The 56,275-nt window shown below is 67.5% G+C and carries 53 protein-coding genes, 1 tRNA gene and 1 riboswitch (1 of these 55 cut by a window edge); of the genes, 24 read left to right on the top strand and 30 right to left on the bottom strand.

The features are described from left to right. On the top strand, window positions 1-816 hold the 3' portion of the coding sequence (locus tag DQ353_RS15275) for a rhomboid family intramembrane serine protease (RefSeq protein WP_113763727.1). Its footprint begins 48 nt before the window's first position; the window shows 816 of its 864 coding nt (coding positions 49-864); its start codon lies off the left edge, out of view; its stop codon occupies window positions 814-816. 580 nt (window positions 817-1,396) lie between these two features. Next, complete coding sequence (locus tag DQ353_RS15270) at window positions 1,397-2,362, top strand: GNAT family N-acetyltransferase (protein WP_181578424.1); 966 nt, start codon at window positions 1,397-1,399, stop codon at window positions 2,360-2,362. Window positions 2,363-2,402: 40 nt separating this feature from the next. Here DQ353_RS15270 and DQ353_RS15265 read toward each other — a convergent pair whose 3' ends face one another. Beyond that, entirely contained in the window at window positions 2,403-3,017 is a 615-nt protein-coding gene (locus DQ353_RS15265; RefSeq protein ID WP_113763723.1) for a LysE/ArgO family amino acid transporter, read from the bottom strand. A gap of 75 nt (window positions 3,018-3,092) precedes the next feature. Between DQ353_RS15265 and DQ353_RS15260 the strand changes: the two genes are divergently transcribed. Continuing rightward, complete coding sequence (locus DQ353_RS15260; protein ID WP_113763721.1) at window positions 3,093-4,001, top strand: ArgP/LysG family DNA-binding transcriptional regulator; 909 nt, start codon at window positions 3,093-3,095, stop codon at window positions 3,999-4,001. Window positions 4,002-4,054: 53 nt separating this feature from the next. Further along, the gene (locus DQ353_RS15255) at window positions 4,055-4,588 is read left to right on the top strand and encodes a DUF4442 domain-containing protein (protein WP_113763719.1); all 534 of its coding nucleotides are present in this window, start codon (window positions 4,055-4,057) and stop codon (window positions 4,586-4,588) included. Between the two features lie 30 nt (window positions 4,589-4,618). On the opposite strand, the gene DQ353_RS15250 is transcribed toward DQ353_RS15255, so the two are convergent. Next, window positions 4,619-5,125, bottom strand: a complete 507-nt coding sequence (locus tag DQ353_RS15250; protein WP_113763717.1) for a DUF3817 domain-containing protein — start codon at window positions 5,123-5,125, stop codon at window positions 4,619-4,621. 149 nt (window positions 5,126-5,274) lie between these two features. Beyond that, window positions 5,275-5,526: a cell division protein CrgA gene (locus DQ353_RS15245; RefSeq protein ID WP_113763715.1), complete on the bottom strand. Its 252-nt coding sequence runs from the start codon at window positions 5,524-5,526 to the stop codon at window positions 5,275-5,277. 183 nt (window positions 5,527-5,709) lie between these two features. Here DQ353_RS15245 and DQ353_RS15240 point away from each other — a divergent pair, with 183 nt between their 5' ends. The 3 genes from DQ353_RS15240 to DQ353_RS15235 are packed head-to-tail and all read left to right on the top strand — an operon-like array spanning window position 5,710 to window position 7,288. After that, complete coding sequence (locus tag DQ353_RS15240) at window positions 5,710-6,462, top strand: class E sortase (RefSeq protein ID WP_113763713.1); 753 nt, start codon at window positions 5,710-5,712, stop codon at window positions 6,460-6,462. 11 nt (window positions 6,463-6,473) lie between these two features. Beyond that, window positions 6,474-6,641: a hypothetical protein gene (locus DQ353_RS21750; protein ID WP_181578423.1), complete on the top strand. Its 168-nt coding sequence runs from the start codon at window positions 6,474-6,476 to the stop codon at window positions 6,639-6,641. Then, on the top strand, window positions 6,638-7,288 hold the full coding sequence (locus DQ353_RS15235; protein WP_113763711.1) for an anthranilate synthase component II: 651 nt from the start codon (window positions 6,638-6,640) through the stop codon (window positions 7,286-7,288). The genes DQ353_RS21750 and DQ353_RS15235 overlap by 4 nt, the downstream gene beginning before the upstream one ends. Window positions 7,289-7,388: 100 nt before the next feature. On the opposite strand, the gene pknB is transcribed toward DQ353_RS15235, so the two are convergent. Genes pknB through DQ353_RS15200 form a run of 7 tightly spaced genes read right to left on the bottom strand, consistent with a single transcriptional unit; the run spans window position 7,389 to window position 16,712 of the window. Continuing rightward, the gene (pknB, locus tag DQ353_RS15230) at window positions 7,389-9,317 is read right to left on the bottom strand and encodes a Stk1 family PASTA domain-containing Ser/Thr kinase (RefSeq protein ID WP_113763709.1); all 1,929 of its coding nucleotides are present in this window, start codon (window positions 9,315-9,317) and stop codon (window positions 7,389-7,391) included. A 29-nt stretch (window positions 9,318-9,346) separates the two neighbouring features. Further along, a complete protein-coding gene (locus tag DQ353_RS15225; protein WP_113763707.1) occupies window positions 9,347-11,218 on the bottom strand; it encodes a protein kinase domain-containing protein in 1,872 nt (623 codons plus the stop codon). After that, window positions 11,215-12,663 carry a peptidoglycan D,D-transpeptidase FtsI family protein gene (locus DQ353_RS15220; protein WP_113763705.1) on the bottom strand — a complete coding sequence of 483 codons (1,449 nt, stop codon included), beginning with the start codon at window positions 12,661-12,663 and terminating at the stop codon, window positions 11,215-11,217. The genes DQ353_RS15225 and DQ353_RS15220 overlap by 4 nt, the downstream gene beginning before the upstream one ends. Continuing rightward, window positions 12,660-14,066: an FtsW/RodA/SpoVE family cell cycle protein gene (locus tag DQ353_RS15215; RefSeq protein WP_113763703.1), complete on the bottom strand. Its 1,407-nt coding sequence runs from the start codon at window positions 14,064-14,066 to the stop codon at window positions 12,660-12,662. The genes DQ353_RS15220 and DQ353_RS15215 overlap by 4 nt, the downstream gene beginning before the upstream one ends. Next, a complete protein-coding gene (locus DQ353_RS15210; RefSeq protein WP_113763701.1) occupies window positions 14,063-15,484 on the bottom strand; it encodes a PP2C family protein-serine/threonine phosphatase in 1,422 nt (473 codons plus the stop codon). The genes DQ353_RS15215 and DQ353_RS15210 overlap by 4 nt, the downstream gene beginning before the upstream one ends. Before the next feature lie 2 nt (window positions 15,485-15,486). Beyond that, a complete protein-coding gene (locus tag DQ353_RS15205; protein ID WP_113763699.1) occupies window positions 15,487-15,969 on the bottom strand; it encodes an FHA domain-containing protein FhaB/FipA in 483 nt (160 codons plus the stop codon). After that, window positions 15,966-16,712 carry an FHA domain-containing protein gene (locus DQ353_RS15200; protein ID WP_113763697.1) on the bottom strand — a complete coding sequence of 249 codons (747 nt, stop codon included), beginning with the start codon at window positions 16,710-16,712 and terminating at the stop codon, window positions 15,966-15,968. The genes DQ353_RS15205 and DQ353_RS15200 overlap by 4 nt, the downstream gene beginning before the upstream one ends. A 283-nt stretch (window positions 16,713-16,995) precedes the next feature. Here DQ353_RS15200 and DQ353_RS15195 point away from each other — a divergent pair. Next, a tRNA-Leu gene (locus tag DQ353_RS15195) sits at window positions 16,996-17,079 on the top strand. A 149-nt stretch (window positions 17,080-17,228) separates the two neighbouring features. Here DQ353_RS15195 and aqpZ read toward each other — a convergent pair. After that, window positions 17,229-18,008 carry an aquaporin Z gene (gene aqpZ / locus DQ353_RS15190; protein ID WP_113763695.1) on the bottom strand — a complete coding sequence of 260 codons (780 nt, stop codon included), beginning with the start codon at window positions 18,006-18,008 and terminating at the stop codon, window positions 17,229-17,231. A gap of 260 nt (window positions 18,009-18,268) precedes the next feature. On the opposite strand from aqpZ, the gene DQ353_RS15185 reads away from it, so the two are divergent. After that, complete coding sequence (locus tag DQ353_RS15185; protein ID WP_113763693.1) at window positions 18,269-18,967, top strand: dienelactone hydrolase family protein; 699 nt, start codon at window positions 18,269-18,271, stop codon at window positions 18,965-18,967. Window positions 18,968-19,031: 64 nt separating this feature from the next. Then, a complete protein-coding gene (locus DQ353_RS15180; protein ID WP_071216235.1) occupies window positions 19,032-19,463 on the top strand; it encodes a universal stress protein in 432 nt (143 codons plus the stop codon). A gap of 25 nt (window positions 19,464-19,488) precedes the next feature. Here the strand turns inward: DQ353_RS15180 and DQ353_RS15175 are convergent, their stop codons facing one another. Next, the gene (locus DQ353_RS15175; protein ID WP_113763776.1) at window positions 19,489-19,875 is read right to left on the bottom strand and encodes a DUF5997 family protein; all 387 of its coding nucleotides are present in this window, start codon (window positions 19,873-19,875) and stop codon (window positions 19,489-19,491) included. 29 nt (window positions 19,876-19,904) lie between these two features. On the opposite strand from DQ353_RS15175, the gene DQ353_RS15170 reads away from it, so the two are divergent. From DQ353_RS15170 to DQ353_RS15145, 6 genes are all read left to right on the top strand, one after another. Then, entirely contained in the window at window positions 19,905-20,666 is a 762-nt protein-coding gene (locus DQ353_RS15170) for a substrate-binding domain-containing protein (RefSeq protein WP_146755267.1), read from the top strand. A 173-nt stretch (window positions 20,667-20,839) separates the two neighbouring features. Continuing rightward, window positions 20,840-21,649 (top strand): enoyl-CoA hydratase/isomerase family protein, encoded by an 810-nt coding sequence (locus DQ353_RS15165; protein ID WP_113763689.1) that lies wholly within the window; start codon window positions 20,840-20,842, stop codon window positions 21,647-21,649. Window positions 21,650-21,669: 20 nt separating this feature from the next. Beyond that, window positions 21,670-22,452, top strand: coding sequence for an alpha/beta hydrolase family protein (locus tag DQ353_RS15160; protein WP_286166844.1), 783 nt, complete (start codon window positions 21,670-21,672; stop codon window positions 22,450-22,452). Window positions 22,453-22,556: 104 nt separating this feature from the next. Beyond that, window positions 22,557-23,468: a carbohydrate kinase family protein gene (locus DQ353_RS15155; protein ID WP_113763687.1), complete on the top strand. Its 912-nt coding sequence runs from the start codon at window positions 22,557-22,559 to the stop codon at window positions 23,466-23,468. A 10-nt stretch (window positions 23,469-23,478) separates the two neighbouring features. After that, window positions 23,479-24,321: an HAD hydrolase family protein gene (locus tag DQ353_RS15150; protein WP_113763685.1), complete on the top strand. Its 843-nt coding sequence runs from the start codon at window positions 23,479-23,481 to the stop codon at window positions 24,319-24,321. Between the two features lie 55 nt (window positions 24,322-24,376). After that, complete coding sequence (locus DQ353_RS15145; RefSeq protein ID WP_113763683.1) at window positions 24,377-25,204, top strand: glycerophosphodiester phosphodiesterase family protein; 828 nt, start codon at window positions 24,377-24,379, stop codon at window positions 25,202-25,204. 25 nt (window positions 25,205-25,229) lie between these two features. Here DQ353_RS15145 and DQ353_RS15140 read toward each other — a convergent pair whose 3' ends face one another. From DQ353_RS15140 to DQ353_RS15125, 4 genes are all read right to left on the bottom strand, one after another. After that, window positions 25,230-26,222: a hypothetical protein gene (locus DQ353_RS15140; RefSeq protein ID WP_146755266.1), complete on the bottom strand. Its 993-nt coding sequence runs from the start codon at window positions 26,220-26,222 to the stop codon at window positions 25,230-25,232. Window positions 26,223-26,295: 73 nt separating this feature from the next. Further along, window positions 26,296-27,249 carry a carbohydrate ABC transporter permease gene (locus DQ353_RS15135; protein ID WP_113763679.1) on the bottom strand — a complete coding sequence of 318 codons (954 nt, stop codon included), beginning with the start codon at window positions 27,247-27,249 and terminating at the stop codon, window positions 26,296-26,298. Continuing rightward, window positions 27,249-28,382, bottom strand: coding sequence for a carbohydrate ABC transporter permease (locus DQ353_RS15130; protein WP_113763677.1), 1,134 nt, complete (start codon window positions 28,380-28,382; stop codon window positions 27,249-27,251). Before DQ353_RS15130 ends, DQ353_RS15135 begins: the two co-directional genes overlap by 1 nt. A 210-nt stretch (window positions 28,383-28,592) precedes the next feature. Further along, window positions 28,593-29,930 (bottom strand): ABC transporter substrate-binding protein, encoded by a 1,338-nt coding sequence (locus tag DQ353_RS15125; protein WP_113763772.1) that lies wholly within the window; start codon window positions 29,928-29,930, stop codon window positions 28,593-28,595. Between the two features lie 509 nt (window positions 29,931-30,439). Between DQ353_RS15125 and DQ353_RS15120 the strand changes: the two genes are divergently transcribed. Continuing rightward, window positions 30,440-33,697: an HAD-IA family hydrolase gene (locus DQ353_RS15120; protein WP_113763770.1), complete on the top strand. Its 3,258-nt coding sequence runs from the start codon at window positions 30,440-30,442 to the stop codon at window positions 33,695-33,697. A 125-nt stretch (window positions 33,698-33,822) separates the two neighbouring features. Here the strand turns inward: DQ353_RS15120 and DQ353_RS15115 are convergent, their stop codons facing one another. The 4 genes from DQ353_RS15115 to thiM form a co-directional block, all read right to left on the bottom strand. Further along, window positions 33,823-35,148, bottom strand: coding sequence for a uracil-xanthine permease family protein (locus DQ353_RS15115; protein ID WP_113763675.1), 1,326 nt, complete (start codon window positions 35,146-35,148; stop codon window positions 33,823-33,825). A 120-nt stretch (window positions 35,149-35,268) separates the two neighbouring features. Next, window positions 35,269-36,825: a bifunctional hydroxymethylpyrimidine kinase/phosphomethylpyrimidine kinase gene (locus DQ353_RS15110; protein WP_113763673.1), complete on the bottom strand. Its 1,557-nt coding sequence runs from the start codon at window positions 36,823-36,825 to the stop codon at window positions 35,269-35,271. Further along, window positions 36,822-37,478, bottom strand: a complete 657-nt coding sequence (gene thiE, locus DQ353_RS15105; protein WP_113763671.1) for a thiamine phosphate synthase — start codon at window positions 37,476-37,478, stop codon at window positions 36,822-36,824. The genes DQ353_RS15110 and thiE overlap by 4 nt, the downstream gene beginning before the upstream one ends. Beyond that, window positions 37,478-38,296, bottom strand: a complete 819-nt coding sequence (gene thiM, locus DQ353_RS15100) for a hydroxyethylthiazole kinase (protein WP_113763669.1) — start codon at window positions 38,294-38,296, stop codon at window positions 37,478-37,480. The genes thiE and thiM overlap by 1 nt, the downstream gene beginning before the upstream one ends. After that, a riboswitch (TPP riboswitch) is annotated at window positions 38,288-38,389 on the bottom strand. (Overlaps the previous gene by 9 nt.) Before the next feature lie 85 nt (window positions 38,390-38,474). Here thiM and DQ353_RS15095 point away from each other — a divergent pair. Further along, a complete protein-coding gene (locus DQ353_RS15095) occupies window positions 38,475-39,938 on the top strand; it encodes an aldehyde dehydrogenase family protein (RefSeq protein WP_113763667.1) in 1,464 nt (487 codons plus the stop codon). Window positions 39,939-40,025: 87 nt separating this feature from the next. Here the strand turns inward: DQ353_RS15095 and pgm are convergent, their stop codons facing one another. The 3 genes from pgm to DQ353_RS15080 all read right to left on the bottom strand — a co-directional run bounded on the left by pgm (window position 40,026) and on the right by DQ353_RS15080 (window position 43,243). Beyond that, window positions 40,026-41,663 (bottom strand): phosphoglucomutase (alpha-D-glucose-1,6-bisphosphate-dependent), encoded by a 1,638-nt coding sequence (gene pgm, locus DQ353_RS15090; protein ID WP_113763665.1) that lies wholly within the window; start codon window positions 41,661-41,663, stop codon window positions 40,026-40,028. Window positions 41,664-41,724: 61 nt separating this feature from the next. Beyond that, the gene (locus DQ353_RS15085; RefSeq protein ID WP_113763663.1) at window positions 41,725-42,045 is read right to left on the bottom strand and encodes a protealysin inhibitor emfourin; all 321 of its coding nucleotides are present in this window, start codon (window positions 42,043-42,045) and stop codon (window positions 41,725-41,727) included. Further along, window positions 42,038-43,243, bottom strand: a complete 1,206-nt coding sequence (locus tag DQ353_RS15080; protein WP_113763661.1) for a M4 family metallopeptidase — start codon at window positions 43,241-43,243, stop codon at window positions 42,038-42,040. Before DQ353_RS15080 ends, DQ353_RS15085 begins: the two co-directional genes overlap by 8 nt. Before the next feature lie 706 nt (window positions 43,244-43,949). On the opposite strand from DQ353_RS15080, the gene DQ353_RS22005 reads away from it, so the two are divergent. After that, window positions 43,950-44,474 (top strand): DUF4190 domain-containing protein, encoded by a 525-nt coding sequence (locus DQ353_RS22005; RefSeq protein WP_220094024.1) that lies wholly within the window; start codon window positions 43,950-43,952, stop codon window positions 44,472-44,474. A gap of 98 nt (window positions 44,475-44,572) precedes the next feature. Here DQ353_RS22005 and DQ353_RS15065 read toward each other — a convergent pair whose 3' ends face one another. Next, window positions 44,573-46,030 (bottom strand): peptide MFS transporter, encoded by a 1,458-nt coding sequence (locus DQ353_RS15065; RefSeq protein ID WP_113763657.1) that lies wholly within the window; start codon window positions 46,028-46,030, stop codon window positions 44,573-44,575. A 52-nt stretch (window positions 46,031-46,082) separates the two neighbouring features. Continuing rightward, window positions 46,083-47,465: an amidase gene (locus DQ353_RS15060; protein ID WP_113763767.1), complete on the bottom strand. Its 1,383-nt coding sequence runs from the start codon at window positions 47,463-47,465 to the stop codon at window positions 46,083-46,085. A gap of 258 nt (window positions 47,466-47,723) precedes the next feature. Between DQ353_RS15060 and DQ353_RS15055 the strand changes: the two genes are divergently transcribed. Then, complete coding sequence (locus DQ353_RS15055; RefSeq protein ID WP_113763655.1) at window positions 47,724-48,050, top strand: rhodanese-like domain-containing protein; 327 nt, start codon at window positions 47,724-47,726, stop codon at window positions 48,048-48,050. Continuing rightward, window positions 48,047-48,976 (top strand): prephenate dehydratase, encoded by a 930-nt coding sequence (gene pheA, locus DQ353_RS15050; RefSeq protein WP_113763653.1) that lies wholly within the window; start codon window positions 48,047-48,049, stop codon window positions 48,974-48,976. The genes DQ353_RS15055 and pheA overlap by 4 nt, the downstream gene beginning before the upstream one ends. A gap of 53 nt (window positions 48,977-49,029) precedes the next feature. On the opposite strand, the gene DQ353_RS15045 is transcribed toward pheA, so the two are convergent. Beyond that, window positions 49,030-50,073, bottom strand: a complete 1,044-nt coding sequence (locus tag DQ353_RS15045) for a diacylglycerol/lipid kinase family protein (RefSeq protein WP_113763651.1) — start codon at window positions 50,071-50,073, stop codon at window positions 49,030-49,032. Window positions 50,074-50,111: 38 nt separating this feature from the next. Between DQ353_RS15045 and serS the strand changes: the two genes are divergently transcribed. Continuing rightward, window positions 50,112-51,398, top strand: a complete 1,287-nt coding sequence (serS, locus tag DQ353_RS15040; RefSeq protein WP_113763649.1) for a serine--tRNA ligase — start codon at window positions 50,112-50,114, stop codon at window positions 51,396-51,398. A 186-nt stretch (window positions 51,399-51,584) separates the two neighbouring features. Next, window positions 51,585-52,439 carry an HAD family hydrolase gene (locus DQ353_RS15035; protein ID WP_113763647.1) on the top strand — a complete coding sequence of 285 codons (855 nt, stop codon included), beginning with the start codon at window positions 51,585-51,587 and terminating at the stop codon, window positions 52,437-52,439. Between the two features lie 123 nt (window positions 52,440-52,562). Here the strand turns inward: DQ353_RS15035 and DQ353_RS15030 are convergent, their stop codons facing one another. Beyond that, window positions 52,563-53,378 (bottom strand): RDD family protein, encoded by an 816-nt coding sequence (locus DQ353_RS15030; RefSeq protein WP_113763645.1) that lies wholly within the window; start codon window positions 53,376-53,378, stop codon window positions 52,563-52,565. A 282-nt stretch (window positions 53,379-53,660) separates the two neighbouring features. Between DQ353_RS15030 and DQ353_RS15025 the strand changes: the two genes are divergently transcribed. Further along, window positions 53,661-54,092: a hypothetical protein gene (locus DQ353_RS15025; RefSeq protein ID WP_113763643.1), complete on the top strand. Its 432-nt coding sequence runs from the start codon at window positions 53,661-53,663 to the stop codon at window positions 54,090-54,092. A gap of 24 nt (window positions 54,093-54,116) precedes the next feature. On the opposite strand, the gene DQ353_RS15020 is transcribed toward DQ353_RS15025, so the two are convergent. The 3 genes from DQ353_RS15020 to yczE all read right to left on the bottom strand — a co-directional run bounded on the left by DQ353_RS15020 (window position 54,117) and on the right by yczE (window position 56,042). Beyond that, window positions 54,117-54,533, bottom strand: coding sequence for a DUF1761 domain-containing protein (locus DQ353_RS15020; RefSeq protein ID WP_071216261.1), 417 nt, complete (start codon window positions 54,531-54,533; stop codon window positions 54,117-54,119). Between the two features lie 122 nt (window positions 54,534-54,655). Continuing rightward, on the bottom strand, window positions 54,656-55,270 hold the full coding sequence (locus DQ353_RS15015) for a hypothetical protein (protein WP_113763641.1): 615 nt from the start codon (window positions 55,268-55,270) through the stop codon (window positions 54,656-54,658). Window positions 55,271-55,358: 88 nt separating this feature from the next. Further along, window positions 55,359-56,042, bottom strand: coding sequence for a membrane protein YczE (gene yczE / locus DQ353_RS15010; RefSeq protein WP_113763639.1), 684 nt, complete (start codon window positions 56,040-56,042; stop codon window positions 55,359-55,361). Window positions 56,043-56,275: the final 233 nt, after the last annotated feature.

The following is a 56,275-nucleotide window of genomic DNA, read 5'->3' as shown; positions in this document are numbered from 1 at the left end:
TGCCCCAGGCACCCCGACCGGATCTCCTATGTCACCTGCCAGCGGTGCTCCCGCCCGGCATGCCCGGAATGCCAGGTGACTGCCGCGGTCGGAACCCAATGCGTGGATTGCGTGCGCGAAGCCAACAAGCAGATCCCCGGCACCCGGACGGTCTTCGGCGGCAAGGCCACCGACGGCCGGCCCATCGTCACCTACGTGCTGATCGCCATCAATGCCGTGGTCTTCGCGCTGCAGATGACGATCCCGGGCTTCACCAACCACCTGGTTTATGCGGGCTTGTACACCAGCGGATACTTCGAGCCCGAGCCATGGCGCATGTTCACCTCGATCTTTGCCCACTCCACTTCCTTCATTGGGCACATCGCCTTCAATATGTACGCGCTGTACATCTGTGGACGCGTGCTCGAACCGATGCTGGGGCGGCTGCGCTTCCTGGCCCTGTACCTGGTGGCGGGCCTGGGCGGATCGGTTGCGGTGCTTCTGATCACGGACCCGAGGGTACCGGTCCTGGGCGCTTCGGGGGCGGTCTTTGGGCTGTTCGCGGCAATGTTCGTGCTGTTGCGTTCGCGCGGTGTCCAGTCGATGCAGATCGTCATCCTGGTCGCCATCAATCTGGCCATCGGCTTCATTTTCCCGGGAATCGCCTGGGAAGCCCACGTGGGCGGGCTGGTGTTGGGCGCGGCGGTGGCGGCCGTCATGGCCTATGCGCCCAAGGGACCCAGGCAGGCAGCGATGCAATGGGCAGGCACAGCATTGCTGGTGTTGTTGCTGGTCGCCTTGACTTTGTACGGGGCCGTCAACGTTCGAGTTGGATAGCCGTATCGGCACGAGTGGGACAAAAGTTGTCCACATGGGTTATCCACACTGTTAATAACTCACAACCATGTAATTCACCTGCAATGGACCGGCTCCAGCGCCCGCGCTGACGCCGGTCCGCTCTGTTTTCGGACAGTTTTCAACGAATATGCACAATTTCATCCACACCTGTGGATAACTTAGTGCACAACCTGTGCAGCGCGGTTTGCCATCGTTCGAACATCGATCGGGACCACTCTTCGAAAGTATGACCTAATCCGCGAGGATCCGCGGAAACGGAAGGGTCCGCGGCCTTGCGGAGGCCCGTTGTCCACATTGCTTATCCACAGTGTTAATAACTTACGCACATGTAATTCACAATGGCCGAAGCTGCGCAAGTGCGGCGATCTAGGTGCAAACGAGGCGAAACCCACAGCCTTATCCCCACCTGTGGATAACCTTCGTGCACAGCATGTTCCTAAGTTTCACCCGATTCCTTGGCCGCGCCCACCTGTGCAGGATGGGGGAAGGCTGGAAAGCTGTATTTCAGCGGCCGTGCCGGAACGGCCGCGCGAATCCACAACACCACGGGAGAACTGCGATGCACCAGGACTGGATCCACCTCGAGCACGTCGGCGCGTGGACCGATCTGACCAACAGGCTGGCGGCAGTCGACGACACCGATGAATTCTACGAAGCCGAAGACCTCCTGGAGGAGCTCAATGAACCGGGCGTCGATCCGGCACGCGACACCCTCGGCCTGTGGGACAACGACACCATGGTGGGTTTCGGACAGCTCCGGCTCGGGGAGCAACTGCGCGACGGACGCGGACGAGTTTCCATTGGCGGCGGAATCTCCCCCGAATACCGGCGCCGAGGCCATGGAACCTTGGTCATGGACGTGCTTGAAGCCAGGGCCAGGGAAAAAATGGCCGAACGACACCCCGGCGTCGACTACACCATCGACGTGTGGGGAAACGCACCGGGGCACAGTGCCGGAGAGATGGCGATGGCACGCGGCTATGAGCCGGCGCGTTTCTTCCAGGACATGACCCTGGCGCCGGGTGATTTCCTGCCCCATCGCCACCCGGCCAGCGTCCCGGAGGACACCGTGCTGGTTCCCTACTCCCCCGGCATTGCCGAAGCCGTCAGGGTCCTGGACAACGAGGCATTCGCCGACCACTGGGGCTCGGCCCCCAAGAGCGCGGACGAGTGGGCGGCCATGACAGGTGCGCGCTCGTTCAGGAGCAACTATTCCCGGGTCTTGCTCGAAGACCACGGAGAGAACCGACCGGCACGGGCCCTCAGCCACGTGCTGGGCGCCGAATGGGTCGCCAAGGAGCTGTACATTTCCCGCGTGGGCACCGCCCGGGCCGCCAGGGGCCTCGGGTATGCGGCGTGGGTGCTCTCCACGGTGGTCGCTGCGGCCTTCGAGGATGGATTCACCAAGGTGGACCTGTCGGTGGACGCCCAGAGCCCCCCGGGGGCCCGGGGGCTCTACGAGCGGCTCGGATTCCAGCTGGTCCGCAGCGGGGCTGTCTACCGAAAGACCGTCACGGCGCGCTGAGACACCGGGGGCGGAAGTTGAAGGGAAGCCCGTTGGGCCGTCAGCCCAGAAGCGGCAGCAGCAGCGACACGGCCAGCACTGCCATCAGGGTGGCGATGACGGCGTCGAGAACCCGCCACGACCTCGGGTTGGCAAAGAACCCCCGAAGGTAGCGCGCACCGAAACCCAGCCCGGTGAACCACAGCACGCTGGCCAACGCCGCACCGGCGCCGAAGACCCAGCGCCCGGTCTCGCCCTGGGCCGAGGCGATGGAACCGAGCAGGATCACGGTATCCAGGTACACGTGGGGATTGAGCCACGTCAGGGCAAGGGCCGTGAGGACGACGGTGCGGCGCGGGGTCGGTGTCAGGACGTCGCTGGTCTCCATCCCCAACGGGCTGAAGGCGCGGCGGGCCGCAAAGAAGGCATAGGCAAGCAGGAACGCCGCCCCGCCGATCCGGGCGACGGAAATGAACCACGGGGCCACCGCCAACAGGGCGCTAAGCCCGGCAATTCCGGCGAAAATCAGCACGGCATCGGACACCATGCAAATCAACACCGTCGTGCGAACATGTTCGCGTCGGATGCCCTGGCGCAAGACGAACGCGTTCTGGGCACCAATGGCAACAATCAGGGACAAGCCCGTGGCCAGGCCGGATATAAAGGGGAAGAACATCACCAACCGAGACTAGGCGCTGCGCCAAAGACGTGTCGAGCTAAAGATTCTTAGTATCCATTAGAATCTCTAACCATGGACTTCCCCGCGGAGCAACTGCAGACCTTCAAGACAGTCATCGAGGCCGGAACGCTGGAACGGGCGGCACGGGAGCTGAACATCACGGCCTCTGCGGTGAGCCAGCGTCTCAAGGCCTTGGAAAAGCAGGCCGGCAGCGTGCTGTTCATTCGCTCGCGACCGATCCGCACCACGGGCAGCGGGGACGTCCTGCTCCGGTTGGCGCGCGAGATCCATATGCTTTCCACCGAGGCACACCGGGCGCTCGGGCTGGAAACCGCCGCAGGTCACGCTCCCCGCCGCACCGAACTCAGCATTGCCGTGAACGCCGATTCCCTGGCCAGCTGGTTCGTCCCGGTGCTCCGGGGCTTGGCGCACCAGGAACTGATGACCTGCGAGATCCTGCGCCACGACGAGGCACACTCCACGGAGCTGCTTCGTTCGGGCCAGGTCATGGGCGTGGTGACCACCAAAAGCACCCCGGTCCAGGGATGCTCCTCGGTGCACCTGGGAGCCATGCGCTACCGGGCGATGGCCACCCCCGGGTTCCGGGACCGCTGGCTTCCGGGGACCGACCCCCGCACCGAACTTGCGGCCGCGCCCATGGTGAGCTTCGACCGCACCGATGGCCTGCAACGGGGGCTTCGCCGAAAAATCGTTGGTGGCACCCGCCCGGTGGCGCCGGTGGAGCACTTTGTCCCGGACTCCCGCGTCTATGTTGCCTCCGTGGCGGCTGGGCTGGGCTGGGGCATGATTCCCGAGATCCAGGAACCCGCCGACGGGTCGCTGGTAAGCCTCAACGAGTCGTGGACCAGCGAGGTGCGGCTGTATTGGCAACGTTGGAAGGTACCCTCCCAGACCCTGGACCTGCTCACGGCGCTGGTGCTGGAAGCGGCAGGGAACGCTGGACTGGACCGGGAGCGTTGACGCCCCGGGGGCAGAAGCTACTGCCAGGTAAACGCCGCGGCTACGCTGGGCCCATGGACAATCGGAACACCGCCAGACCCAGGTCCGCGGCCTCGATCCTCAACCGGGCGCGAACGGCCATGCCAAGGATCGCGGGAAACCCCACGGTGGTGCGGCACGGGATGTCCCTCTGGCCGCCGTTCTGGGGTGCTGGCATCAAGGTCAAGAACATTTCTGCCGACTGGCGCAGCACCATGGTGCTCTTGCGCCAACGCCCCTGGAACATGAACTACGTCGGGACCCACTTCGGAGGTTCGCTGTTCGCGATGACCGATCCGTTTTGGATGATGATGGTCCTGCACAACATCGGACCCGGACACATCGTGTGGGACAAGAGCGGCGAGATCAATTTCCGCAAGCCCGGAAGCGGGACGTTGAGCTGCCGCTTTCAGGTCGACCTGGCGCAGCTCAAGAAGGAAGTGGCCCGTGACGGAAAGGCCACGACGTGGTTCTCCGTCGACATCCTCGACGAGGCGGGCGCGATCGTGGCGACGGTGCGCAAGGAAGTGTACGTCCGGTCCAAGGGCCCGGCGCCGGAAACCGCCTGAGCGGGTACCCGGCGCACCATCGGCATCGTGCTAGTTTCCTCCGCCGGGAGGACCGATGAACAGCAACACCGCGGTGATGGCGGCAACCAGGACAACGCCCGCCACCGCTGCCAGCCAGGGGCTGCGCAGGGCCAGGGCCTGGACCTTCTCGATGGGGCCCTGCGGCGCGTCGCCGCCCGGGGCCAGGCGCCAGGCGTCGCTGAGCAACCCGCGACGCAACATCGCCCGCTCGAAGGGCAGCGTGGCGAAGGGAACCACCGCGGAAGCCAGGCCAAGAACGCCACGTCCGGCACTCCATCGCTCATTGGCCCAGACGAAGATGGTCACCAGGCCGTAGGCAATGAACACCACGCCGTGGATCATGCCGAAAATGCGGACAAAGATTTCCGGTCCCACGCCGTACTTGATGACCATGGCGATGATCAGCAACGCCCAGGTGACCATTTCAGCGGCGGCCAGGAAGCCGTACAAGCGCTTCGGGGAGAGCCTGGAGGAGGTGGTGGCCGAGGGGGTTCCGGCAATATCGGGGCGAACCATGGGTGTTTGGCGTGCCTTTCTGGAAGTTGGCGTGAACGGTGCACGCGCAGGGGGAAATGCCGGATCTTGGAACGAAGCTCCCGCGGGAGCCGCAGGCGTTCCCTTGGGCGGGAACCCGGGACAGGTATCGCGGGCCCGAGGGCCGGGTGCTAGCGCCACCCCGTGGTCATGAAGAAACCAACCATGGCAATGCCGAAGCCGATCACGATGTTCCAACCGCCGATGCCGGGGATCGGGAACGCGGTCTGGGCAACGTAGTAGACCATGATCCAGATGAGCCCCAGGATCATCAGCCCGAACATGACCGGCTTGTACCACTTGGGCATCGGCTTGTCGTAGGCCGCCGTGTTGCTGCCGCCCTGTGGCTTGCGGTTCTTCCGGCGAGTCTTGGATTCAGGCACTGCTGCTCCTTGGTTCTTCTGCCGCCGACACGATCCAACGAGCACGTGTCCAAACGGTAGGCTAGGTAAGTGTGTGTCGCAAGGGAACTGCTTCCCAACGTCACGCTTTGATCCAATACTATCCGCTCAAACTGGACGCCGCCGGGTTTCGCGGCGTCCCACGTGGCAGTGAGGGAACTTCGCATGACTCGATCCGCAGTGCGGGCGCGGACCAGGCCAACGGTGGGCCAGCGCCTGCTGGGCGGGTTCGGTGAAATCCTGATCACCCTTGGCATCATCCTGCTGCTTTTTGTCGGCTGGGAATTGTGGTGGACCAACATCGACGCGGATCGTGCGCAGACGCAAGTCACCTCGGAATTCGTCCAGGGCCTCCAGGTTGGTCCGGGGGATGGAAGCAGCGCTCCGGAAAAGGATTTCGGCCCGGCCCCCATCACCGCGATCCCCGACGGGGAAACCTTCGGTGTCTTCTACATCCCGCGCTTCGGCAGCAACTTCGCCCACCCTGTCACCAACGGCGTGGGCATGGACGTGCTCAACAACGTCGGCATCGGCCACTACCCCGAGACCCAGGAACCCGGCGAGCTCGGGAACTTTGCCGTGGCGGCGCACCGCCAGACGCACGGCCAGGTGTTCTGGAACATCGACAAGTTCCAGGCCGGGGACAAGATCTACCTGCAGACCCGCAAGGGCTTCTACACCTATGAATGGCGCGACACCGAGATCGTGCACCCCTCGCAAGGCGAAGTGCTGCTGCCGGTGCCGCACGAACCGGGTGCAAAGCCCACGACCTCGATGCTGACGATGACCAGCTGCCACCCGCCCTTCACCACCCGCATGCGCATCATCGCGTACGCGGAGCTGGAATCCTGGCGTCCGGCCGATGCCGGTCCGCCGGCGGAAATCGCCGACCTGGTGAAAAAGACGATGGAAAAGTAGGACACGGACACATGTACGCATGGATTTTCAGGACCCTGCCCGGTCCCCTGTGGTTCCGCATCATTGTGGCATTGGCGCTGGTCGCCGGCGTCGTACTATTGCTGATGAACTATGTCTTCCCGTGGCTGAGCCAGTACAGCCCCTGGACCGAATCAACGATTGGCCTGATGCTGCTGTGAACGCCCCGAAGATCCTGGTGATCGACAACTACGACAGCTTTGTCTACACCCTGGTGGGGTACCTGCAGGAGCTGGGTGCCGAGACCACGGTGATCCGCAACGACGACCTGTCCCTGGCCGAGGTCATTGAACTGGCGCAGGCACGCGACGGGGTCCTGGTCTCCCCCGGGCCCGGCACCCCGGCCGAGGCAGGGGTCTGCATCGAGGTGATCAAGTGGTGCGGGCGGCAGCGCAAGCCGATGCTCGGGGTCTGCCTGGGACACCAGGCCCTTGCCGAGGCCTACGGCGGGGTGGTCACGCACGCCGAGGAACTGATGCACGGCAAGACCTCCCCGGTCTTCCACCACGGGCACCCGGTCTTCGCGCACATCCCCAGCCCCTTCACGGCCACGCGGTACCACTCGCTGGCCGCCGTGCGATCGAGCATCCCCGGGATCCTGGAGATTACCGCCGAGACCGAGAACGGCGTCATCATGGGCCTGGCCCACCGCGACGCGCCGCTGTGGGGCGTGCAGTTCCACCCCGAGTCGGTGCTTACCGAGGGCGGCTACCAGATGCTGGGCAACTGGCTCGAATCCCTGGGCCTGGCCGGAGCGGCCGCGCATGCGGCAACACTCAGCCCGCTGATCCGGGATGCCGGGGCCTGAAACGAGACCCACAGCCACAAGAACAGGGGTCCCTGCCCGTGAAGATCATTCACGGACAGGGACCCCTGTTGCTGGAACCGGGCTTCGCGCCCCGCCCCCGCTACGGGGTCGGGGTGGGGCTTGGCGCGGTCTGGTCGCTTGGCGTGGGCGTGGTTTCCGGTGGCTGCTCCGAGGCCTCGGGAGCCTCTGACGAGGTGTCCGTCGGTTCGGGCTCGGCCGGCTTCACGGCAACCGTGACGGTGATGGTGCCGCCCTGCGGAGAGGTGGAGACATCACCCGTGGAGGACTTCTGCGCGATGATCGTCCCGGGTTTCACGAGCGCATTCTCCTCCTCGACGACTTCGATGCGCAGACCGACCTTCGGGTCCTCCAACGCCTCGGTCGCCTCGGGAACCGTCATGTCGATGAGCCGCGGAACCTCAACCAGCCCGGTGGAAAGGACCAGATCGATCGTGGTGCCGACCTTGACGGTCTTGCCCAGCTTCGGCTCGGTGTTCACCAGCCAGTCGGTGGGGATCGAGGGGTCGTTGACCCGGGAGACCGAACCGATCTCGAAGCCCAGGTCCTGCAACGCCTGGCGGGCTCCCGCCTCGGATTGGCCGGCGAGCCCGGCGGGCAGGACCCGCGACTCGGGCCCCTTGGAAACCATCAGGCGCACAGTGGAGCCCTTGCGGACATCCCTGGTCGCGGCGGGATCGGTTTCCACGACGAGCCCGCTCTTGACGTCGTCGTCGAACACCGTCTCGACCTTGGACACCAGCTGCAGCCCGGTCAGTGCCGCCTCGGCCTTGGCCTGCGTCATTTCGACGAGGTTGGGGATGGTGACGGGGGCGTTGCGTTCCGCCTCCGCGCGCATCCAGTTGAAGAAGAAGAGACCGGAAACCACCAGGGCGAGGGCCAGGACCAGCGAAATTGCGATGGTCCAGGTGCGCCGGGATTTGGACCGGTGCTCGTCGCGCTCGCGCTGCAGGTTCTGTTCCCACATCGGCGGTGCGTCCCAGTGCCCGTCCCCGGGCACCGGTTCCAGGTATCCGGTGTGGTTCAGTGGCGCCAGGGTGCCCGTGGGCGGGGACTCCGGCGGGGGAAACCCGGGGGCAGCCAGCGCGGCAACCGTCGCCTGCTCCGCGGCCTGGGCCTGGGACTGCGGCATCGGCGCGGTGAGTTCCTCCGGGGCCAGGGCAATCCCGCAGCGGGCATTGGACAACGCCGTGGCAAACGCCGCTGCATCGTCGTAGCGGTCCTCGCGGTCCTTGGCCAGGGCCTTGAGCACCACGTCGTCGAAGATCGGATCCAGCGCCGGCACCAGCGTGCTCGGTGCCGGCGCGTGCTCGCCCACGTGCTGGTAGGCGACCGACACCGGCGAATCCCCCGTGAAGGGAGGTCGACCGGTGAACAGCTCGTAGAGCAGGCAGCCGGTGGAATACAGGTCGGTGCGGGCATCCACGGCCTCGCCGCGGGCCTGCTCCGGGGAAAGATACTGGGCGGTGCCCACGACTGTCTGCGTCTGGGTCATGGTGCTGGCGGAATCGGCCAGGGCGCGGGCAATGCCGAAGTCCATGACCTTGAGGTTGCCGCGTTCGGTGACCATGATGTTGGCCGGCTTGATGTCGCGGTGCACTATCCCCATGGAATGGGAATGCTCCAACGCCTCCAGCACCCCCAGCACGTACGTGACGGCCAGGTCGCTGGTCATTTCCCCGGCCTTGATGAGGTCTCGCAGGGTGCGCCCGCGGACGTACTCCATCACGATGAAGGGCAGTTCCACGGTCGAACCGGAAACCACCTGCTCCTCTTCGCCGGTGTCGAAGACCGACACGATGTTGGGGTGGTTCAGCCCCGCCACGGCCTTGGCCTCGCGCCGGAAGCGCGCCTGCACCATGGGGTCCCGCGCCATTTCGGCACGCAGGAGCTTGATGGCGACCTTGCGCCCCAGCACCTGGTCGATGCCCAGGTGCACGTCGGCCATGCCGCCGCGCCCAATGAGCTCCTTCACGACGTAGCGGCCGTTGAGAATCCGTTCCTCGGTCACTGTGAAAACACCGTCATCGCCTAATCCGCCTACTGGCCAGGGGCCGGGGGGTTGCCCTTGCCCTTGCCGGGGCCGTCCGCGGCCGGTGACGAGCTCGAGGTCTCAGGGGCCTGTGTCGAGGGGGCGGTAGTGGACTCGGTGGGCTCCGACGGGCCCAGGGACAGGATGTAGGTGACGGTGGTGCCGGGCTCGACCTTGGTGCCGCCATTCACGCTCTGGCCGATCACGGTTCCCTTGGCCAGCGGGCTTTCCTGGGCCTCCCCCTCGTTGGGCACCAGACCCAGCGCGGTCAGGGCCGCGGCAGCCTGCTCGCCGTCCTTGCCGTATAAATCGGGCACCGAGACCTTTGCAGGAGCGGCAGGAATGGCATAGGTCAGCGTGATGGTGGACCCGACGGGCAGCTCGCCGGCGGGGGAAACCTTGATGACGGTGTCGGCAGCCTCGGGGCTTTCCTTGGACACGGACTTCACCGTGAAGCCGAGGCCTTCCAGGGTCGCGGTGGCGTCCTTGTAGTCCTTGCCCAGGAATTCGTTCTGGGACACCGTCACGGTGGACGGTGCGGTGCTCGTCGGGGCGCTCGACCGGGTCGGCGTGGTTTCGGTTTCGCTCGGCTCGGTGCTGGGCGCGGAGGATTCCGTGCTTGGGGCCGTGGACGTGATGCTCGGGCTGCTTTCCGGGGTCTTGTTTCCGGTCAGCATGGGCAGCAGCCAGGCACCGAGGATCGCCAGGACAACCAGGGCGATCAGCGCGATCAGCGGTATGGTCCAGGGGCTGCGGCCCTTCTTGGCCGGGGTGCGCCGGTCGGCGACCTCCGGCTCGTAGCCGCCAACGGGTTCTTCCTCCCACTGCTGGGAGGCCCCCATGAAGGAATCGAAGTTCTGCCCGTCGTCCTGTGCCTGAGGTGCGGGAACCTGCGGCAGCGCATTGGTGGCCGGGGCCGGCCCGGCGACCGTCGGATCGACCGGGGGAAGGGCAACAGTCGCGTTGCCCTGCGTGATCGGGGTCCGGCTGATGGCCTGGGTGGCGGCGTCGGATCCCGAGAAGAGCAGCATTCCGGGCACGGCGAGCGTCGCGGTCTCCGGGTTTCCGGCGCGGATGGCGTCGGCGGCCACCGCGAGGGACTCGGCGTCGGCCGGCCGGTCGGCCGGGTCCTTGGCCAGCATCGACATCACCAGCGAGCGGACCGGCACCGGAATGTTTTCCGGCAGCGGCGGCGGGGTGTCGTTGACCTGGGCCAGGGCGATGGCGATCTGCGATTCGCCGGTGAACGGGCGCCGTCCGGCGAGCAATTCGTAGCCGATCACGCCCAGGGCATAGATGTCGGAGCTGCCGGTGGCCTGCTGTCCGGTGGCCTGCTCCGGGGCGAGGTACTGGGCGGTGCCCATGACCTGGCCGGTGGCCGTCAGCGGGACCTGGTCGGCGATGCGGGCAATGCCGAAGTCGGTGATCTTCACCCGTCCGTCGGGAAGCATCAACAGGTTGCCCGGCTTCACGTCGCGGTGCACCAGCCCCTGGACATGGGCGGCGGCAAGCGCCTTGGCGGTCTGCGAAATGATCGACAGGGTGCGGTCGGGGGAGAGCACGCGCTCGCGTTCGATGACGGTGGACAGCGGTTGGCCGGGAACCAGCTCCATGACCAGGTAGGCGGAGCCTTCTTCTTCCCCGTAGTCGAAGACGCTGGCGATGCCGTTGTGGTTCAGCAGGGCGGTGTGGCGCGCCTCGACGCGGAACCGCTGAAGGAACCCGGGATCCCCGGTGTATTCCTCCTTGAGGATCTTGATTGCCACCAGGCGGCCAAGGACCTGGTCCCTGGCCCTCCACACCTCACCCATGCCACCTATGGCAATACGGTCGGTCAGCTTGTATCGACCGCCCAGGGTGATACCGGAAATTGGCCTCACTGGTTGAACACCGCCTCTAGAATCTTCTTCAGGTTTGGACTGGTCAACGAGGAACCAGTCTTGAAATCAATCTTTTCAAAAACAATTGTCACGGCCACCTGCGGGTCGTCCGCCGGGGCGAACCCGGTGATCCAGGAGTTCACCAAACCGGAACCGTCGCCGAGCTGCGAGGTGCCGGTCTTCGCGGCAATGTCCAGCCCGGGCACCTGCGCCCTGACCGCGGTGCCGCTCTTGACCGGACCGCGCATCAGGTCGGTGACCTTGTCGGCGATGTCCTTGCTGACGGCGGTGCTGAATTCCTTGGGCTTGCTCTCGGAGAGCACCCGCAGATCCGGGGCGATGACCTGCTTGATCAGGTTCGGCTCCATGATCACCCCGTCGTTGGCGATGCCCATGGCGGCCATGTTCATCTGCATCGGGGTTGCCTTCACGTCCTTCTGGCCGATCACCGACAGACCCAATTCATCGGGGGACGGGTCCTGCGGGAAAACACTGGGCACCACGCGCATCGGGATCTCGACCTGCTGGCCGAAGCCAAAACGCTCGGTGACGTCCTGGAAGGGTTCCTTGCCCAGTTCCTCGCTCATCTTCACGAACGGGGTGTTGCAGCTTTGCGCCACGATGTATGCGAAAGTCGCCTCGGGCCTGGCTGCGCAGTTGCCGCCTTCGAAGTTCGGCAGCGAGGTGTTGGTTCCCGGAAGCTTGATGGTCGGGGGATTCGCCAGCATGGTGTCGGCCTTGTACTTGCCTGATTCGAGGCCCGCCACCATGTCGAAGATCTTGAACGTGGAACCGGGGGCGATCAGGTTGCCGATTGCCGGGTTGCGGTACGGGCTCAGACCCGGAACGGTCAGCAGCTCCTTCATGTTCGCGGCTGCCTGCTTGGAGCTGTGCACGGCCAGGAGATTGGTGTCGTAGCTCGGCTTGGAGGCCATGGCCAGGATGTTTCCGGTCTTGGGCTCCGAGACGATGATGGTGCCCCGGGTTCCGTCCGGAATCAGGCCGTAGACGAATTTCTGCAGCTTGCCATCAATGGTGAGCTCGACCGAGGCACCCTCGTTCTCCTTGCCGGAGAACAGATTGATCATGCGGTCGAAGAACTGGTCTTGGCTCTTTCCCGTCAATTCGTCGTTCATGACCGATTCGAGCTGCGTGGAGCTGTTTGTCAGCGAGTAGAAACCAGTCAGGTGGGAGTACAAATCGGGGTCGGTGTAGACGCGCTGGTACTTGAACTGTCCATCGGTGGCGACCGATTCGGCGATGGGCTTGCCGTCCACCAGGATCGCCCCGCGCGGCAAATCGAATTCCTTGAACAGCTGGCGGTTGTTCAACGGATTTGCGTTGAGGTCCTTCGCGGCAAAGAACTGCACGTAGCTCAGCGCACCCAGGCTCAGCACAAAGAGCAACATGACGGCGATCCAGGTGTTGCGGATGGCTTGGTTCATCGCTTGTGCTCCTTAATCGATTCAAGGAGGCCGGGGGAACGTCGGGGGGCCTTCGTGGCGACCTCCGCGGTAGCCGAAACCCCGGACAGCATTGGACGGCGTGAATTATGTGAAATCAACAGCAGCAAGGCGACAATGATCCAGTTCGAGAGCAGGGAGGAACCGCCAGCGGCCATGAACGGCGTCGTCAGTCCGGTCAGCGGGATCAACCGCGTGACGCCACCGATGACGACGAAGCACTGCAGCGCCAGGGTGAAGGAGAACCCGGTGGCCAGCAGCTTGCCGAACGTATCGCGCGAACCGAGGGCGGCACGCATGCCGCGGCTTACAAGGATCAAATACAGCAGCACGATGGCGGAGATCCCAATGAGCCCGAGCTCCTCGCCCAGGGAGGCGACAATCATGTCGCTGTTCGCCAACGGAACCATGTAGGGGCTCCCGTTGCCCAGCCCGGTGCCCATCAGCCCGCCGTTGGCGAGCCCGAAAAGGCCCTCGACGATTTGCCGGCTGCCGCCGATTGCGTGATAGATGTCGGGGTCGAAGGCGTTGAGCCAGCCGTCGACCCGTCGGGTCACATGGCTCATGGTCAGGTAGGCGAAGGTGCCGCCGCCGACCAGCATCAGGGTCCCGATGACGATCCAGCTCACGCGCGCGGTGGCGACGTAGATCATCACCATGAACAGCCCGAAGAAGAGGATGGAGGAGCCGAGATCCCGCTGAACCACCAGGACCCCGATGCTGACCAGCCAGGCCACGATCATGGGGCCGAGATCCCGGGACCGGGGCAGCTGCAGCGGTCCGACCTTCCGGCCGGCCAACAGGATCAGTTCGCGGTTCGAGGATAGATACCCGGCAAAGAATGTGGCCAGGGTGATCTTGGCCAGTTCTCCGGGCTGGAAGGAAAGCCCGAAGAAGCGCACCCAGATCCGGGCGCCGTTGATCTCCACGCCCAGTCCCTTGATCAGCGGCAGCAGGAGCAGGAGCACGGAGGCCGCCAGGGCGATGTAGGTGAAGCGGCGTAGGACGCGGTGGTCACGTATGGTCCACAGCACGATCATGGCCACGACCATGGCGACGCCGGTCCACATGATTTGGCGGAAGGCGGTGTCGTCGTGCTTCGCCAGGTCGATGCGGTGGATCATGGCCAGGCCGATGCCGTTGAGGGCAACCGTCACCGGCAGTATCACCGGATCGGCATATTTGGCCCAGATGCGCAGGACGACGTGGAAGACCAGGGCAAGTCCGACCAGGATCAGGCCCTGGGAAATGAACTCCTGGCTCAATCCTTCATCGCTGTTTATGCCCACCAGGTAGTAGGCGCCCATGGCGACGGCCAGGGCCAGCACCAACAGGAGCAACTCCATGTTGCGCCGTGGGACCGGCGCGGTTTCCAGCTCGCTCACGGTTTGATCTCCTGACAGTACGGGGGCAGGACCGGCAAGGTCCCGGCGGCACCCGGATTTTCCGGGACGACTACGGGGCAGCGTTGCTTGGCTGTCACCAGCAACTCCCCGACCATGGTCTGGGCATGTGCCAGGTCCCGTGCCGGGAGAGCGGAATCAATGCGCTGCTGCGTGTATTGCGGCAGCGCGTCCATGGGAATGTCGGTCACGGTGTCCACATGGGAGAGCTTCAACGGACCGAGGTCCTGCGAGACTCCCTTGAAGATGGCCACGTGGCCGTCTTGGTTGCCCACGAAGTACTGGGTCTGCGTCCATAGGTAGCCCCAGCCGCACACGGCGGCAAGGATCAGGGTCATCAAGGCCAGGAACGTCGGGACCAGCCAGCGCCGCGGGCGCCGCGAGATGGACTCGTAGCCGTCCTGTTCCTCGGCGGCCTGGGCGGCCGGGGTCTTGTGCGTGAGGATTGCCGCGGCGCGCTTCTCGCCCGAGCGTTGGGTGACGATCGGGATCTTGCCCGACTGGGTCGCCAGCTCGGCCGCTCCCACCAGCAGGTGGGGCCGCTTGGACATCTCGTGGCGGATCAGCGCCGCACTGGCCTCGAGGTCGCCCTCGGCGGCGATCGTCAGCTGCCCGGTGTCCGGGGCAGGCTCGTCGACGGGGACCAATTCCTCGGTCGGCGTGGCAGCGGTCTCGCTGTTGTCCTCCACGACCTCGAAGACGACGATGGTCACGTTGTCCGGGGAGCCGTGGGCCAGTGTCGTTTCGACGAGGTCCTCCACGGTCTCCTCCAGGGAGGCGGTGCCGCGCATGATGCGTTCGGTGATGGAATCCGGAACGACGGCGTTCAATCCGTCGGAGCAGAGCATCCAGCGCTCCCCCGCCTCGACGGGGTACTGGTTCACGTCGAGTTCCGGGCTCGCATCGGAATCGCCGAGCACGCGCAGCAGCACGTTCTTGTGCGGGTGCAGCTCGGCTTCCTCGGGGCGCAGGCGGCCCTCGTCGACGAGCCGCTGGACGAAGGTGTGGTCGTGGCTGACCTGCTCGAACACGCCGTTTTTCAGCCGGTAGGCGCGCGAGTCGCCAATGTGGGCGAATTGCAGCACGTCGCCGGTGAGCAGCATGGCGGTGACGGTGGTTCCCATGCCCGAAAGCTTCGGGTTGGCGCTGACCAGGTCGTTCAGGACCAGGTTCGCTGCCTGGATCTCATCGGGCAGCACCGTTTCGGCGTTGGGCGTCTCGGGGACGTCCAGATGGACGAGGTCCAGCACGGTGGAGGCGCTGGCGACGTCGCCGCCGACGTGTCCGCCCATGCCGTCGGCCACGACGGCCAGGTAGCGACCCACATAGGCGGAGTCGTCATTCTTGGAGCGGACCTTGCCAACATCGCTCCGCGCCGCAAACTTCAGCATCAACGCCATGTCTAGGGCCTCAGCTCCATGACGGTCTTGCCGATCCGGATTTTCTGGCCGAGTTCAACGGGCTGGGCGCGGGTGAGCTGGGCATCGCCCAGGAAGGTTCCGTTGGTGGAACCGAGGTCTTCGATGAACCAGCGGGTGCCCTGCGGGAACAGGCGCGCGTGGCGTCCCGAGGCGTAGTCGTCCTCAAGCACGATGGTTGCCTCCTGGGCGCGGCCCAGCAGGATCGGGCTGGCAGTGAGCTGGTGCTCGAGGCCGGTGAGCGGGCCCTCGAGGATGGCCAGGGTCTTGGCTTGCTGCTTGGCGGGGACTTCGGGCGGAGGCGCCAGCGAGGGGTCCTTGCGGATCTCCCGGGCGGTAGGGGCGCCGACGCGGGCCTTGCTGCCGATGGCGAGGTCGCGGCGAAGTGCTCCGACGATGCTCAGGACCAGCAGCCACAGCAAAATGAGAAATCCGAGCCGCAGCACGGTGAACACTAGGTCGTTCACGCACGGTCTCCTTGTGATTGGGGGACGAGGCGGAAGATGATGCGCGTCTGCCCCATGGCAATGTTGGAGCCGTCGTGCAGCTCCGTCTCGCCGACGATCTTTTGTCCGTTGACGAAGCTGCCGTTCGTGGAGCCCAGGTCAACAGCCCAGGTCGAGGCGCCGCGCTGCTCGATCTTCAGGTGCCGGCGCGAGACCCCCGGATCCTCGATGGGGATGTCGGTGTCTGCCGAGCGGCCCAAGACGATGCTGGGGTGGTTCAGGGCGTAGCGCTGGCCGGAAATGTCCAGCACGGGCTGCATCCTGGCCGCGGCGCGAGGCGGTGCGGACGGGGCCGGCGGTGCGGCGGGGGTGTTATGGGCCTCGGGGGCAGAAGCATCCGAAGTGGTGGCATCGATCTCGAAGCCTCCGGGCTTGAGTTCGGGGTCCTTGCGGAAATTGACCTCGACCGCGCCCTGCAGGGTGTAACCCTGGCTCTTGGCGTGTTCCAGGGCCGTGGTGCACAGCTCCCGGGCCAGGGGGGCACCCCATTCCCGGGCCCGGGCGAAATCCTCTTCCGCGAGGCGGATGATGAAGTGGTTCGGCGCGAGGGTGCGGGCCTGGGAAATGGTCAGCGACTTCGCGTCCATTTGGTTGCGCAGGCGCGAAGCGATCTCGACGGGCTTGACTTCGGAGCTGCCGGAGCCGCGGAAGACGCTGGTGACAAGCTTTTCAAGTCCGCGTTCAACATTGTCAATGAGACCCATCGCTTCGCTCCCTTCCTGGTTCTAACGCGTGTGGTTCCACGGTTAATGGCATTGCGTCGCAGGGCATGGTTGCCCTACGCATTGTTCGATACTACTTGCCTTGCATTTTCCGTGGGGCTGAATGTGGTGAAACCGGCCCTCTGATCAGGAACGAATGGCCGTCTCCAAAGGTTGCAGAAGAGTGGCTCTGATCACAAAGAACCCCTCGATTAGTGGTTCGGGGCGATCTGTGTATATTATTGATCTCGCTGTTGAAGTCAATGACGAAAACAGCGGTGAATATGCGCGAGTGGCGGAATTGGTAGACGCGCTGGCTTCAGGTGCCAGTGCTCGCAAGGGCGTGGGGGTTCAAGTCCCCCCTCGCGCACATATGGGAAACAACCCCCGGTCTTCGGATCGGGGGTTGTTTCGTTAAGGCGATCGAGGGTTCCGGGCTCGTCCCGAGCGCGATGGCCGGTGGATGGCCCGCCCCGCTTCCTGCGAACCGCGACTCAGCAAGAACCGGTGGACACCTGCTTAGGCGGCGCTGGTTGTTCCTGGCCCCCGATCCATCTCCACGGCCATGGAGACCGCGGGGTTCGGGAAGAACAGGGGATAGGTGAGCCCCGCGATCGCGGCTCCCACCAAGGGTGCCACGATGAACAACCACACCTGTCCCAGCGCCGCCGGACCTGCAAACCATGCCACGCCCAACGAGCGGGCCGGGTTCACCGAGGTGTTGGTGATCGGGATGGCAACCAGGTGGATCAGCGTCAGGGACAACCCAATGGATATCCCTGCGAAGCCCTTGGGCGCCCGACCGTCAGTGGAGCCCAGGATGACGTACAGGAAGATCGCCGTGAGGATGATCTCCGCGAGCAGCGCCGATAGCATCGAGTAGCCGTCGGGGGAGCGGTCGGCATAGCCGTTGGAGGCAAAGCCCGAGGTGACCGGATTGAAACCGTGCTTTCCGGTGGCAATGGCAAAGAGTGCAAGGCCCGCGACCGAGGCGCCGATGATCTGGGTGATCATGTAGGCGGGAACGGCCTTCCATTCGATGCGCCCGGCCAGTGCCGCACCAAAGGTGACGGCGGGATTGAAGTGGGCGCCGGAGATGTGGCCTACCGCGTAGACCATCACCATGACGGTCAGGCCGAATGCCAGGGCAACGCCGAGGAACCCGATCCCCATGTTGATGGTGTTCGAGGAAACGACCTTGGCGGAGAAGATGGCGGCTCCGCAGCCGCCAAAAACAAGGACTCCGGTGCCGAGGAACTCGGCCGCCAGACGCGATGTCATGCTCTGTGGTTGGGACATGTTGGGTGGCTCCATGATCACTAGCGCTGCACTGTTTTGGGATGACCCACGATAATACGTTTGTGGCGCATTTGACCCCGTTGAATGGGCCGGAACCCGATAAAAGGTGTCACGGGCCTCTTTGCCGGTCGCCCGGTGCCCCGGATGTGATGCAAACACCGGCGATTTGGGGCAAGAGGCCACATGCCCATGCATAGACTGGGAGTCGTTCGATCTTTTCCGTAGGCAAAGAAGCATGTAGGACAGGAGCAGTCAGCAACATGGCGTCCCAGACACCGCACCAGAACGTTTCATTTCCCTCCGAAGGGCAATCGGCACACGGCTACTTGGCGTTGCCCGAGGGTGGGCATGGTCCTGGCGTCATTGTCATCCAGGAATGGTGGGGACTGACCGACCACATCCGGGATGTGGCCGACCGGCTGGCGGCCGAAGGCTTTGTCGCCCTGGCACCGGATCTCTTTGGCGGCGTGGTGGCCCACGACGGCGCAGAGGCGGCCACGATGATGTCCAAGCTGCCCGAGGATGTCGGTGCGAAGCTGCTGGCCGGCGCCGTCGACTACCTCCTGGGCCTGGATGCGGTTACGAGCGCGACCGTGGGAACCATCGGGTTCTGCATGGGCGGCGGGTTCGTGCTGGCCCTGGCGGCGCAGCAGGGCCAGAAGATTTCCGCGGCCGTTCCCTTCTACGGCGTCGGCCAGGGGGTGCCCCAAAGCTATGCCGGGGTGCGCGCCAAGATCCAGGGGCACTACGCCAACGAGGATTCGTCCTACCCGGTGGCAAAGGCACGCGCCCAGGAGGAACAGATCCGGGCCGAGTCAGGCACCGAGGTGACGTTCTTCTACTACGATGCCCCGCACGCCTTCCACAACGACGGCAACCCGGCGGGCAACTACCGCCCCGAGGCCGCGGCTGTGGCGTGGGGCCGGGCAGTGGACTTCCTGCGGCAGAATATTTCCTAACCAGTTTTTTACACCCAAATAATGGCCGCCAAACGGGTGGCCACAGCAAAAGGAGCGTCAGAACATGGCAGAAACCATCATCGTCGGTGTTGACGGCAGCGAGACAGCACAGCGCGCCGCAGAACGCGCGGCACGCATCGCCTCCAACATGGATGCAGAACTGGTCGTCGTGACCGCCCACACCTCGGACAACACCGAAGTCGTGAAGATCGGCACCGACACCTGGATCCTGGACGACGCCGAGCAGGCAGGAAAGGTTGCCGAGCAGTGCGCCGCAGGCCTGCGCATCACCGAGCCGACCGCAAAGATCACCGCAACGGCAGCCCACGGCAAGCCACAGGAAGTCCTGGTTGCCGAGGCCGAGCGCCTCAACGCCACCTTGATCGTGGTCGGCAACGTCGGCATGAAGGGCCTGGGCCGCGTGCTCGGCTCCGTGGCCACCTCCGTGGCACACGCAGCCCCGTGCGATGTCTACATCGTCAAGACGGTCAAGTAGTCACCGCACCATAGTTGAATCGTGGTTAGCTGCGGTCGCCCTTGGCGGCCGCAGCGTCACGCACACGCTTTTCCTCTGCACGGACGGCGGCCAGCGAGGCGCGCTCTTCCTGCAGCCACACCGGGCGGTCGGCCAGCAAGGCCTCGATCTCGGCGGTGGTCAACGCCTCGGTGATTTCGGCGCGGGCAAGGCCCGCGATCGAAACGTTCAGCTTGTGGGCCACCACGGGGCGCGGATGCGGGCCGTTGGCACGCAATTCCTCGAGCCATGCCGGCGGGTTGGCCAGCAATTCGTCGAGCCCGGCCCGGGTGACCGGCCCCTCCTGGAACTCGGCCGGAGCTGCGGGCAGGTAGATGCCCAATTTCTTTGCGGCAGTCGCCGGCTTCATGTTCTGTGGGGTTTTCTCGCTCATGTGCACTAGCGTACCGGTACGCTGGGGTAGTGACAGGACTAAGAATCGCCTATGTACCGGGCGTCACGCCCGGCAAATGGCTGACCAGGTGGAACGAACGTTATCCACAGAACCCGCTGCAGGCCCTGCGCCACGACGGGGAGGCGATCTTGGCGCGCCTGGACACCGGGGAATCGGACGTCGTTTTTGTCCGCTTTGCCACCGGAACCTCGCCCAAGACCCCCGCGATCCACGTGATTCCCCTCTATGAGGAGTCCCAGGTCGTTTGTGCGGCCAAGGACCACGACATCGAGCTCTACGAGGAGAGGATCCCGTACGCGGATCTCTCCGGCGAGAATTTCCTGGACCTGGCCGACTACCCCGAATCCGTGGGTGGGACCGCGATGGCCATGGAGGTCTGTTCCTCGGGCGCGGGCCTGCTGGTGCTGCCGATGGGCGTGGCCCGCCTGCACCACCGCAAGGACGTGGTGCACAAGGTGCTTGAAGGCGTCCCGGGCACCAGCATCGGCATCGCCTGGCTGGCGCCGGTGGGGGACGAACCCGCCGACCCGGTCATCGAGGAATTCATCGGGGTGGTGCGCGGCCGCGGGGAGAACTCCTCCCGGCAGGCCTCGGTGGCCCAACGCCAGCAGGAGCAGGCGGTCGAGGCCCGCAAGAAGCGCCAGACCAGCCAGTCCGAGGCGGCCAAGGACGCGAAGAAGGCCAAGACCAAGAGGAAGGCCGCCGCCGCCGGGTCCCGGCCCGGGGCCAAACGCGGCGCAAAGCCAGCTTCCCGCGGCCGCAAGCGCTGATCCTTGTCTTTCCGCTTCGCGAAGACCCGTCCTGCCCCCGTTCCGTGCGGGGAGCAGGGCGGGTCTTCGCGTTCGGCGGCGCCGTCCGCCCGCTTTCACAACCGCGCGCCAACATGCCTGTGATGCGGCAAACATGAGACGCTGGTCGCAAAGCCAATCACAAGGGAGTGCACATGGAATTCGGGACCTACCAGACATTGCTCGTTGAGCAGCGCGACGAGGCGCTGCTGGTGACAATCAACCAGCCGGCGTCGATGAACGCGCTGGCCGCCGCCGTGGTCGAGGACCTCCACGAGCTTACCGGCGTGCTGGCGGACCTCGGCATCGACGCCAACTGGCCGGTGCGCGGGATCATCATCACCGGTGCGGGGGAGAAGGCCTTCGTCGCCGGGGCCAACATCGTGGAGATGAACACCATGGACCCCGCAGCGGCCCTGGCCTACGGCAGGCGCATGCACGATGTCACGCTGCGCCTCGAGGCCCTGCCGGTGCCCGTGATCGCGGCCGTGAACGGCTTTGCCCTGGGTGGCGGCTGCGAGCTGGCCATGGCCTGCGACTTCCTCTACGCCTCGGCCAACGCCAGCTTCGGCCAGCCCGAGGTCAACCTCGGCCTGGTGCCCGGCTTCGGCGGTTCGGTGCGCCTGCAGCAGCGCGTGGGCATCGGCATGGCCCGCGAACTGATCTACACCGGCCGGCGAATCAAGTCCGCCGAGGCGCTGCGCATCGGTCTGGTCAACCGGGTCCTTGAAGACAACGAGGCGCTGCTGGAAGCGGCCCTGGCCACGATCGCCGAGATCGCCTCCAAGGCGCCAACCGCGGTGGCCAACGTGAAGCACGCGATCAACGAGATCGCCGGGCTGAACGTCGTCGACGGGCTGGAGGCCGAGGCCCGCTCCTTCATGAAGGCCTTTGCGACCGAGGATTCCGTGGTGGGGCGCGCGGCCTTCGTGGCCAAGTCCGCCCCCGAGTTCCCGGGCCGCTAGTGCCTGGCACTGCTCCATCGGTGCACCACGCCTACGGCCCGCACCCCAGCCAGTACGCGGAACTGTGGCTCCCCGAAACACGCATGCACAGGGTCATTGCCGTGATCATCCACGGCGGGTTCTGGCGGCAGGCCTACGGCGCGGAACTGGGCCGTCCGCTGGCAGCCGACCTGGCCGCGCGCGGCATCGTGTCCTGGAACCTGGAATACCGGCGCACCGCCGGGGGACAGGGCGGCTACCCGCAGACCTTCGACGACGTCGCGACGGGGCTCGGGGCCCTGGATGAGGCACTGGCCGCTGCCGGGATCCCGGACGGGCCGCGGATCGGGGTCGGGCACTCGGCCGGCGGACACCTTGCGTACTGGGCCGCGGGACGAAACCTGCTGCCCGCAGGCGCCCCCGGGGCGTGCCCGCCGGAGGGCAGGACCCTGGAGGGCGTCGTCTCGCAGGCCGGGGTGCTGGACCTGTACCTGGCCCACGAACTTCACCTGAGCGACGGCGCCGCCGCCGAACTGATGGGTGGCACCCCGGAATCCACGCCGGAATCCTGGAAAAACGCGGATCCCGCGGCCCGGGCCCTGCCCGCGGTTCCGCTGGTGATGCTGCACGGCAGCAATGATGCGGACGTGCCGGTGGCCCTGGCCCGTTCCTTCGCCGCCCGCGCGCGGGCCGCAGGTGCCCCGGTGTCCTACCGGGAGCTGGCAGGGGACCACTACGGGCTGATCACCCCCGGGGACCCGGCCTGGGAAGCGAGCGTGGCGGCCCTGCTGGAGCTCGGCGGCGCCGCCGCGCAAGGCGGTTGAGGTGCCGGGCGGGACGGAGAGCAGCGGCACACACTGCGCCGACCTTGGCTACCGCCCGGTATATTGAAGTCGACACCCCCAGAACCAAGGATGAGGAGCCCGATGTGCTGACGGTCATAGGCGAGGCCCTGGTCGACGTGCTTTCCGGCGGGATCAGCGCGCCACGGTCCTTCGTCGGCGGCAGCCCGCTGAACGTCGCCGTCGGCCTGGCCAAGCTCGGGCACCCCACCACGTTCATCGGGCGCTGGGGCAGGGACGAGTACGGAGTGATGATCCAGCAGTCGCTGGCCGCCAACGACGTGCGCTACATCTGCGGCCCCGACGACGCCCCGACCTCCACCGCGCGAGGCATCCTGGACCCCGTGGGTGCGGCCAGCTACACCTTCGACATGCATTGGGACCTGCCCGAGCTGCCCGCCGACACCCCGGCACTGGCCGAGGCACGGGCCGTGCACACCGGCTCGCTGGCCACGCTCGTGGAACCGGGCGCCTCCAAGGTGCGCAAGCTCATCGAGGCCGCCCGCCCACATGCCACGATCTCCTACGACCCCAACATCCGCCCCTCGCTGATCACCGACCACGCCGCCGCGGTGGCCAACGTAGAACGCTTCGTCGCGTTGGCCGACGTGGTCCGGGCCTCGGACTCCGACCTCGAATGGCTCTACCCGCACCGCAACGTCGAGGACACCGCCGCAGCCTGGCTGGCCCTGGGCCCGGCGATGGTCGTGGCGACCTACGGCTCCGGCGGCCCCTGGGGACTGGTGAAGGCCGGCACGGCGCGCACCGCCGCTCCGGTGGTGGATGTCGCTGACACCGTGGGTGCGGGGGATTCGTTCATCTCCGCAATGATCTCCGCCCTGGAATCCCGCGGGTTGCTGGGCAGCGAACGGCGCGAGCAGCTGCACGCACTGGACACCGGAACGCTCACCGAGATCCTGGACTATGCCGCCCGCGCGGCGGCGATCACCGTCTCGCGGCCCGGCGCCAACCCGCCGACCCGGCAAGAAATTTCCTGAGCAAAGAAGCATGTGGGGGAAAACGGACATGGATGTGCGGCTCGTCGCCAGCGACCTGGACGGAACCATCATCCGCGCGGACGGGACCATTTCCGCGCGCACCATCGAGGCGTTCCGCCACGCCCGTGAATCCGGGATGCACATCGTCTTCGTCACCGGCCGCCCGATGCGCTGGCTTGATCCGGTGCGCCGGGCCTTCGGCCACCTGGGCACCGTGATCTGCTCCAACGGCGCGGTGCTCTACGACCTGGAATCCGAGTCCCTGGTCTCCGCGGCGACCATCGAACCCGCGGCACTGCTCGAGGTCCGGGAGATCATCCTGCGCGCCGAACCCACGGCCACCTTCGCAGCGGAAACCACCCGCGGACTGCACCTGGGGACCGGATTCGCCGAACCCGGGGACACCGGGCGCCTCGGGGAAATCCGGGCACTTGACCTGGGCTCGGCGGACCTGCATGAGGCGGGCGTGGTGAAGTTCCTGGCCAAGTCCCGCACCCGGGACTCCGACGCCTTCATGGCAGCGGTCGCCGGCTCCCTGGCGGAGCTGGTTTCGGTGACGCACTCCGCCTTCGATGTCTCGCTGCTGGAAATGGCGCACGTCGACGTGAACAAGTCCGTCGCGCTCGGGGCCTATGCGGCAGCGCTGGGGATCGGCGCCGGCCAGGTCGTGGCGTTCGGCGACATGCCCAATGACTTGCAGATGCTCTCCTGGGCCGGGCACGGGTACGCCATGGCCTCCGGGCACCCGAGCGCGCGCCTGGCCGCCGCCCATCTGGCCCCGGGCGTCGAGGACGACGGGGTGGCCCGCATCCTGGAGGACATCCTGGCCGGCCGCACACCGGAAACACGCTAGGCACACACCAACCAGGCCCGTTCCTGCGGGCGGAACCGACGGGGGAAGCGGCATCATGATCGAGGCACCACGGGCCGGGACCGCACCGTACCTGCGCAACACCGCAGGCTCACCCCTGGCCGGCTCCCCGCTGGCGTTCTCCCACCGCGGGTTCGCGCCGAACGGCGAGGAAAACACCATCAAGGCATTCAACGCCGCCGTGGAGCTGGGCTTCGGCTACCTGGAGACCGACGTGTACGCCAGCAAGGACGGGGTGCTGATGGTGTTCCACGACGAGGACCTGCGCCGGCTGACCGGTGACAGGCGCAAGGTCTCCGACTGCACCGCGGCCGAACTGGCGCAGCTGCGCGTGGCGGGAGAACCGATCCCCACCTTCGATCAGCTGCTGGAGGGCTTCGGGCACGCGCACTTCAACGTCGATGTGAAGGATCCGGCCGCCGCTGCCCCGCTGGCCCGCGCGATCGACCGCCACGGAGCCCGGGACCGGGTGCTGGTGGGCTCGTTCAACGGGCGGCGCCGCAGGGCGGTGCAGCGGCTGCTGGCCGGTGCCGGGGCCCCGGTGGCGGCCAGCCCCGGGGTGCTGGGCGTTGGCGCGGCGGCGCTGCTCGGTTCCCTTGCCCCGCTGCCGGGTTACTGGTTCCGCAACGTCGCGGCCCTGCAGGTCCCCGAGCGGCACGGGGCCATCCGCGTGGTGGGCCCGAACCTCATCCGCCATGCCCACGCCGCCGGACTGCAGGTCCACGTGTGGGTGGTCAACGAGGAAGCGGACATGCACCGGCTGCTGGACATGGGCGTGGACGGGATCATGAGCGATAACGCCGACGTCCTGGCCCGGGTCATGGCCGTCCGCGGGACCTGGCCGCAGGACCGCCCGGCCGGCTGAAACCGGGCCGCGTTGAACCCGCGGCTCAGGCGGTGGTCGCCGCCAATTCGGCGAGCGGTTCGAGCACCTTCGGCGCCCAGCGCAGCAGGGCCGGCTCGTCGGCCTCGGCCAGCAATTGCAGCCAGGTCTCGTGGGTGTGCAGCGGGGAGATCCGCAGTGCCGGGCCCACCAGGGCGTAGAGCTCGTCGGGGCAACCGTAGTCGCCCCACGCCGCAAGGTACGCGCCGATGGCGGCGATGATCCGCGGGTCGTCGGCCGGGGCCCGGAAATCGATCCGCATCCGCTCGATGGGACGGGCCAGCGAGGCAAAGGGGTGTGCCCAGTGCGCGTCGCCGAGGTTCAGGATCCGCGGCGCGGTGCTCTCGTCGGTGGGGGCGAAGACCCGGCGGCGATCGAAGGACCCGTGCTCCAGGCTCAGCGGGATCGGGCCGGCGATGAGCTGCGCGCAGGCCTCCTCGATGTCCTTCAACGCGGCGAAGGCGTGGTCGGCGTCGCGGGCCGGAATGCCCAGCGGGTGCTCCGCGGGCAGCGACGCATGCAGCATGAGCGCGTTGTTGAACTCCTCGGGAATCCATGCGGGATCCAGGATCTGCAGGCCGGCGTCGAAGAGTGCCTCCTCGCACGGCACGAGTTCGCGCTGCAGCTGGCCCAGGGCGCCGAGCGTCCGGGCCCACAGTTCCGGGGTCGTGGCCAGCTCGTCGAGGGTTGCACCGTAGTCGGGGGAGAGCATCCAGCCGCGGTCCGGGTCGATCGCCAGCGGCATCACCAGCCTCTCCGGGACCAGGGAGGCGGCGGCGGAGGTCAACGGGGGCTCAAAGGACTGCCCGGGCGCCACCGCCTTGAAGAACAGCAGTCCGGCGTCGGTTGGCACCCGCAGGTGCGTCGCACGGATCGATGAAGATGCGCTTTGAAGTGCATCTATGCGCTTGATGGAATATGCCTCGCAGGCCATGTCCACCCATGAGAGCACCTCGGCGCGCCAGCCGTCTTCCGTCCAAGTCTTAATCCACTGAGCCACGTGTTCCATGGTAGCCAGTGAATCGTCGGCTTTGCTGTGAGCGGGCCCGAAGCGCATGTCGCGCAGGGCCCGCCTATCCCTTGGCGGAGCCGGCCATCAGCCCGCGGACGAAGTAGCGCTGCAGCGCGAAGAACACGGCCAGCGGCACGATCATGGCCACGAATGCCCCGGCGGTGAGCAGGTGCCAGTCCTGCCCGCGGCTCCCGGTGATCTCCGCCAGGAGCTTGGTGATCGGGGCGACCGCGCCGTCGGCGAAGATCAACGCGACCAGCAGGTCGTTCCACACCCAGAGGAACTGGAAGATGGAGAACGCGGCGATCGCCGGGGCAGTGAGCGGCAGCACGATCCGGAAGAAGATCTGCCCGTGGCTGGCCCCGTCCACCCGGGCGGCCTCGATGATCTCGTTGGGGATCTCGGCAATGAAGTTGTGCAGCAGGAAGATCGCCAGCGGCAGCGCAAAGATGGTGTGCGCGATCCACACCTGTGCGTACCCGGCCGAGCCGAACGCCCCGATGACCGGAACCCCGAAGAGCTCCCCGGCGGCAAAGAGCCGCAGCAGCGGCACCAGCGCCATCTGGATGGGCACGATCTGCAGTGCGAAGACCAGCACGAAGAGCAGGTCCCTGCCCGGGAAGCGCATCCAGGCGAAGGCGTAGGCGGCCAGGGTGGCCAGCACCAGCGGGATCACGGTGGCCGGCAGGGTGATCGCTATCGAGTTGATGAACGATCCGGCCATGGTCAGCTGCGAGTTTCCGGCCTGCAGTACCGCGGTGTAGTTGTCCGTGGTGAAACCCCAGTTTTGGAAAAGGGTCCACCAGCCGGTGGTGCGCACCTGCTGCGCCGGGCGGAACGAGGAGACCAGCAGCCCGATGGTCGGGACGGTCCACAGCGCGGCGATGACCAGTGCTGCAAGGGTGGCCCAGCGGTTGGTCAGCCGGGTCTTGGCCAGCGAGGCGGCCGGGCGGCCGCGCCGCACGCCGGGCTCGGGGGCCGCGGTGGGTTCTTCGGTTCTGGCGAGCGTGGACATCAGCGCATCTCCCTTTGCATCTTGATCTGCCGGGCGTTGTAGATGACGATGGGCATCACCATGAGGAAGAGGATCACGGCGAACGCCGCGGAGCGCCCGGCCTCGAAGTTGCGGAACTGGGTGTACATCTCGTTGGCGATCACCGAGGTGTCGTTGGCGCCGGCGGTCATGGTGCGCACGATGTCGAAGACCTTCAGCGAGGCGATCGAGATGGTGGTCAGCACGACGACCAGCGAGGAGCGGATGCCCGGCAGCGTCACGTTGGCGAAGCGCTGCCAGCCGTTGGCCCCGTCAAGCTCGGCCGCCTCCAGCTGCTCGAGCGGCACCGCCTTGATCGCCGCGGAGAGGATCACCATCGCGAACCCGGTCTGCACCCAGATCAGCACCGCGATCAACGCCACGGTGTTCCACGGGGATTCCTGCAGGAACTGCACCGGTTCCCCGCCGGCCCAGACGATCACCTGGTTCAGCAATCCGATCTGTTCCGAGTCCGCGGGCCGTGCGGTGTAGACGAAGCGCCAGATGATCGAGGCGCCCACGAAGGAGATCGCCATCGGCATGAACACCAGGATCTTGAAGAACTTCTCCCCGCGGGACTTGTCGATGAACACCGCATAGGCCATCCCGGCAAGGGTGGACACCGCCGGGGCGATGAGCACCCAGAGCACCGTGTTCAGCACTGTGCGGATGCCCGCGGGCTGGGTGAAGATCCAGATGAAGTTCTCCAGCCCCACGAATTCGGTGCCGCGGGAATTCATGAACGACTGCACGGTGGTCTGGATCGTGGGGATGACCAGCCCGGCCGCCAGCAGCAGCAGCGCGGGGGACAGGAAGCCCACCAGCGCGAAGATGTACCCCGCCCCGCTCCGCGAGCGGTAGTCGAGCCAGAACAGCAGCAACCCCAGGAAGCCGGCGGCGACGATGGCCCAGGTGTAGGAATCCAGGATCGCGACCATCAGCAGCGGGAACAGGACGCAGGCGACGGCGCGGATGATCGTGTACTTGCGCCCGCGCCGCGGGGCCAGCTCGATGAGGAAGAGCAGCAGGAGCACCACGGCGCAGAACACCCCGATGATGATCGGGATCTGCGCCAGGGTGGGCAGCGTGCTGAGCCATTGCAGGAAGGTTGTCATGATGCGTCGGTGCCGGCCTTTCGAGGTGGCTGCCCGCAGCGCCCCGCGGTGGCGGGGTCACCTGCGCGCTATCCGGAGGCAATGCTGGAAATGGGGGCGCGGCCCGGGCATCGATGCCCCGGCTGGAAAGCCCGGTGGGGTGGTGCGCCGGCGGGTCCGGGCGGTCGGTGGGACCGGTCCGGGCCCGCCGGGCGCGGGTGCCGCGAGGCGCTACTTCGAGGGCCAGCCGGCCTCGATCGCCTTGAGCACCGTCTCGGAATCCGAGCCGTTGATCCAGTCGATCATGCCCTTCCAGAAGGTGCCGGCCCCGACGGAACCGGGCATCAGGTCGGAGGCGTCGAAGCGGAACGTCGTCGCCGGGTCCTGCAGGATCTTCACTGCTTCCTGCAGCAACGGGTCGGACGCGTTGGCCGGGTCCAGGCCCTTGTTGGCCGAGAGCACCCCGCCGAGCTTCACCCGGGAGTTGGCCCACTCGGCGCTGGAGAGGTACTCCTGCACCTTCACCACCGACGGGTCGTCGCTGAAGGCACCGACGATCTCGCCGCCGCCGGTCACGGAGTTGCCCGCGCCGTCGATGGACGGGGTGACGAAGCCCCACACGTCCGCATCCGGGCCGACGGTGCCGCCGGCCTCGGTGATGAACCCGCTGAAGAACGACGCCTGGTGGTGCAGCGAGCAATCGCCCTTGACCAGGACATCGGCCACCGCACCGAACTCGGTGGCGTTGATGGAGGCCACGTCGCCGTAGCCGGCATTGACGTACTTCGGGTTTTTCAGGATCTTGCCGACCTCATCGAGCGCGGACTTGATCTTCGGGTCGGTGAACTTCACCTCGTTGTCGACCCACTGGTCGTAGACGTCCTTCCCGGACTGGCGCAGCACCAGGTCCTCGACCCAGTCGGTGCCCGGCCAGCCGGTGGCGTCCCCGGAGCCGAAGCCGGCGCACCAGGGGGCCTTGCCCTTGTCCTTCTCGATCTGCGCGGTCAGGTCCAGCAGCCCCTGCCAGGTGGTGGGGACCTCGTAGCCCTTGTCCTTGAATTCGGAGGGCGAGTACCAGATCCAGCCCTTGACGCTGGCCATCAGCGGGGCCCCGTACAGGGTGCCGTCGACGGTGCCGTACTTGGCCCAGTCCTCGGACCAGCCGGAGGCGACGTTGGCCTTGACTCCCTCGGGAGCCGGTTTGAGGAACCCGCGGGTGGCAAGGTCCCCCAGCAACCCGGGCTGCGGGAAGATCGCCAGGTCCGGGGCGTTGCCGCCCTGGGCGCGCACGGCGATCTGCGTCTCGAATTCCTTGGAGGACTCGTACTTGATCTTGATGTTGTTTTCCTTGGACCAGTCGGCCCAGGACTGCTCGAGCAGCTTGGCCTCGGCGTCGGCGATGGTGCCGTACAAGGTGACCTCTGCCTTGCCTGTCGCCGCACCGGATTCGGTGCCGGCGGCGCTGGATTCCGGGGCGCCCGGTCCCCCGCCGCAGGCGGTGAGCACCATGGCTGCAACCCCCAGGCCCGCCAGCGAGGCATACGCCTTTCCCCGTCGTGATGTTTTCATCATTCCTCCTGCTCGGCCGGGTGGCCGCGGCCACCCGGTTCGTTATAGGAAGGGGAAGCGGTGAGCCGTCGGCCGCGAGCGCCGCAAGGGGTGCCAGGCATCCAACGGGGGTGTGCCCCCATGGGAACGAGGCCTCCCCGGTCTGGACCACCGTGGTGTTCCCCCATGAAGGCGAAGGGCCTCCGCCCGCAAGGGACCGAAGCTCTCCTACTGCTCATCATGTAGAGCCGACACCCGTTTTTCAAGGGTTTGGGGCAACATGACGGTTTGAGCAATGACGAAGTGACTTGATCTTTTGGGTCGCACGAAGGGCCGTGGGGGCGGCCGGGCACTCCGTGGGGGCCGCGGGCGACACGGCCGGGATCCCCCGGGGCGCTTCACGCTCGGGGGAACCGGTGGCTAGGCTGGAGTAAGCCGGGCCTGCCGGAACGGAAGCAATGCGGCGCATGCTTGCGCCGGCATCCTACGCGGCGCCGAATCCGCCGCCAGAGAGATGGGAATCCAACACCATGCGTGAAGCCCTCGCCACCGGCGCCCCTTACCGTCGCCGTGATTTCAAGGCCGTGCTCTTTGACCTGGACGGGGTGCTGACCCCCACCGCCGAGGTCCATCGCGATGCCTGGGCGCAGCTCTTCAATGGCTTCTTCGCCGAGGCCGGCGTGACCCGCCCCTACACCGAGGACGACTACTTCGCGCTGGTCGACGGGCGCCCGCGGTACGAGGGGGTCGCCGCGGTGCTGGCTGATCGCGGGATCGAGCTTCCCTGGGGCCACGACACCGACGCGCCGGGCAGCACGAGCATCTGCGCGCTGGGAAACCGGAAGAACACGGTGTTCCGCGCGATCCTGCATTCGACCGGCATCGAGCCGTACCCCGGGTCGCTGGACTACCTTCGCCAGATCCAGGCCGCGGGGCTCGAGGTCGCCGTGGTTTCCTCCTCGCGCAACGCCGAGGAGGTGCTGGAAGCCGCGGGGCTGCGCGACGATTTCTCGGTGGTCATCGGGGGGCTGCAGGCCGCCGCGCGAAACCTGGCCGGCAAACCATCCCCGGACACCTTCCTGGCCGCGGCCAACGACCTGGGATGGTCGCCCAACGAGTGCGTGGTCGTCGAGGACGCGATCTCCGGGGTCCGGGCTGCCGCTGCAGGCGGCTTCGGGCTGGTGATCGGCGTGGGCAGGGACCAGCCGCACCAGGACCTGCGCGACGCCGGGGCCGACCTGGTGCTCGATGACCTGGATGAACTGGTCAACCAACGGGCCCGCGACGACTGGGAGCTGGACACCTGGTCCTACACCCGGGAGCATCCCCGTCCCATCGACCCGGCCGTGGAGCAGACGATCTTCTCGCTGGGCAACGGGTTCCTGGGGATGCGCGGGGACTCGCTGGGCATCGGGGAATGCACCGAGGGGATGTTCATCAACGGGTTGCACGAGACCTGGAAGATCCGCCACGCCGAATCCGCGTTCGGGCTCGCCGAGGCCGGGCAAACCATGGTCGCGGCGCCCGACGCGCGCACCGTGAGGGTCTACATCAACGACGAGGCCCTGGAGATCGGGCGCACCGAGATCCTCAAGGACGAGCTGCGGCTGGATTTCAAGGACGGCACACTGATCTCCGACACCCTCTGGCGCACCGCCGAGGGCCACCGGGTGATGGTGCGCACCCGGTCCATGGTCTCCTTCACCGAACGCCACCTGGCGCTGTTCCGCATCACCGTGCGGCTGCTCGATGCCCCCGCCCACGTCTTCGTGCAATCGGCGCTGATCGGCCAGTCCAATGCCCGGCCCATCCCCACCCCGGCCGAGTCCGACGCCGGGGAGGTGCCCTTCGACCCGCGCAAGTCCGAGCGCAGCGGCGAGGAGTCGCTGCTTTCCGGCGGGACCCGGGACAAGGACGGGATCTGCGCACTGAGCTACTACGTGCGCGGATCGAACATGTCGGTGGCCGCCGCGGTCTCCCACGTGACCCGCATCGCCGGGGAGACCACGGACTTCGTCGAGACCTCGACCGTCACCCCCGAGCGCGTCGAGCACACGGTTTCCGCCTACCTGGAGAAGGACGAGGCGCTGCACATCGACAAGTTCGCCTCCTTCCACTCCTCGCGGCGGCACGATGCGGCGGAGATGGTCAACCGGTGCGTGCGCGCGCTGAGCCACCTGGTCCCGCGCGGTGCGGACGAGCTGTTCTGGGCCCAGCGCGAGTTCCTCACGGTGTTCTGGGAGAACTCCGACGTGGTGGTGCACGCGGCGGATCCGCTGCTGCAGCGCGCCGTCCGCTGGAACCTGTTCGCGCTGGCGCAGGCCTCGGCCCGCTCGGACGGAATGGGGATCTCCGCCAAGGGGGTCTCGGGCAACGGGTATTCCGGGCACTACTTTTGGGACACCGAGATCTACGTGCTGCCGTTCCTCACGTACACCAACCCGCAGTGGGCGCGGAACGCGCTGCGTGCGCGGGTCTCGATGATCCCTGCGGCCCGGCGCCGGGCCGCGACGCTCAACGAGCACGGGATCCTCTTCCCGTGGCGCACCATCAACGGCGAGGAGGCCAGCGCCTACTACCCGGCCGGCACCGCGCAGTACCACATCAACGCGGACGTGGTGTATTCGCTGGCCCGCTACGTGGGGGCCAGCGGCGACACCGGGCTGCTGCTGGGGGGAGGCGCGGAAATCGTGGTGGAGACCGCCCGGCTGTGGAACTCGCTGGGGTTCTGGCGCGAGACCAGCAAGGGACGCAGCTTCCACATCCACGGGGTCACCGGCCCGGACGAGTACACCGCGGTGGTCAACGACAACACCTTCACCAACGTGATGGCGCGCTTCAACCTGACCTACGCGGTCGAGCTGATGGGCTACCTGGGGCGCGAATTCCCCGAGGACCACGCGCGCGTCGTCGAGAAACTGGGCATCGGGCAATCCGAGGTGCGGGACTGGTCCGATGCGGCGTCGGCAATGTTCATCCCGTTCTCCGAGTCGGTGGGCATCCACCCGCAGGACGCCGGGTTCCTGAACCGCGAGGTCTGGGACATGCCGGGCACCGGCCCGGAGCACCGGCCGCTGCTGCTGCACTTCCACCCGCTGGTGATCTACCGTTTCCAGGTGCTCAAGCAGGCGGACACGGTGCTGGCGCTGTGGCTGCGTTCCTCGGATTTCTCCGCGGAGCAAAAACGCGCCGACTTCGACTACTACGACCCGCTGACCACCGGGGATTCCACGCTCTCGGCCACGGTCCAGGCGATCCTCGCCGCGGAGGTCGGCTACCGGGATCTGGCCTTCGACTACTTCGAGCACGCACTGAACGTGGACCTGCTGAACCTGCACGGCAATGCGGCCGACGGGGTGCACGTGGCCTCCACCGGCGGGGTGTGGGCGGCGCTGGTCTACGGCTTTGCCGGGCTGCGCGACGACACCGGGGCCTGGCTCTTTGACCCGCGGCTGCCCGAGGACTGGGAGGGCCTGGAGTTCAATTTGCGTCGCAACGACTCCTCGGTGCACTTCCACCTCACGCCGCACACCTTCACCGCCTCGCTGCGGGCCGGGGACGACGAGGTGCACTTCTCGGTGCGCGGAGCCGCGCATGCGGTGTCCCCGCGGCACCCGGTGGTGTCCATCGAGCTGCACGGCCAGGGCCCGGTGCTTCAGGGCGAGCCGTCCATCGAGGCGGTCTTTGCGCTGCAGCGCGACGACGGCTCCCCGCTGACCTCCAGCATCAAGAAGCTGACCCACGAGGAGGAGCTGGCCAACGAGCCGCCCATCACCATCATCGGGTAGCTTGCCGGCGCAGCCCCGGCACAGCCCCGGCACGAAACCGGGGCACGAAAAACCGGGGCACGAAAAACCGGGCGGGACCCCCCAAGGGGGCCCGCCCGGTCCGTGTCGGCGGGGGGTGCCGGCCGCTAGCCGAGCTTGGAGTGGGTGGCCCCGCCGATGGCCTCGATATCCGTCGGCTCGGTGCCACGCACCTTGGCGATGGAACGCATCAGGTGGAAGACCACCAGCGTGGCGGCGGTGCCCAGCGCGATACCGCCGAAGTCCATGTTGCCGATCGACAGCACGTTGTCCCCGAAGAGCGCGATGGCGATGATCAGCCCGGTGCCGGCGGTCATCAGGTTGATCGGGTTGGAGAAATCGACCTTGTTCTGCACCCAGAGCCGGGCGCCGACGATGGCGATCATGCCGTAGAGCACGATGCCGGCGCCGCCGGCCACGCCGGCGGGGATGGTGTTGATCAGCACGCCGAACTTCGGGAGGAACGCCAGCGCGATGGCCACGGTGCCCGCGATCCAGTAGGCGGCCGTCGAGTAGACGCGCGAGGAGGCCATGACCCCGATGTTCTCCGCGTAGGTGGTGGTGCCCGAGCCGCCGCCGAACCCGGCGATCACGGTGGCGGCGCCGTCGGCCATCAGCGCCCGGCCGTTCACGTCGTCAAGCTCGCGCCCGGTCATCAGCGCCACGGTCTTCACGTGTCCCACGTTCTCGGCGATCAGCACGAACACCACCGGCAGGAACAGCGTCAGGGTGTCCAGGTGGAAGGCCGGTGCCGCGAAGTCGGGCAGGCCGAACCAGGCGGCCTGGCCGATGGCCGAGAAATCGACCTGGCCCTGCGCCCAGGCGGTGAGGTAGCCGCCGACGATGCCCAGCAGGATCGACAGGCGTCCGAGCATGCCGCGGAAGGCCACCGTGGTGACCACGATGGCCAGCACCGTGGCGAAGGTGGTCAGCGGAACCTCCGTGATCTTGTCCGTGGTGGTGGTGGCCAGGTTCAGCCCGATCAGCGCGACGATGGTGCCCATGACCACCGGCGGCATCAACGCGTGGATCCAGCCGGTGCCGGCCTTCTGCACGATGAGCCCCACGATGAACAGCGCGGCGCCGGCCATCACGATCCCGCCGAGGGCCCCGCCCATCCCGTGCGTGGCCATGGCCCCGGTGACGGGTGCGATGAACGCGAACGAGGAGCCCAGGTAGCTTGGCACCCGCCCGGCGGTGAGCAGCAGGAACAGCAGGGTGCCGACGCCGGTGAACAGCAGCGTGGTGGTGACCGGGAAGCCGGTGAGCGTGGGCACCAGGACGGTGGCGCCGAACATCGCCATGACGTGCTGGACGCCCACCGAGACGGTCTGCGGCCAGGCGAGGCGCTCGTCGGGGGCCACCACCGTTCCGGGGGAGATGGACTTGCCGTCGCCGTGCAGGCGCCAGCCGATGCCGAATCGGTTGCTCATGGGGTGGGGCCTTCCGGGAAGGGGCGGGAGTCGGGCGTCGGGGGCGCGCGGTGCACAGCGCAAAACCCCCTCGTGCATTTTACCCGCACGCCGCTCCCGGCAAGTCCCGCCCCCGCGCGCTTACCGGGCGGCCACCGGTTCACCGTGCCCAGCGGTCCGGGCGAGGCCGAGCCCCTCCGCGCGCTTGGTTCCGGCAGTCACCCCGGGGGCATCGGCAGCGGTCTGCGCGAAGAACGCCAGCTCATGGGCGCTGGATGCCTCGAACGCGCGCAACATCGCCGACCGGGTCCGGGCACCGGCGCCCGCGTGCACGGAGGCCACCAGGTCGATGGCCGCCGCGGTGGCGGCGTCGAACTCCGGGGAGGAATAGGTGGCCAGCCAGTCCGTGTACGGGTGGTGTTCGTGGTTGGCCGCTGCCAACCGGGTGCCGGTGTCCTGGTAGATCCAGAAGCAGGGCAGCAGGGCGGCGGCGAGCACCGCATAGTCGTCGGACGCGGCCAGCAGGTGGTTCAGGTACGCGGTGGTGGTCGCCGAGGGCTCCGGGACCCGCTCGTCGAGCCGCCCGCGGTGCAGCTTCAGCTCCTCCTCGAGGCAGCCGCTGGCGCTGGCCGCCCAGAAGCGCTGCGATTCGGTGTCCGGGGCCAGTTCCGCGGCCCGCGACATGCTGCGCGCATAGGTGCGCAGGTACAGGGCGTCCTGGCCCAGGTAGTCCTCGAAGTCCTCCCGGGCCAGTGACCCGTCCTTCAGCGCGCGGATGAACCCCAGTTCGTCGATGCCCGCGCGGATCGGTGAGATCCGCTCCCACCACTGCGCCAGCGGGTCGTGGGACTGCGCGGGACGGATTCCGTCCCAGAGCCCGGCGAAGTGGTTGATCGGGCCGTGCCCGGAGCCGACCGACAACTCGTCCGCGCGGGAGATCGCATCACTGAGCCAGGCCTTGGCGTGGCGCAGCGCCGTGCCCCAGTTCCCGGTGCGCGCGTAATACGTGGCCAGCGCGGCCGAGAGCGAGCAGCCGGTGCCGTGCGTGTTGCCCGTGGCATGGCGCTGGGATTCGACCTCCAGGAGCACCCCGTCGGCGTCGATGAGCGCGTCGCGGCAGCGCTCCGTGTCCAGGTGCCCGCCCTTGGCCAGCACCAGCACGTCGTATTCCGCCGCGAGCATGCGTGCCTGGGACACCGCGGAATCCCAGTCGACGGCCTCGGGACTGCGGGCCAGCACCGCCAGCTCGGGGATGTTGGGGGTGATCACGTCGGCATGGATAAAAAGCCGGCGCAGCGCCGCATCGGCGGCAGCATCCAGCAGCGAATCCCCGCTGGTGGCCACCATGACCGGGTCCAGGACCACGGCCGGCACGGCCGTGCCGGCGGCACCGCGGAGCTGCGCCAGCCAGCCGCCCAGCTCGTCGATGACCTGCGCATTAGCCAGCATCCCGATCTTGATCGCGTCGATGGAGATGTCCTCGGATATCGCGCGCAGCTGCTCGATGAGGAACCCGGCCGGGGGCACGTGCACGGCGCGCACGCCGCGGGTGTTTTGCGCGGTCAGCGCGCTGACCGCCGCCATCCCGTAGCCCCCGGCAGCGGCGATGGACTTCAGGTCGGCCTGGATACCGGCGCCCCCGGAGGGGTCGGATCCGGCGATGGACAGGATGTTCTTGGTGGAATTCATGGTGTTCATGGCGTTTCCCCTTCCCAGAGGCTGATCAGGTTGGCAGTTGCGGCGCGCGGGTCGTCGGCGGCGCAGATGGCCCGCACCACCGCCATCGAGGCGGCCCCGGAGGCCCGAACGGCAGGCACGTCGGTGGCGTCGAGCCCGCCGATGGCAACCACGGGTGCGTTGCCGCGGGCCACCGCGACCGCCAGGCCCTCGTAGCCCAGCGGCTCCGGGTGGTCCTTCTTCGTCGGGGTCGCATGCACGGCGCCGACACCCAGGTAGTCGATGGTGCCCGGGGCAAACGCGTTGAGTTCGTTGGCCGTGTCGATCTCCGCGTCGGTGGAGGCCGAAAGCCCCAGCACGGCGTGCGGCCCGATGAGCGTACGGGCCAGGTCGGCGGGGATGTCGGACTGTCCGATGTGCACGCCCTGCACGTCGGCGCCGGCGGCCCGGGCGGCCAGGTACACGTCGATGCGGTCGTTGACCAGCAGGGTTGCCCGCCCGGAGGTGTGCCTGGCGCAGGCCAGGACCCGGGCGGTGAATTCCCCGGACGGCAAGTCCTTGCAGCGCAACTGGATCGTGGTGACCCCGCCGGCCACCGCGGCGGCGGCGATGTCTTCGAGCGGGCGTCCGGCGGTGGAATTCGAGTCAAGGACCAGGTAGATTCCGGAGGCCATCAGGACAGCACCGCCGTGGCCGCGAGGTCGGCAGGGGCCAGTGCGTGCAGGGCGTCAAGGAAATGCACCGCGAAGCTTCCTGGCCCCGAACTGGCCGCCTGGGCCCGCTCGGCGGCGGCGGAGTAGAACGCGTGGGCCGCGACGGTGGCCAACAGCGGGTCCTGGGCCACGGGCAGGAAGGCCGCGCAGATCGCGCCGAGCGCGCACCCGCCGCCGGTCACCAGGGTGAGCATCTTGCTGCCGCCATGCACGTACACGGTGCGCGTTCCGTCGGTGACGAGGTCGGCCTCCCCGGAGACGGCCACGACGGCGCCGCTGCGCAGGGCCAGGGCCCTGGCCGCGGCCGCGGCGGAATCGACGGTGTCGATGGCCTCCACCCCGCGCCCGCCGGACCCGGCCTCGGCCAGCACCATGATCTCCGAGGCGTTCCCGCGGATCACCGTCGGGGTCAGGTCGCGCAGGCCCAGGGCGAAGTCGGTGCGCACGCGCAGCGACCCGACGGCCACCGGGTCCAGCACCCAGGCGGTGCCCCCGGCGTTGGCGGCGGCGACCGCCTCGGCCATGGCGGCGCGCTGCTCGGAATTGGGGGTGCCCAGATTCACCAGCACCGCGGAGGCCACGGACGCGAATCCGCCGGCCTCCCCGGGCACATCGGCCATCGCGGGGGAAGCCCCGGCGGCCAGCAGCACGTTGGCGGTGAAGTTGGTGACCACGGTGTTGGTCAACACCTGCACCAAGGGCGTGGAGGCGCGCAGCGCGCCCAGGGCACCGGCGAGCTCACCGGGTGAAAAAACAACTGAAGGCGCCATGGATCCCATGAGCAACATCCCTCCGCTAGTACGAACTAGATCAGGTTCTACGGGTCTTATCTCAGTCGGATCGCTGGCGCGCCGACACCCCGTGTCACTAGGCGCGAGCCTATCCCACCGCACGGGCGGGGCGTCAACTGCGCGTCGCGGCCTGTCGCGGCCAAGGCGCACGCCGTAGGCTCTAGGCATGGGCATCACCGAGAATCCGCATCCATCCACCGCGCCGCGCGAGTCGCGCGCGCTCAGCGAGCTCGAGCTCCCGCCGGTGGTGCCCGAATCAGCGGAAAACATCGTGGAGATCGTCGCCTCCATGCACGACGTGGTCGCCACCCGCTTGGCCCACCCGCGGCGCTTCCGCGCCTCCCAGCTCAAGGCCCTGGAGCGGATGCTGGAGGCGCACGAACAGGACTTCGTCGACGCGTTGGCCGATGACCTGGGCAAGAGCGGGGTCGAGGCGAAGATGACCGAGATCGACATGGTGCGCGCCGAAATCGACCACGCGCAGCTGCACCTCTCCGAATGGATGGAGTCCAAGGCGGTCAAGATCCCGCTCGCGCTGCACCCGGCGGCAGCCAAGATCGAGCCGCAGCCCCTGGGCGTGGTGCTGGTCATCGGCGCCTGGAACTATCCGCTGCAATTGATCCTCGCCCCGCTGGTCGCCGCCATTGCCGCCGGAAACGTCACGGTGCTCAAGCCCTCGGAGCTGGCCCCGGCCACCAGCGCGCTGCTGGGGCGGCTCGTCCCGCAATTCATGGACCGGCGGGCGTGCGCCGTGGTCCAGGGCGGCGCGTCGACCTCCAAGGTCCTGCTGGAACAACACTTTGACCACATCTTCTACACCGGCGGGGAGCGCGTGGGGAAGATCGTGGCCCGCGCGGCGGCCGAGCACCTGACCCCGGTGACCCTGGAACTCGGGGGCAAGTCCCCGGCCGTGGTCATGGACGGGTCCTCGGTGGCGGTGGCCCGCCGGCTGGCGTTCGGGAAGTTCATGAATGCCGGGCAGACCTGCGTGGCTCCGGACTACGTGCTGGCCGTCGGGGATGCGGCCCGGCACCTGGAAAAGCAGCTGTCCAAGGCCATCACCGGGTTCTACGGGAAGAACCCGCTGGCCAGCCGCGACTACGGGCGGATCGTGAACACCGCGCACTTCCAGCGACTGGTGGCCATGCTGGGCGACGGGGACGTGGTCATCGGCGGCGGGTACGACGAGGACACGCTGCAGATCGAACCGACGGTGATCACCAACATTCACCCGGATTCGTCCCTGCTGCGCGAAGAGATCTTCGGCCCGATCCTTCCGGTCATCGCGGTGGACAGCTTCGACGCCGCCGTGCGCTTCATCAACGCCCGTCCGACCCCGCTGGTCGCCTACCTGTTTTCCGAGAACCCGCGGCTGCAGTCGTCCTTCGGGGACCAGGTGCGTGCCGGGGCCATCGTGCACAACGCACCGAGCCTGCATCTGGCCGTCCCCTCGCTCCCGTTCGGGGGCGTGGGAGCCTCCGGCATGGGTGCATACCACGGGCGGCATGGGTTCGAGCGGCTCTCGCAGATGCGCGCGGTGATGGGCAAGACCACGGTGGTGGACACGCTCAAGGCCGTCTATCCGCCCTACACCTGGGCGAAGTCAAAGATCATCAAGCGCATGATGTAGATATGCCCATGCGCGCATATTCATGGGTTGTTGCCATGGTTGCGGGGCGGGCCCGGCGATGGCCGCGCCCGCCCCGCAACACCGGGCTCAGCCCAGGACGGTGTCGACGATGGTCTTGGCCTCGTCCTGCACCCGGGCCAGGTGCTCGGTGCCCAGGAACGACTCGGCGTAGATCTTGTACTTGTCCTCGGTGCCCGAGGGACGCGCGGCGAACCAGGCGTTTTGGGTGGTGACCTTCAGCCCGCCGATCTTCGCCCCGTTTCCCGGTGCTGTGGTCAGCCGCGCGGTGATCTTCTCCCCGGCCAGCGAATCGGCGGTGACGTCGGTGGCGGAGAGGTTGGCCAGGCGGGCCTTCTGGGCCCGGTCCGCGACGGCGTCCAGGCGCGCGTAGCTGGGGGCCCCGTGCTCGGCGGCCAGCGCGGCGTAGTGCTTCGACGGGGTGGAGCCGGTGACCGCGGTGATCTCGCTGGCCAGCAGCGCGAGCAGGATCCCGTCCTTGTCGGTGGTCCAGGTTCGCCCGTCACGGCGCAGGAACGAGGCTCCGGCCGATTCCTCGCCACCGAAGGCGCCGGTGCCATCCAGCAGGCCAGGCACGAACCACTTGAAGCCCACCGGGACCTCCACCAGGGTGCGGCCAAGCTTGGCGGCCACCCGGTCGATCATCGAGGAGGAGACCAGGGTCTTGCCGATCCCGGTGTCCTTGGACCAGCCGGTGCGGTGGGTGTAGAGGTATTCGATGGCCACGGCCAGGAAATGGTTGGGGTTCATCAGCCCGGCGTCCGGGGTGACAATGCCGTGGCGGTCGGCGTCGGCGTCGTTGCCCGTGGAGATGTCGTAGGCGTTGCGCGCGGCGACCAGCGAGGCCATCGCGTGGGCCGAGGAACAATCCATGCGGATCTTCCCGTCGGTGTCCAGGGTCATGAACGCAAAGCGCGGGTCCACCCCGGGGTTCACCACGGTCAGGTCCAGCTTGTGCCGCTCGGCGATCGCCCCCCAGTAGTCCACCGCGGCCCCGCCCATCGGGTCCGCGCCGATGCGCAGGCCCGCGGCGCGGATCGCGTCGAGGTCAAGCACCGAGGGCAGGTCGTCGACGTAGGAGGCGAGGAAATCGAAGGAACCGATCTTGCCATTCAGGCGGGCTGCGCCCAGCGAGGTGCGCTTGACCCCGTCCAGCTTGGCCTCCAGCAGCTCGTTGGCGCGGTTGGCGATCCAGGAGGTGGCATCGGTGTCGGCCGGTCCGCCGTGCGGGGGGTTGTACTTCAGCCCGCCGTCGGCCGGCGGGTTGTGCGAGGGGGTGATGATGATGCCGTCGGCGCGCGGGGCCGAGGGGTCGGCGTTGTGCCTCAGGATCGCGTGGCTCAGCGCGGGGGTGGGGGTCCAGCCGTTGCGCGCGTCCGCCAGGACCGGCACGTCGTTGCCGGCCAGCACCTCCAGCACCGTGTCCTGGGCGGGGTCCGAGAGCGCGTGGGTGTCCTTGCCGACAAACAGCGGGCCGGTGATGCCCGCGCCGCGCCGGTATTCGACGATCGCCTGGGTGACGGCGGCGATGTGGTCCTCGTTGAAGGAGCCGTTGGTGGAGGTGCCGCGGTGCCCGGAGGTGCCGAAGGCCACGCGCTGGGCGGGGTCGGACGGATCCGGGTGGATGTCGAAGTACGCGTCGCGCACCGCTGAAAGGTCGATCAGGTCTTGGGGCAGTGCCGGGGTCCCGGCGCGAGGATGGGCCATGGCACCAGTTTCTCATTGATTGCCCGGCGGTGCCCCGCCCGGGTCGTGGGGCGCCGGGCGTTCAGGGGCGGCGCGGGAGCGCGATGACGTGTTCGGCCAGGGTCCGGGCGGGGCCGGTGAGCAGCGTGTCGGGCACCGAATGGTCTTCCCCGTCGATGCTCAGCGACCAGGTGAACGCATCGCGCACCAGGGACGGGGCCTTGGCTTGCTCCAGCGCCCGCAGCTCGTCCAGGGCGGCGCGGGCAATGCGGAGCCAGACGGCCTCCTGTTCGTGCGCGGGGTGTTGCGCATGGAGTTCCAGGATCCCGGTGCGGGAAATTCCGGCGACCCCGCCGGAGCGCGCCACGCGGATGACCAGCACTTCGTTGCGGTTCTCAGCCACGGACCGCCTCCTGGACGACGGGTTCGACCCCGACGGCGTCCCAGGCTTCGGCCAGGGCCCGCTCGACGGCGGATCCGGCGCCGTGGTCGCGGCGGGCCTGGAGCAGGGTCTGTTCGGCGAAGGTGCCGAAGTCCGCGTCCTGCGGCAGGGCGCGGGTGGCGATCACGTTGAACCACAGGGACCCGGCGGTTTCCCAGGCGTTGCCGCCCAGCGCGGTGGCGAAGAGATGGAAGGCGTGGTTGGGGATGCCGGAGTTCAGGTGCACCCCGCCGTTGTCCTCGGCCGTGTCCACGTAGCCGGCCATGGATGCCGGTTGCGGGTCCTTGCCCAGGATCGGGTCGTCGTAGGCGGTGCCCGGGGCGGCCATGGAACGCAGCGCCACGCCCTGGACGACGTCGGTGAACAGCCCCTTGCCGATCAGCCAGCTGGCGGACGCCGCGTCGTCGCCGGCCACGAACTGCTCCACCAGGGCGCCGAAGACATCGGCGATCGACTCGTTCAGTGCTCCGGATTGGCCCCGGTAGTCAAGGTTGGTGGTGTATTGCAGCAGCCCGTGCCCCAGCTCGTGCGCGATCACCGACAGCGAGGAGGTGAAGGAATTGAAGATCTCCCCGTCCCCGTCGCCCATGACCATTTGGGTGCCGTCCCAGAACGCGTTGTCGTAGTGCTGCCCGTAGTGCACGGTGCCGCGCAACACCAGCCCGGCGCCGTCGAGGCTGGAGCGCTTGAACATGTCGGCGAGGAACCCGTAGACCTCGCCCAGCCCGTCGTAGGCGCGGTTTGCGTCCGTATCCCGCCCCGGGTCCTGGCCCTCGGTGCGCACGGTGGTTCCGGGGGTGGTCTCCGCACCCCGGGCGTCGGAAACAACCCGCACCAGGCGACCGGCCGGGTCCAGCAGCCGGGCGATGTCGGTGTGCGTGGTGGCCCGCGCGTGCAGCAGTGCCTGGTCCAGCAGCAGCGTTTGGCGTGCGCGGGTGGCGATGCGGCGACGGGTTTCGCGGCCCGGGCCCGCGTGTTCGCCGTGCGCGCCCGGAAGGTCCCGGCCGCCTTCCACCGGCGGGTGCGCGATGAATTCGCGCATCGCCGCCGGGGCTTCCCACGCCCCGTCGCAGGCGGCCATCGACACCAGCAGGTACGGTGGCACCGCATGGTGCCGGGGGTGGGGCTTTGCGGCTGGAGGTTGGGTTTCCTTGTCCATGGTGCCAACTCTCCCACCGGATCCTGAGCGGCCGATGTGAGCGCGCTGTGGCCGGGATCGAACGCTGGACCTGGGGCGGGCCGGCGCCGCGTCGAAGGACGCGGCGTGCGGGACACCCTCCCGCCGCACTAGCCCGGGCACGGAAGGGAAACCCCTTGGCCACGCACGAAAAGGACCCGAACGAGCCCGACGCGGGGGCCGTCGTTCGACGATCCGAAGGACCCGCGCTGGTCGCGGAACCCGCATGAGGCGCGTCCCCGCAACCCCTGCCGGCAGATGCCGTTGGATGCGCCACCGATGGCCGGGAGACCGGAGGGCCAAGGGTACGGTTTCGCCGGCCAGGGCAACCGGCCAAGGCAACCGGCCGGGACAGAACGGGGGATGGAGCCGGGGCCCGCCCCCTTGCGGTGTTCGGGCCGGTCATCGGCCACATGATGCTGGGTATGCGGGTGATCGTGATCATCTTCGGCTACATGTTCATCGGATGCGTCCCCGGCTCCTGGGCGTTTTGCCCGTTGCCGGCTCGCTTGTTGTTGCCGCGGTGCCCGCCACCACGCCCAGTCGGCTCCATCGGGCTTCGCGCTGGCCTTGAACCGGGGATGGGCGAGGTGCCGGATCGTCGCTAAGCTGGGGAACCGGAAGCCGCGCCCGCACTGCACGAATCTCCGTGCAGTGCGGGCCGGGTCGCTGGAGGGGGAAGGAAACCATGGCCGAGGACGAAGTCGGAGGGCACGAGCCCGCGGCGGATCCGTCGTTTGACGATCCGAACGACCCGCGCTGGTCGCGGAACCCGCACGCGGCACCACCGCGCAACCCGTACCTGGACATGCCGTTGGATGCGCCGCCGGTTGCCGGGGCGCCGAACGGTCGCGGGTACGGATTTGCCGGGCAGCACGCCGGGCAACGGGCGGGCGGCCAGCCCGGCCACCCGCAGCACTACCCGACACCGGGCTACCCCCAACCCGGATACCCGATGCCGGTCCAGCAGCCGGCCGGCGCGTTGGCGATCGTGTCGCTGGTGACCGGAATCATCGCGGTGCTCACCGGCGGGATGCTGATTTTCCCCCAGATTGCGGCGGTCATCTGCGGCCACTTGGCGTTGAAGCGGGAACCGCACATGCGCGGAATCGCCATTGCCGGGCTTGTGACCGGCTACCTGATGCTGGGGTTCATCGTGCTGGGGGCGCTTTTCCTCATCACCGTATTTTCCGCCTCGATGAGTTCCTGGTAGCGCGAACCCCTTCGAGGACACGCGAAAACAGCGGCCACACCCGGGCTTGGAAGCCGGGTGCGGCCGCTGTTTTCATGCGGGAAGTGCGCGGGAAGGCCCTAGCGGACCTCGCCCATCAGCTTCTTCAGGGCAGGTGCGGAGAGCAGCAGGGCAATGCCCAGCACGATCGCGGTGCCGCCCAGGGCCAGGAAGTAGGTGATCTCGTTGCCCTCGGTGTAGAAGCCGGCCAGGATTCCGGCCAGCGTGGTGCCCAGGGACACCGAGAGGAAGAACAGCGCGATCATCTGCGTGCCGAAGGCCGCCGGCGCCAGCTTGGTGGTCACCGACTGGCCGATGGGGCTCAGCAGCAGCTCGGCCAGGGTGCACAGCAATAGGATCCCGACCAGTGCCAGCAGCGGGGTCTTCTCCAGGGATTCAAGCGGGATGAAGACCAGGAACGCGATCCCGACGATCATCAGCGAGGCGGAGAACTTCGCCACGGTGCCCGGCTGGCGGGTGCCCAGCTTGGTCCACAGGGCCGCGAATACGCCGGCGAGCACGATGATGAACACCGGGTTGATCGACTGGACCCAGGAAGCGGGCATTTCCCAGCCGAAGATGGTGCGGTCCAGGCGTTCCTGCGAGTACACGGCGATGAACGTGAACTGCTGCTGGAACAGTGCCCAGAACGCAGCCGAGGCGACGTACAGCGGGATGAAGGCCAGCACGTGCTTGCGCTCCACCGTGGTGACGCGCTTGGAGCGCAGCATCAGGGTGAAGTAGATGATGGAGGCCGCGATGACGGCCAGCGCGATGGCGTTGGCCAGCGTTGCCGGGGTGACGATCTTCAGCGAGAAGAGCGCCACGACCACGACGATGAAGCCCACCAGGTACAGCGCGTACTTCTTGCGTGCGCCGGCCGGCAGCGGGTTGGCCACCACGTGGACGGATGCCGGAAGGTCCTTGCGGCCCATCATATAGATGCCCACGCCCACGGCCATGCCGACCGCGGCGGCGGCGAAGCCGATGTGGAAGCCCCAGCGCTGGTGCAGGAAGCCGGTGAGCAGCGGGCCGAGCAGGCCGCCGATGTTCACACCCATGTAGAAGATCGAGAAGCCGGCATCGCGGCGGGTGTCTTCCTTGGAGTACAGGGAGCCGACCAGGGCCGTGGCGTTGGCCTTGAGCCCGCCGGAGCCCACGGCAACCAGGACCAGGCCGATGGCCAGCCCCACGGCTCCGGGCAGCGCCGCCAGGGCGATGTGGCCGGCCATGATGATGAACGCCGAGGAGAGCAGGACCTTTTCGGAACCGAGCAGTCGGTCCGCGAGCCAGGCGCCGAGGATGGTGCTCAGGTAGACGGCGCCGCCGTAGGCGCCGACCAGGGAGAGTGCCAGGTCCTTGGACAGGCCGAGCCCGCCCTCGACGACGGAGAAGTACATGTAGTACGCCAGGATCGCTTGCATCCCGTAGAAGGAGAATCGTTCCCACATCTCGATGCTGAACAGGTTCGAGAGCGTTTTGGGGTGGCCGAAGAAATTGGTCGAGGACCGGTCCTTCAGCGGGGTGGATATAGACATGCAATCAATTTTTCGCCCGTGACGTGCGCCATGCCTACTTTGTAGACCAATCTCACATTGTGGTCAGTTGGGCGGCCAGTGTCAGCAGCATGGCCTCGGAGCCGGCCCTGCCGATCATTTGCACTCCCATCGACAACCCCGCGGCGGTGGTGAGCGTCGGAACGGTGATGGCAGGAAGCCCCGAGACATTCACCATCGAGGTGTAGGGCGTGTATTGGCATTGGCGCATGTAGTCGGTGTCGGCGTCCTGCGAGGTGTAAAAGCCGATTTCCGGGGGAGCGAACGCCATCGCAGGAGTGAGCACCACGTCATAGCGGCCCCACTGGGTACGGAAGTCCGCGGCGATGCCCGTCAACCGGGCGGCGGCCTCCAGGCTGGTCTTGTGCCCGCGCGCCGTGGCGCGTTCACGGAAGGACCGGGCCAGGGTCCCCAGCTTCGCCTCCCTGCCCGGCGGGATCGGTGCGGCAGCCAGCCCGCTGGTCCACACCGTGGCAAAGGTTTCGGGGTAGGCGCTGTCGTAGAAGATTTCCGCCTCCTCCAGGTGGTGGCCCCGGGCGCGCAGGGACTTGAAGCCCGCATCCAGCGCCGCATGGGCGTCGGATGAGAGCTTGATCGCATACGCCGAGGCGAAGGGGCTGGCGGTGCTGACCCCGATGCGCAGCCCGCGCAGCGCATCCACTGTCCCCTCGCCCAGCGACTCGAGGTAGGTTCCCCGTTCGGGGTCGACCATCGCGTCCATGAGCAGGGCCGCGTCCAGCGCGGTGCGCGCCAGCGGCCCGGAAACCGTGAGCCGCGGTGCCCCGAAGGTGTCGACGGTGCCATCGAGGATGTCGCTGGGGATGGTGCCCAGTCCGGGCTTGAGTCCGATCAGCCCGCATGCCGAGGCCGGGATGCGCACCGAGCCGCCGCCGTCATTGCCGGGGCCGAAGGGCAGCATGCCGGAGGCCACGGCCGCGGCCTCCCCGCCGCTGGAACCCCCGGCGGAGCGGGTCGGGTCCAACGGGTTGCGGGCGGGCGGGGCCACGTCGTTTTCCGAGTGGCAGCTCAGCCCGAATTCCGGCACCTGGGTCTTGCCCAGTGAAATTGCGCCGGCCCGCGACAAAGTCGCCACCAACGGGGAATCCTTCTGCGCGAGGGCCGGTTCAAATGCCGCGGTCCCGTAGCCGGTAGGCACCCCGGCCACATCGAGCAGGTCCTTGTAGGCCAGCGGCATGCCGTGGAGCATGCCCGGGGCCCGCCCCGCGGCAAGGTCGGAGTCCGCCTGCGCGGCTGCGTCCATGGCCCGCTCGGCGGTGACGGTGACGAAGGATCCCAGGGCGGGGTTGAGCGCCTCGATGCGTTCCAGGAAGTGGGCGGCTGCCTCGCGGGCACCCACTTCCCCGTGGCGCAGCGCATTGCGAAGTTCCAGCGCTGTCAGCTCGGATATCTCGGTCATCATGGACTCCTTTGCAAACATGTGGCCACCGGTGGCGCCCGCCATGGGGCGTTGCCTGTGGGAGGAAGCGGGCATGGGTCTGACTTGAGACTAGTACGGGTTGGGCGTTGCGGCCCCGTTGCGCCCGGAAGCGCCAGTTTGCCTCGGTGAAACGTCCCGTTCGAGGGGCGCAACATCCGCTTCACCGAGGCGGTGGCCGAACACCCCCGGGCGCTAGGCTGGATGTCAACAGGGAATCCGGCGAGCCAAAGGAGAGCCATGAGTGATTTTGAAACGGTTTCAGTCGACCAGGTGCCTGCCGGCGCACTGATCCTGGATGTTCGCGAAGAGTACGAATGGTCCGAGGGGCACGCCGCCGGGGCAATCCACATTCCGCTGGGCGACCTCCCGGTCCGCTACGGGGAACTCGACCCGGACGAAGACACCTACATCATTTGCCGCACCGGCGGACGCTCGGCGCAGGCCGCCGCGTGGCTGGTCTCGCAGGGCTACACCGCGTTCAACATCGCGGGCGGGTCCGGGGCCTGGCTGGAAGCCGGGCTGGCACTCAAGAGCGAAAACGGCCAGGAGCCCAACGTCCGATGATCTATACCTATCTGGGTCCCGCGGGGACCTTCACCGAGGCCGCACTGCTGCAGGTTCCCGACGCGAGGGATTCCAAGCGCATCCCGGCAGCGAACGTGAACGCCGCACTGGAGATGGTCCGCGCCGGGGAAGCCGACGCGGCGATGGTCCCGATCGAGAATTCGGTCGAGGGCGGTGTCACCACCACGCTCGACGCCATCGCCACCGGCGAGGCCCTGCAAATCATGCGCGAGGCCCTGGTGACCATCACCTTCGTGCTGGCCGTGCGCCAGAACATCGATTCCCTCGAGCAGATCCGCTCCGTGTCCACCCACGGGCACGCCTGGGCGCAATGCCGCAATTGGGCCGAATCAAACATTCCGCAAGCGGAATTCATCCCGGCGTCCTCGACCGCCGCCGGAGCACTGGGGCTGCTGGACGACGAGGCCACCCACGACGCGGCGATCTGCTCCCCGCTGGTCGCCGAGGAACGCGGGCTGAAGATCCTGCGCACCGGCATCGAGGACAACGCCGGGGCCGTCACCCGGTTCGTGCTGGTGACCCGCCCGGGACCGATCCCGGCGCCGACCGGCGTGGACAAGAGCACCGTCATCCTGCCGCTGGCCGAGGACCGCCCGGGCGCCCTGATGGACATCCTGGAACAGTTCGTGGTGCGCGGGGTGAACCTCAGTCGCATCGAGTCGCGTCCCACCGGCGAGGGAATGGGCAAGTACTTCTTCTCCGTGGACGTCGACGGGCACCTGGCCCAGCAACGCGTGGCGGACGCATTGACCGGCCTGCACCGGGTCTGCCCCGACCTGCGCTTCCTGGGTTCCTATCCGGCGGCCCAGGGCCTGTCATCTTCCGTGGATGCGCACAACTCCGACGACGCGTTCTCCAAGGCGCAGCAGTGGGTTTCCGGGCTCAAGTCGCGCCTGGCCAACTAACGCCGGCAGGAGCACTGGCCGGGCACCGCCGCGAGACCGACCCGCCGGCGGTGTCAGGCGAGGCGGATCTTCAGCGACGCGGGCCTCACTGAGACGCTCAAACCGTTCACGAGCCCCGTGCCGTCCCCGTCGATCTGCGTGTTCATGGGTTCGTGGCACCTCAACGTCAAAGAGGCACTCGGGTAGAAGCCCATCACCGGTATGGCGCCGCGGGCCCTGAAGGCCGTCTTGAGGAAGATCCAGCCCCAACCGGCCGCGCTGCGCGGGCTGAGCACCACCACGTCCAACACGCCGTCGTCGACCTTCGCCTCCGGAACCAGATCCAGGCCTTGCAGCTTCCCGCAGTTGGCGAAGAGCACCGAGCGCACGCTACGGGTCTGTTCGCTTCCGCCGTCCAGCGCGATCGAGATCTTCTTGCGTTTGCCCGGCAGGTGCCGGAAGCCGGCCTCCGAGTAGGCCAGCCAGCCGACCTTGGCCTTGAGCTCCTCGTTGGTGTCGTCCATGACGTCGGCATCCGTGCCGATCCCGGCGATCACCAGAAACGCGTGTTCGCTGCTGCTCCCGTCAACGTGGCTCAGGGTGACAGAGCCGGTGTCGATGGTGCGCACCGGGCCGCGGACGGCCCCGAAGGCCGCGGTGCCGATGTCCTCGAGGGGCACCTCGACATTGCGGGCCAGAAGGTTCCCGGTGCCCAGCGGGATCAGCCCGAGGGTTGCCTCGGTGTCGCGCAGGACCTCTGCCACGGCGCGCACCGTTCCGTCCCCGCCCGCGGCGATGACCACGTCGCATCCGGCCTCCAGCGCCCGGCGTGCGGCACCCTGGCCCGGATCCTCTACCGTGGACTCCATCACCAATGGCTCCACCAGGCCGGCCTCGGCGCACACGTGCTGAACCGCGGAGATTGCTTCATCGGTGCCTGACTTGGACGGATTCACCACCAGCGCGACCTTGCGCGCCGAGGTGGCGACGCCGACGACGGGCGACAGGGAAGCGGGCCGGTTGCGGTCAACGAGCCTGCGCACGGAGAGCCAGCTAATCGTTGCGGCCGCGCCCGCGGCACCGGCGCTGATAAGGGCAAAGAGTCGATTGCGTTGCATAGTCTCCCCAGACTAACGGGCATTGCTAGGCTTAGGGCGTGATCGACGTAAAACTACTCAGTGAAAATCCAGATACCTTCCGCGCTTCGCAGCGCGCCCGCGGGGCGGATGAGTCCCTGATTGATGCGATTTTGGCCGCCGATTCGGCGCGCCGCGAGTCGATTGCATCCTTTGAGGCGCTGCGTGCCCAACAGAATGCCTTCAGCAAGAAGGTCGGAGCGGCCAAGGGCGAGGAAAAGCAGGCCCTGCTCGCCGAGGTCAAGGAGCTCTCGCAGAACGTGAAGGCCGCCCAGGCGGCCTCCGACGAGGCAGCCGCGGCCTACAACGCGCTGCAGCGCTCCATCCCCAACCTGATCCTGGACGGGGTGCCCTCCGGCGGCGAGGACGACTTCACCGTCGTCAAGCACGTGGGTGCACCGCGCGATTTCGCCGCCGAGGGCTTCGAACCGCGCGACCACCTCGAGCTCGGCGAATTGCTCGGCGCCATCGACATGGAACGCGGTGCGAAGGTTTCGGGTTCCCGTTTCTACTTCCTCAAGGGTGTCGGCGCCCGCCTGGAAATTGCGCTCATGAACATGGCGTTGGACCTGGCCCTGCAAAAAGACTTCATCCCGATGATCACCCCGACCCTGGTCCGCCCCGAGACCATGCAGGGCACCGGCTTCGACGTCGAGCACGACGACGAGATCTACAAGCTCGAGCGCGACGACCTGTACCTGGTGGGAACCTCCGAGGTGGCCCTGGCCGGCTACCACGCCAACGAGATCCTTGATCTGTCGGCCGGTCCGACCCGCTACGCCGGCTGGTCCTCCTGCTACCGCCGCGAGGCCGGTTCCGCGGGCAAGGACACCCGCGGCATCATCCGCGTGCACCAGTTCAACAAGCTCGAGATGTTCGTCTACTGCTCCGCGGAGGAATCCGAGGCCGAGCACGCCAAGCTCCTGGCCCTGGAAGAGGAAATGCTCGCCAAGGTCGAGCTGCCCTACCGCGTCATCGACACCGCTGCCGGGGACCTGGGCATGAGCGCGGCGCGCAAGTTCGACTGCGAAGCCTGGGTCCCGACCCAGGACGCGTACCGCGAACTGACCTCCACCTCCAACTGCACCACCTTCCAGGCCCGCCGCCTGAACATCCGCGAACGGGAAACCGGCGTCGACGGCAAGCCGGGCAAGACCCGCTCGGTGGCAACGCTCAACGGCACCCTGGCGACCACGCGCTGGATCGTCGCGATCCTGGAGCACCACCAGAACGCCGACGGTTCGGTCAACGTGCCCGTCGCGCTGCGCCCGTACCTGGGTGGCATGGAAGTGCTTCCCCTCCTGTAGGTCACCGCGCCGCGTGCGCCGGAAGAACCCGAAGGGGGATGCGGTCGATGCCGCACCCCCCTTCGGCGACTGGTGCGCATTCGAGTCCCGGCGGCACCGCAGGTTCGGGGGAGGTTCATCCACCGTTCAGGACACATTGTGGGTTGGCTCATGTCGGGAACCGGAATTTGATGCTTCACTGGATGAATGACAGTTATGACAAGAACCGGCATCGAAGACCGGTCACAAGCAACCGAAACCTACATGATCTGCCTTGACGTCGACGGCACCCTGGTCAACCACGACGGGAAAATGAGCCAGGCGGTCAAGGATGCGGCGCGCGCCATCGTCGCGGCCGGCCACGAGGTCGTTATTTCCACCGGCCGTTCGCTCGGGGCGACCCTGCCGGTCATCCAGATGCTCGGCATCGAGAGCGGCTACGCGGTGTGCTGCAACGGCGGCGTCACCGTCCGCATCGATTTGTCGCTGGAGGACGGCTACGAGGTCGTCGAACGCAAGACCTTCGACCCGGCCCCGGCACTGCGCGCCCTGGTCAAGGCGCTGCCCACCGCCAAGTATGCGCTGGAAGACGATGCGGGGCGATTCCTGTCCACCGAACGCTTCCAGGATGCCAGCTTCGGCGTTGTCGCCACCCCGGTGACGCTCGATGTGATGCTCGCGGCCACCGCGGTGCGCCTGGTGGTCTTCTCCACCGACGCAACGGCCGAGGAATTCGGCGAGGCCGTCGGCGCCATGGGCCTTTCCGGTGTCACCTACTCGGTGGGCTGGACCGCCTGGCTGGACATCGCAGCCGAGGGCGTCACCAAGGCCAGCGGCCTCGAGGTGCTGCGCGAGAAGCACGGGTTCGACATCGAGGCAACCATTGCCGTGGGCGATGGCCGCAACGACATCGAGATGCTCGCCTGGGCCGGCCGCGGCGTGGCCATGGGCCAGGCCCCGGACGAGGTCAAGGCCGTGGCCGACGAGATTGCCGCGGGTGTCGACGACGACGGGTTGGCCGCGGTGCTGCAGGACATCCTGGGCGAGGCCGTCCGCGCCTGAGCACGCCCGGCCAACATCTGCACAGACGGATCGCCGCCCGCGCGGGGGAGTCTTCCCCGCCCGCGAGCGGCGATCCGTCGCGTTAACGGCCCCGCAGTTCCCGGGTCCGGCGCACGTCGATGCTCACATGGAACGCCCTGGCCATGTCACGCTCGCTTGTGGCGCCGTCGAAGAGCCCGGCGAAGAGCAGCAACGGAGCGGCCCAACCGGGCATGATCCGGTAGAACATGACCCGGATACCCCGCCAGCAGCCTGGGCCGCGCCGTTTTCCAGGCGCACGATCCGGGTCCCCGCAACCAGGGTGCCGAGCGTGATCCCGGTGAAGCAGGACCTGCCGTAGAGCAGCGTGGACGCCGGCGCGAAGATGACCGCCGCGGCGGCCTCGCCTGGCAGGGCGCAGGCCAGGGCAAGGCAGAGCGCCAGCGGGATCCTCCGCAGCTGCGGCTGCGCGCCCCAGCTGCCATCGCGGAACTGCGATGGGACCAGCTCGAAGCACGAATCCATGGCCGCCTTGGGGAGCGCGGATTGCGGAGCAACGTGTTCGGGGGCATCGTTCCCGCGCCCGTGGGCGGCTTCGAGGCCGGTCGGGTCATCGAGCGGCGCCTCGTGCGGGTGCTTCTTGAGGATGCTGATGTGGAAGCGACGGCATTGGGGGATGTTCTTGCCGTCGGTGTTCGGGGCCGCCAGCGGCGGGCCAATCGGGCACGCCACCCAGACGACGGTGCGCACGATCATGGCCCGGCCGCCGCGCAGCATCCCGGGTGCCGACCCGTCGCGCAGCCTCACGATGCGGGTGCCGCACAACAGGGTCCCGATGGTGTGTGCCGAAAAGCAGATGAAGCCGTAGACCCAGGCGGTCGCGACGGCGACGAGGATGGCGCTTGCGACAGCCTTGGCCGGGGTGCCACAAGTCGAACTCCCGACGAAGGTGTGCTGCACCGCACCCGCCGCCAGGACGATGAGCGCTTCAACGGACGCGGCGCAGAAGGCGCGCCAGTCGTCGGCCAGGAATGCCCAGTTCCCGGTGGGGAAGCGCCAAGGGACGCCGGTGCGGCGGCGAAAACCATCTATATTTTCTCCAATTGATGCGGTTACCGGGTAATCCTACGTGGTTCGCTGGGATGCCCGGCGCGCCGTGCGTGTGCTTCCGATGCCCGCACACTTCCCGGGACACAGCGCAGCCGACAGCCCCGGGCGATTCGACTGGCTATGCTTAAACCCATGAAACGCGCCGGAATCCTCGCCCTGTCCCTGCTCGGTGCCGCGACGCTGCTGGCCGGGTGCACCTCCCCGGACGTCATCTGCAACACCGGGGAGCCGAGCCTCGAGGAAGCCATGGACCACCTGGTTGCCTCGACGCTGGCCGGGGACCAGGTCGAGGTCTGCCGGGTGACCACCACGGGCGGGACGGACACCGTCGGGGAGCAATTCGATCGCCTGGCGGCGCAGCTGAAGGATCTGGGCGTCGCGGCCGATTTCACGGTGAAGCCGGTGCCGGATTCGACCATGGGGCATTGGTCCGAACTGACCCTGAGCACGCCCAGCCACCCGGAGGGGGAACGCTTCGACGTGTTCGAGCGCGGCGGGAAGTACACGATCGGGTGGCTCGAGTTCGAGCAGGACCCGCTGCCTTCCCCGTCCGCGACGAAGTAGCGCCGCCTTTCGGCTCCTCCGATATCAGATGGCGAAGAGCCCGATGACCACACCCATCACCAGGAATGTCACCAGCTCGTGGAGGCAGTTCAACGCGGTGAGCCCCACGGGCCGGCCCTCGAAGGCGTCGTGGGTGATGAAGCGTGCCGCGGTGAAGCCGCCCCACAGGATCAAGGCGGTCAGCAAGGCGTTGGTGAGGTAGGACCCGCCATAGAAGTCAAAGGACAGGTACGTCGCACCGGCCAGGACCCAGGCGCTGATGAAGCTCACGACGAGGGTCACCAGGATCGGGACGACGGCGCTCTTGCCGCTGCCGGGAGTCACCTTGGCCACCCGCATCCAATAGTTGCCGAACACCTTCGGGGTGTACCAGATGCTGCCGACCACCATGGTCGAAATCGTGGCCACAATTACGGCGATCCAATTAATTTCCGGAACCATCGTTTGCTCCTCGTGCCATCGTGCGGGGCCATGTCACCGGTCCCCGGTATACGGGTCATCAATATCGCCGATACTACGGCCAAAACCAGTGGCTGACTAGGGGTCCGGGGATTCCTGGCGGACTAGGCCCCGGCCGGCTCGTCGGGGAATTCGCTCCAGCGCAGCAATCGGGCGGCTGCGGGCCGCGCCGCCCATTCCTCGACCCATGCCGAGCGAACCACGGCCTTGGAAACGGCCTGGGCGCTGATGCCCAGTTCGGCGGCGACATGCTTCTGCTGTCCGCGCACCCCCGGGGTGAGCAGGTCGAGCACGGCCCATTCGGCCACGCTGCGGGTGCTGACAATCTGCCCGAGTAGGCGCAGCACCGCCTCGGCCTCGCCGGCGATGGCCGCCTCGGGGCCGACGACACACAGCGGGATCCGCTCCCCGGTGTGCTCGGAGCGCTCCACGGCCGTGTGCGCATAGCCCAGCGCGGTGCCCTGGAGGTATTGCGCCTCGCGGGGCACCGGTTCGTACAGGCTGCCCACGCCTAGTCCGACCACCCAGTGGTGGCTGCGCAGCGCCCGCAGCACCGCGTCCACCGCGTCCTCGGCACGCTCGGGGACCCCGACCAGCACGGCGGGGCCGGAGCGCTGGAACGGCGCAAGCGTCGGGACGTGCGCGAGGGTGCGCAGCATTTCATCGCCGAGGTCGCCGTCGGCGCGTCGATCGCGTTGTTTCAGGGTTACGACATACACATTCCCAATTATGCAGCGAAACCCGGCTTTCGTCTGGATGTACGCGGGTTTCCACGCGGCCGCGAGGTGGCCGTCGGCGGTTCCGTTGCTACGGGGCGGCCGTGGGGACTTCTTCGGCGGGAGCATCCGTGCGGAGCTTGATGATGCAGAAGCGCAGGAAGAGCTGGGTGACCGGTCCGATGGCCACGGCGTACAGGACGGTTCCGAAACCGACGATGCCGCCCAGGAGCCAGCCAATGGCCAGCACGATGACCTCGACGCCGGTGCGCGCCACGCGCAGGCTGATTCCGGTGCGCGCATGCAGCCCCGTCATCAACCCGTCGCGCGGGCCCGGGCCGAGCTGGCTGCCGATGTACAGCCCGCCGCCGAGTCCGTTCACCAGCAGGGCGGCGATGAACATGGCCAGCTGTGCGGGCAGGCCGTGGGCCTCGGGAATGATCGCCAACCCGATGTCGGCAGCAATGCCAAGCCAGATGACGTTGGCGATGGTGCCCAGGCCGGGCATCTGCCGCAGGGGGATCCAGAGCAGCAGCACGATGAACCCGAAGATGATCACCACGGTGCCCAGGCTGAGCCCGGTGTGCAGGGTGACGCCGTAGTGGAGCACGTCCCACGGGGCCAGCCCGAGACCCGAACGGACGAATCCGGCCATCGCCACGCCGAACAACGTGAGACCCACAAAGAGCTGGAGAAGCCGCAGCGGAAGCCGTCCAGCCCTCAACTGCGCGAGCGGGGTCAGCTGGGCAAGTTCACGTGGGGCTGGCTTGGTCATGCATCCAGCATGTCGCACAACCTGCGAGTGGAAAAACTTCTCGTCATGATGTGGCCTGCTGCACCGACTCGAGGGCACTGGGCGGCCTTTCTGGGCCGCGTTTTCCTAGAAGAGGGTGGTTTGGTTTTGCGGCCAGTAGGAGTTGCGGCGGGGGATCTGCTCGGGGTCCAGGTGCCGGGGCAAAAGGACGTGCGGGAGCCCGTTGTGGACGAGCAAGTGCAGCAGGCCGTTGT

The organism is Arthrobacter sp. AQ5-05, assembly GCF_003287975.1.
In the GTDB taxonomy this organism is placed as follows: domain Bacteria; phylum Actinomycetota; class Actinomycetes; order Actinomycetales; family Micrococcaceae; genus Paeniglutamicibacter.
The sequence above is the reverse complement of the archived record's forward strand: the minus strand, read 5'-3'. Positions and strand labels throughout refer to the sequence as shown.

Bases quoted from the DNA above. Each gene is read 5' to 3' on its own strand.
- DQ353_RS15125 (WP_113763772.1), bottom strand. From the start codon at position 29,930: ATGAAAACATCACGACGGGGAAAGGCGTATGCCTCGCTGGCGGGCCTG.
- DQ353_RS15065 (WP_113763657.1), bottom strand. From the start codon at position 46,030: ATGTCTATATCCACCCCGCTGAAGGACCGGTCCTCGACCAATTTCTTC.
- DQ353_RS15045 (WP_113763651.1), bottom strand. From the start codon at position 50,073: ATGCAACGCAATCGACTCTTTGCCCTTATCAGCGCCGGTGCCGCGGGC.
- DQ353_RS15080 (WP_113763661.1), bottom strand. From the start codon at position 43,243: ATGGACAAGGAAACCCAACCTCCAGCCGCAAAGCCCCACCCCCGGCAC.
- DQ353_RS15260 (WP_113763721.1), top strand. From the start codon at position 3,093: ATGGACTTCCCCGCGGAGCAACTGCAGACCTTCAAGACAGTCATCGAG.
- DQ353_RS15200 (WP_113763697.1), bottom strand. From the start codon at position 16,712: ATGGGTCTCATTGACAATGTTGAACGCGGACTTGAAAAGCTTGTCACC.
- DQ353_RS15165 (WP_113763689.1), top strand. From the start codon at position 20,840: ATGGAATTCGGGACCTACCAGACATTGCTCGTTGAGCAGCGCGACGAG.
- DQ353_RS15025 (WP_113763643.1), top strand. From the start codon at position 53,661: ATGAAACGCGCCGGAATCCTCGCCCTGTCCCTGCTCGGTGCCGCGACG.
- DQ353_RS15220 (WP_113763705.1), bottom strand. From the start codon at position 12,663: ATGAACCAAGCCATCCGCAACACCTGGATCGCCGTCATGTTGCTCTTT.
- DQ353_RS15250 (WP_113763717.1), bottom strand. From the start codon at position 5,125: ATGGTTCGCCCCGATATTGCCGGAACCCCCTCGGCCACCACCTCCTCC.
- DQ353_RS15185 (WP_113763693.1), top strand. From the start codon at position 18,269: ATGGCGTCCCAGACACCGCACCAGAACGTTTCATTTCCCTCCGAAGGG.
- DQ353_RS15180 (WP_071216235.1), top strand. From the start codon at position 19,032: ATGGCAGAAACCATCATCGTCGGTGTTGACGGCAGCGAGACAGCACAG.
- DQ353_RS15130 (WP_113763677.1), bottom strand. From the start codon at position 28,382: ATGACAACCTTCCTGCAATGGCTCAGCACGCTGCCCACCCTGGCGCAG.
- DQ353_RS15210 (WP_113763701.1), bottom strand. From the start codon at position 15,484: ATGGCGTTGATGCTGAAGTTTGCGGCGCGGAGCGATGTTGGCAAGGTC.
- yczE (WP_113763639.1), bottom strand. From the start codon at position 56,042: ATGACCAAGCCAGCCCCACGTGAACTTGCCCAGCTGACCCCGCTCGCG.
- thiE (WP_113763671.1), bottom strand. From the start codon at position 37,478: ATGGCCTCCGGAATCTACCTGGTCCTTGACTCGAATTCCACCGCCGGA.
- DQ353_RS15020 (WP_071216261.1), bottom strand. From the start codon at position 54,533: ATGGTTCCGGAAATTAATTGGATCGCCGTAATTGTGGCCACGATTTCG.
- DQ353_RS15145 (WP_113763683.1), top strand. From the start codon at position 24,377: ATGATCGAGGCACCACGGGCCGGGACCGCACCGTACCTGCGCAACACC.
- aqpZ (WP_113763695.1), bottom strand. From the start codon at position 18,008: ATGTCCCAACCACAGAGCATGACATCGCGTCTGGCGGCCGAGTTCCTC.
- DQ353_RS15240 (WP_113763713.1), top strand. From the start codon at position 5,710: ATGACTCGATCCGCAGTGCGGGCGCGGACCAGGCCAACGGTGGGCCAG.
- DQ353_RS15060 (WP_113763767.1), bottom strand. From the start codon at position 47,465: ATGACCGAGATATCCGAGCTGACAGCGCTGGAACTTCGCAATGCGCTG.
- DQ353_RS15120 (WP_113763770.1), top strand. From the start codon at position 30,440: ATGCGTGAAGCCCTCGCCACCGGCGCCCCTTACCGTCGCCGTGATTTC.
- thiM (WP_113763669.1), bottom strand. From the start codon at position 38,296: ATGGGATCCATGGCGCCTTCAGTTGTTTTTTCACCCGGTGAGCTCGCC.
- DQ353_RS15150 (WP_113763685.1), top strand. From the start codon at position 23,479: ATGTGGGGGAAAACGGACATGGATGTGCGGCTCGTCGCCAGCGACCTG.
- pgm (WP_113763665.1), bottom strand. From the start codon at position 41,663: ATGGCCCATCCTCGCGCCGGGACCCCGGCACTGCCCCAAGACCTGATC.
- DQ353_RS15270 (WP_181578424.1), top strand. From the start codon at position 1,397: ATGCACCAGGACTGGATCCACCTCGAGCACGTCGGCGCGTGGACCGAT.
- DQ353_RS15255 (WP_113763719.1), top strand. From the start codon at position 4,055: ATGGACAATCGGAACACCGCCAGACCCAGGTCCGCGGCCTCGATCCTC.
- DQ353_RS15095 (WP_113763667.1), top strand. From the start codon at position 38,475: ATGGGCATCACCGAGAATCCGCATCCATCCACCGCGCCGCGCGAGTCG.
- DQ353_RS22005 (WP_220094024.1), top strand. From the start codon at position 43,950: ATGGCCGAGGACGAAGTCGGAGGGCACGAGCCCGCGGCGGATCCGTCG.
- DQ353_RS21750 (WP_181578423.1), top strand. From the start codon at position 6,474: ATGTACGCATGGATTTTCAGGACCCTGCCCGGTCCCCTGTGGTTCCGC.
- DQ353_RS15115 (WP_113763675.1), bottom strand. From the start codon at position 35,148: ATGAGCAACCGATTCGGCATCGGCTGGCGCCTGCACGGCGACGGCAAG.
- pheA (WP_113763653.1), top strand. From the start codon at position 48,047: ATGATCTATACCTATCTGGGTCCCGCGGGGACCTTCACCGAGGCCGCA.
- DQ353_RS15035 (WP_113763647.1), top strand. From the start codon at position 51,585: ATGACAGTTATGACAAGAACCGGCATCGAAGACCGGTCACAAGCAACC.
- DQ353_RS15265 (WP_113763723.1), bottom strand. From the start codon at position 3,017: ATGTTCTTCCCCTTTATATCCGGCCTGGCCACGGGCTTGTCCCTGATT.
- DQ353_RS15055 (WP_113763655.1), top strand. From the start codon at position 47,724: ATGAGTGATTTTGAAACGGTTTCAGTCGACCAGGTGCCTGCCGGCGCA.
- DQ353_RS15175 (WP_113763776.1), bottom strand. From the start codon at position 19,875: ATGAGCGAGAAAACCCCACAGAACATGAAGCCGGCGACTGCCGCAAAG.
- DQ353_RS15110 (WP_113763673.1), bottom strand. From the start codon at position 36,825: ATGAACACCATGAATTCCACCAAGAACATCCTGTCCATCGCCGGATCC.
- DQ353_RS15135 (WP_113763679.1), bottom strand. From the start codon at position 27,249: ATGTCCACGCTCGCCAGAACCGAAGAACCCACCGCGGCCCCCGAGCCC.